Origin of the sequence: Paenibacillus sp. AD87 (assembly GCF_001659845.1) — a bacterium.
In the GTDB taxonomy this organism is placed as follows: Bacteria; Bacillota; Bacilli; order Paenibacillales; family Paenibacillaceae; genus Paenibacillus; species Paenibacillus marchantiae.
On sequence record NZ_LXQN01000007.1, the window covers coordinates 3736533 to 3794203 of the forward strand.

The 57671-nt window shown below is 46.8% G+C and carries 60 protein-coding genes, 1 tRNA gene and 1 pseudogene (2 of these 62 cut by a window edge); 23 read left to right on the forward strand and 39 right to left on the reverse strand.

Annotation, left to right across the window (positions count from 1 at the left end; genetic code table 11):
• A protein-coding gene (locus tag gpAD87_RS16260; RefSeq protein WP_064639202.1) for a hypothetical protein crosses the window boundary here: on the forward strand, positions 1–1297 show its 3' portion. Its footprint begins 44 nt before the window's first position; the window shows 1297 of its 1341 coding nt (coding positions 45–1341); its start codon lies off the left edge, out of view; its stop codon occupies positions 1295–1297.
• A gap of 37 nt (positions 1298–1334) precedes the next feature.
• Entirely contained in the window at positions 1335–2504 is a 1170-nt protein-coding gene (locus gpAD87_RS16265) for an MFS transporter (RefSeq protein ID WP_064639203.1), read from the forward strand.
• Positions 2505–2651: 147 nt separating this feature from the next.
• Here gpAD87_RS16265 and gpAD87_RS16270 read toward each other — a convergent pair whose 3' ends face one another.
• Positions 2652–2849: a cold shock domain-containing protein gene (locus gpAD87_RS16270; protein ID WP_017689394.1), complete on the reverse strand. Its 198-nt coding sequence runs from the start codon at positions 2847–2849 to the stop codon at positions 2652–2654.
• Between the two features lie 163 nt (positions 2850–3012).
• Between gpAD87_RS16270 and gpAD87_RS16275 the strand changes: the two genes are divergently transcribed.
• The 5 genes from gpAD87_RS16275 (at position 3013) to gpAD87_RS16295 (ending at position 7100) form a co-directional block, all read left to right on the forward strand.
• Positions 3013–3246 carry a hypothetical protein gene (locus gpAD87_RS16275; RefSeq protein WP_024629225.1) on the forward strand — a complete coding sequence of 78 codons (234 nt, stop codon included), beginning with the start codon at positions 3013–3015 and terminating at the stop codon, positions 3244–3246.
• A gap of 3 nt (positions 3247–3249) precedes the next feature.
• Positions 3250–3435 carry a hypothetical protein gene (locus gpAD87_RS16280; protein ID WP_024629224.1) on the forward strand — a complete coding sequence of 62 codons (186 nt, stop codon included), beginning with the start codon at positions 3250–3252 and terminating at the stop codon, positions 3433–3435.
• A gap of 200 nt (positions 3436–3635) precedes the next feature.
• Complete coding sequence (pepF, locus tag gpAD87_RS16285) at positions 3636–5426, forward strand: oligoendopeptidase F (RefSeq protein ID WP_064639204.1); 1791 nt, start codon at positions 3636–3638, stop codon at positions 5424–5426.
• 135 nt (positions 5427–5561) lie between these two features.
• Positions 5562–5942 carry a LapA family protein gene (locus gpAD87_RS16290; protein ID WP_064639205.1) on the forward strand — a complete coding sequence of 127 codons (381 nt, stop codon included), beginning with the start codon at positions 5562–5564 and terminating at the stop codon, positions 5940–5942.
• 117 nt (positions 5943–6059) lie between these two features.
• Positions 6060–7100, forward strand: a complete 1041-nt coding sequence (locus tag gpAD87_RS16295; protein WP_064639206.1) for a M42 family metallopeptidase — start codon at positions 6060–6062, stop codon at positions 7098–7100.
• A 189-nt stretch (positions 7101–7289) separates the two neighbouring features.
• Here the strand turns inward: gpAD87_RS16295 and gpAD87_RS16300 are convergent, their stop codons facing one another.
• From gpAD87_RS16300 to gpAD87_RS16340, 9 genes are all read right to left on the reverse strand, one after another.
• Positions 7290–8228 (reverse strand): hypothetical protein, encoded by a 939-nt coding sequence (locus tag gpAD87_RS16300; protein WP_064639207.1) that lies wholly within the window; start codon positions 8226–8228, stop codon positions 7290–7292.
• A 166-nt stretch (positions 8229–8394) separates the two neighbouring features.
• On the reverse strand, positions 8395–10329 hold the full coding sequence (locus tag gpAD87_RS16305) for an ABC-F family ATP-binding cassette domain-containing protein (protein ID WP_064639208.1): 1935 nt from the start codon (positions 10327–10329) through the stop codon (positions 8395–8397).
• Between the two features lie 80 nt (positions 10330–10409).
• Positions 10410–10988: a TetR/AcrR family transcriptional regulator gene (locus gpAD87_RS16310; protein WP_063564880.1), complete on the reverse strand. Its 579-nt coding sequence runs from the start codon at positions 10986–10988 to the stop codon at positions 10410–10412.
• 13 nt (positions 10989–11001) lie between these two features.
• On the reverse strand, positions 11002–11811 hold the full coding sequence (locus tag gpAD87_RS16315) for a DUF92 domain-containing protein (protein ID WP_064640976.1): 810 nt from the start codon (positions 11809–11811) through the stop codon (positions 11002–11004).
• 237 nt (positions 11812–12048) lie between these two features.
• Positions 12049–12822, reverse strand: coding sequence for an ABC transporter permease (locus gpAD87_RS16320; protein WP_064639209.1), 774 nt, complete (start codon positions 12820–12822; stop codon positions 12049–12051).
• A 16-nt stretch (positions 12823–12838) separates the two neighbouring features.
• Positions 12839–13615 (reverse strand): ABC transporter ATP-binding protein, encoded by a 777-nt coding sequence (locus tag gpAD87_RS16325; RefSeq protein ID WP_064639210.1) that lies wholly within the window; start codon positions 13613–13615, stop codon positions 12839–12841.
• Between the two features lie 27 nt (positions 13616–13642).
• Positions 13643–14698, reverse strand: coding sequence for an ABC transporter substrate-binding protein (locus tag gpAD87_RS16330; protein ID WP_157258476.1), 1056 nt, complete (start codon positions 14696–14698; stop codon positions 13643–13645).
• A 21-nt stretch (positions 14699–14719) separates the two neighbouring features.
• Complete coding sequence (locus gpAD87_RS16335) at positions 14720–16159, reverse strand: aryl-sulfate sulfotransferase (RefSeq protein ID WP_064639211.1); 1440 nt, start codon at positions 16157–16159, stop codon at positions 14720–14722.
• A 46-nt stretch (positions 16160–16205) separates the two neighbouring features.
• Positions 16206–16763: a MarR family winged helix-turn-helix transcriptional regulator gene (locus gpAD87_RS16340; protein ID WP_064639212.1), complete on the reverse strand. Its 558-nt coding sequence runs from the start codon at positions 16761–16763 to the stop codon at positions 16206–16208.
• Positions 16764–17121: 358 nt separating this feature from the next.
• On the opposite strand from gpAD87_RS16340, the gene gpAD87_RS16345 reads away from it, so the two are divergent.
• Complete coding sequence (locus gpAD87_RS16345) at positions 17122–17529, forward strand: hypothetical protein (RefSeq protein ID WP_064639213.1); 408 nt, start codon at positions 17122–17124, stop codon at positions 17527–17529.
• Between the two features lie 119 nt (positions 17530–17648).
• Here gpAD87_RS16345 and gpAD87_RS16350 read toward each other — a convergent pair whose 3' ends face one another.
• The 6 genes from gpAD87_RS16350 to hemE all read right to left on the reverse strand — a co-directional run bounded on the left by gpAD87_RS16350 (position 17649) and on the right by hemE (position 24194).
• Positions 17649–18284: a fumarylacetoacetate hydrolase family protein gene (locus tag gpAD87_RS16350; RefSeq protein WP_064639214.1), complete on the reverse strand. Its 636-nt coding sequence runs from the start codon at positions 18282–18284 to the stop codon at positions 17649–17651.
• Between the two features lie 104 nt (positions 18285–18388).
• Complete coding sequence (locus tag gpAD87_RS16355) at positions 18389–19141, reverse strand: glycerophosphodiester phosphodiesterase (protein ID WP_064639215.1); 753 nt, start codon at positions 19139–19141, stop codon at positions 18389–18391.
• Between the two features lie 27 nt (positions 19142–19168).
• On the reverse strand, positions 19169–20578 hold the full coding sequence (locus gpAD87_RS16360) for a CapA family protein (protein WP_064639216.1): 1410 nt from the start codon (positions 20576–20578) through the stop codon (positions 19169–19171).
• Between the two features lie 184 nt (positions 20579–20762).
• Positions 20763–22187: a protoporphyrinogen oxidase gene (gene hemY / locus gpAD87_RS16365; protein ID WP_063564889.1), complete on the reverse strand. Its 1425-nt coding sequence runs from the start codon at positions 22185–22187 to the stop codon at positions 20763–20765.
• Complete coding sequence (hemH, locus tag gpAD87_RS16370) at positions 22187–23137, reverse strand: ferrochelatase (RefSeq protein ID WP_063564890.1); 951 nt, start codon at positions 23135–23137, stop codon at positions 22187–22189. The genes hemY and hemH overlap by 1 nt, the downstream gene beginning before the upstream one ends.
• Positions 23130–24194 (reverse strand): uroporphyrinogen decarboxylase, encoded by a 1065-nt coding sequence (gene hemE / locus gpAD87_RS16375; protein ID WP_064639217.1) that lies wholly within the window; start codon positions 24192–24194, stop codon positions 23130–23132. Before hemE ends, hemH begins: the two co-directional genes overlap by 8 nt.
• A 204-nt stretch (positions 24195–24398) precedes the next feature.
• Between hemE and gpAD87_RS16380 the strand changes: the two genes are divergently transcribed.
• Positions 24399–25610 carry an MFS transporter gene (locus gpAD87_RS16380; protein WP_063564892.1) on the forward strand — a complete coding sequence of 404 codons (1212 nt, stop codon included), beginning with the start codon at positions 24399–24401 and terminating at the stop codon, positions 25608–25610.
• A 131-nt stretch (positions 25611–25741) separates the two neighbouring features.
• Here the strand turns inward: gpAD87_RS16380 and gpAD87_RS16385 are convergent, their stop codons facing one another.
• On the reverse strand, positions 25742–26935 hold the full coding sequence (locus gpAD87_RS16385) for a cytochrome P450 (RefSeq protein ID WP_064639218.1): 1194 nt from the start codon (positions 26933–26935) through the stop codon (positions 25742–25744).
• Positions 26936–27442: 507 nt separating this feature from the next.
• On the opposite strand from gpAD87_RS16385, the gene gpAD87_RS16390 reads away from it, so the two are divergent.
• Positions 27443–28654 (forward strand): asparaginase, encoded by a 1212-nt coding sequence (locus gpAD87_RS16390; RefSeq protein ID WP_064639219.1) that lies wholly within the window; start codon positions 27443–27445, stop codon positions 28652–28654.
• A 130-nt stretch (positions 28655–28784) separates the two neighbouring features.
• Here gpAD87_RS16390 and gpAD87_RS16395 read toward each other — a convergent pair whose 3' ends face one another.
• Positions 28785–29417 (reverse strand): O-methyltransferase, encoded by a 633-nt coding sequence (locus gpAD87_RS16395; protein ID WP_064639220.1) that lies wholly within the window; start codon positions 29415–29417, stop codon positions 28785–28787.
• Positions 29418–29658: 241 nt separating this feature from the next.
• On the opposite strand from gpAD87_RS16395, the gene gpAD87_RS16400 reads away from it, so the two are divergent.
• From gpAD87_RS16400 to gpAD87_RS16415, 4 genes are all read left to right on the forward strand, one after another.
• On the forward strand, positions 29659–30810 hold the full coding sequence (locus gpAD87_RS16400) for a THUMP domain-containing class I SAM-dependent RNA methyltransferase (protein ID WP_063564896.1): 1152 nt from the start codon (positions 29659–29661) through the stop codon (positions 30808–30810).
• Between the two features lie 213 nt (positions 30811–31023).
• Positions 31024–33021, forward strand: coding sequence for an LTA synthase family protein (locus gpAD87_RS16405; protein ID WP_064639221.1), 1998 nt, complete (start codon positions 31024–31026; stop codon positions 33019–33021).
• Positions 33022–33109: 88 nt separating this feature from the next.
• A complete protein-coding gene (locus tag gpAD87_RS16410) occupies positions 33110–33535 on the forward strand; it encodes a cytidine deaminase (RefSeq protein WP_064640978.1) in 426 nt (141 codons plus the stop codon).
• Between the two features lie 156 nt (positions 33536–33691).
• Positions 33692–34426 (forward strand): DsbA family oxidoreductase, encoded by a 735-nt coding sequence (locus gpAD87_RS16415; RefSeq protein ID WP_064639222.1) that lies wholly within the window; start codon positions 33692–33694, stop codon positions 34424–34426.
• A gap of 320 nt (positions 34427–34746) precedes the next feature.
• On the opposite strand, the gene gpAD87_RS16425 is transcribed toward gpAD87_RS16415, so the two are convergent.
• Positions 34747–35538, reverse strand: coding sequence for an aldo/keto reductase (locus gpAD87_RS16425; protein ID WP_064639224.1), 792 nt, complete (start codon positions 35536–35538; stop codon positions 34747–34749).
• 174 nt (positions 35539–35712) lie between these two features.
• Entirely contained in the window at positions 35713–35994 is a 282-nt protein-coding gene (locus tag gpAD87_RS16430) for a hypothetical protein (RefSeq protein ID WP_063564900.1), read from the reverse strand.
• 203 nt (positions 35995–36197) lie between these two features.
• Between gpAD87_RS16430 and gpAD87_RS16435 the strand changes: the two genes are divergently transcribed.
• On the forward strand, positions 36198–36596 hold the full coding sequence (locus tag gpAD87_RS16435) for a hypothetical protein (protein WP_064639225.1): 399 nt from the start codon (positions 36198–36200) through the stop codon (positions 36594–36596).
• A gap of 91 nt (positions 36597–36687) precedes the next feature.
• Here the strand turns inward: gpAD87_RS16435 and gpAD87_RS16440 are convergent, their stop codons facing one another.
• From gpAD87_RS16440 to gpAD87_RS16485, 11 genes and pseudogenes are all read right to left on the reverse strand, one after another.
• Positions 36688–36909 carry a DUF1450 domain-containing protein gene (locus gpAD87_RS16440; protein ID WP_024629198.1) on the reverse strand — a complete coding sequence of 74 codons (222 nt, stop codon included), beginning with the start codon at positions 36907–36909 and terminating at the stop codon, positions 36688–36690.
• 21 nt (positions 36910–36930) lie between these two features.
• A complete protein-coding gene (locus gpAD87_RS16445; protein WP_064639226.1) occupies positions 36931–37233 on the reverse strand; it encodes a hypothetical protein in 303 nt (100 codons plus the stop codon).
• 144 nt (positions 37234–37377) lie between these two features.
• Positions 37378–37635 (reverse strand): hypothetical protein, encoded by a 258-nt coding sequence (locus tag gpAD87_RS16450; RefSeq protein WP_064639227.1) that lies wholly within the window; start codon positions 37633–37635, stop codon positions 37378–37380.
• 18 nt (positions 37636–37653) lie between these two features.
• Positions 37654–37812: a hypothetical protein gene (locus tag gpAD87_RS31840; RefSeq protein ID WP_157258479.1), complete on the reverse strand. Its 159-nt coding sequence runs from the start codon at positions 37810–37812 to the stop codon at positions 37654–37656.
• A gap of 55 nt (positions 37813–37867) precedes the next feature.
• Positions 37868–39082, reverse strand: a complete 1215-nt coding sequence (locus gpAD87_RS16455) for a M14 family metallopeptidase (protein WP_442950723.1) — start codon at positions 39080–39082, stop codon at positions 37868–37870.
• 241 nt (positions 39083–39323) lie between these two features.
• The gene (gene racE / locus gpAD87_RS16460; RefSeq protein ID WP_063564957.1) at positions 39324–40133 is read right to left on the reverse strand and encodes a glutamate racemase; all 810 of its coding nucleotides are present in this window, start codon (positions 40131–40133) and stop codon (positions 39324–39326) included.
• A 225-nt stretch (positions 40134–40358) separates the two neighbouring features.
• A complete protein-coding gene (locus gpAD87_RS16465; RefSeq protein WP_063564903.1) occupies positions 40359–40745 on the reverse strand; it encodes a YtxH domain-containing protein in 387 nt (128 codons plus the stop codon).
• Positions 40746–40931: 186 nt separating this feature from the next.
• Positions 40932–41837, reverse strand: a complete 906-nt coding sequence (locus gpAD87_RS16470) for a DUF4261 domain-containing protein (protein ID WP_064639228.1) — start codon at positions 41835–41837, stop codon at positions 40932–40934.
• Between the two features lie 11 nt (positions 41838–41848).
• Complete coding sequence (locus tag gpAD87_RS16475) at positions 41849–42310, reverse strand: DUF86 domain-containing protein (RefSeq protein ID WP_063564905.1); 462 nt, start codon at positions 42308–42310, stop codon at positions 41849–41851.
• 173 nt (positions 42311–42483) lie between these two features.
• On the reverse strand, positions 42484–42771 hold the full coding sequence (locus gpAD87_RS16480) for a Dabb family protein (RefSeq protein ID WP_064639229.1): 288 nt from the start codon (positions 42769–42771) through the stop codon (positions 42484–42486).
• Positions 42772–43055: 284 nt separating this feature from the next.
• Positions 43056–43448, reverse strand: a pseudogene (locus gpAD87_RS16485) (phage holin family protein); the annotation flags it as partial.
• Between the two features lie 438 nt (positions 43449–43886).
• Between gpAD87_RS16485 and gpAD87_RS16490 the strand changes: the two are divergent.
• Entirely contained in the window at positions 43887–44483 is a 597-nt protein-coding gene (locus gpAD87_RS16490; protein ID WP_024629188.1) for a helix-turn-helix domain-containing protein, read from the forward strand.
• 675 nt (positions 44484–45158) lie between these two features.
• On the opposite strand, the gene gpAD87_RS16495 is transcribed toward gpAD87_RS16490, so the two are convergent.
• Positions 45159–46313, reverse strand: a complete 1155-nt coding sequence (locus gpAD87_RS16495; RefSeq protein ID WP_064639231.1) for a sn-glycerol-1-phosphate dehydrogenase — start codon at positions 46311–46313, stop codon at positions 45159–45161.
• Positions 46314–46472: 159 nt separating this feature from the next.
• Here gpAD87_RS16495 and gpAD87_RS16500 point away from each other — a divergent pair, with 159 nt between their 5' ends.
• A complete protein-coding gene (locus tag gpAD87_RS16500; RefSeq protein ID WP_063564909.1) occupies positions 46473–46652 on the forward strand; it encodes a hypothetical protein in 180 nt (59 codons plus the stop codon).
• A gap of 59 nt (positions 46653–46711) precedes the next feature.
• Here gpAD87_RS16500 and gpAD87_RS16505 read toward each other — a convergent pair.
• A tRNA-Leu gene (locus gpAD87_RS16505) sits at positions 46712–46795 on the reverse strand.
• A gap of 235 nt (positions 46796–47030) precedes the next feature.
• On the opposite strand from gpAD87_RS16505, the gene gpAD87_RS16510 reads away from it, so the two are divergent.
• The 4 genes from gpAD87_RS16510 to gpAD87_RS16525 all read left to right on the forward strand — a co-directional run bounded on the left by gpAD87_RS16510 (position 47031) and on the right by gpAD87_RS16525 (position 50276).
• Positions 47031–48218 (forward strand): adenosylhomocysteinase, encoded by a 1188-nt coding sequence (locus gpAD87_RS16510; RefSeq protein WP_064639232.1) that lies wholly within the window; start codon positions 47031–47033, stop codon positions 48216–48218.
• 40 nt (positions 48219–48258) lie between these two features.
• Positions 48259–49251, forward strand: coding sequence for a Gfo/Idh/MocA family protein (locus tag gpAD87_RS16515; protein ID WP_064639233.1), 993 nt, complete (start codon positions 48259–48261; stop codon positions 49249–49251).
• Positions 49252–49313: 62 nt separating this feature from the next.
• Complete coding sequence (locus gpAD87_RS16520; RefSeq protein ID WP_064639234.1) at positions 49314–49709, forward strand: DoxX family protein; 396 nt, start codon at positions 49314–49316, stop codon at positions 49707–49709.
• A 207-nt stretch (positions 49710–49916) separates the two neighbouring features.
• On the forward strand, positions 49917–50276 hold the full coding sequence (locus gpAD87_RS16525) for a winged helix-turn-helix transcriptional regulator (protein WP_064639235.1): 360 nt from the start codon (positions 49917–49919) through the stop codon (positions 50274–50276).
• A gap of 77 nt (positions 50277–50353) precedes the next feature.
• On the opposite strand, the gene gpAD87_RS16530 is transcribed toward gpAD87_RS16525, so the two are convergent.
• The 5 genes from gpAD87_RS16530 to gpAD87_RS16550 form a co-directional block, all read right to left on the reverse strand.
• Positions 50354–51970, reverse strand: coding sequence for a sensor domain-containing diguanylate cyclase (locus tag gpAD87_RS16530; RefSeq protein ID WP_064639236.1), 1617 nt, complete (start codon positions 51968–51970; stop codon positions 50354–50356).
• 180 nt (positions 51971–52150) lie between these two features.
• Complete coding sequence (locus gpAD87_RS16535) at positions 52151–52900, reverse strand: spermidine synthase (RefSeq protein WP_064639237.1); 750 nt, start codon at positions 52898–52900, stop codon at positions 52151–52153.
• A 103-nt stretch (positions 52901–53003) separates the two neighbouring features.
• A complete protein-coding gene (locus tag gpAD87_RS16540; protein ID WP_064639238.1) occupies positions 53004–53906 on the reverse strand; it encodes a LysR family transcriptional regulator in 903 nt (300 codons plus the stop codon).
• Between the two features lie 141 nt (positions 53907–54047).
• A complete protein-coding gene (locus gpAD87_RS16545) occupies positions 54048–54785 on the reverse strand; it encodes an SDR family oxidoreductase (protein ID WP_064639239.1) in 738 nt (245 codons plus the stop codon).
• Positions 54786–54811: 26 nt separating this feature from the next.
• Positions 54812–55087: an Atu4866 domain-containing protein gene (locus gpAD87_RS16550; RefSeq protein ID WP_064639240.1), complete on the reverse strand. Its 276-nt coding sequence runs from the start codon at positions 55085–55087 to the stop codon at positions 54812–54814.
• Between the two features lie 165 nt (positions 55088–55252).
• Between gpAD87_RS16550 and gpAD87_RS16555 the strand changes: the two genes are divergently transcribed.
• Entirely contained in the window at positions 55253–56185 is a 933-nt protein-coding gene (locus tag gpAD87_RS16555; RefSeq protein WP_157258480.1) for an AraC family transcriptional regulator, read from the forward strand.
• 61 nt (positions 56186–56246) lie between these two features.
• Here gpAD87_RS16555 and gpAD87_RS16560 read toward each other — a convergent pair whose 3' ends face one another.
• Positions 56247–56684 (reverse strand): MerR family transcriptional regulator, encoded by a 438-nt coding sequence (locus gpAD87_RS16560; protein WP_064639241.1) that lies wholly within the window; start codon positions 56682–56684, stop codon positions 56247–56249.
• Between the two features lie 205 nt (positions 56685–56889).
• Here gpAD87_RS16560 and gpAD87_RS16565 point away from each other — a divergent pair, with 205 nt between their 5' ends.
• Positions 56890–57671, forward strand: partial view of an SDR family NAD(P)-dependent oxidoreductase gene (locus gpAD87_RS16565; RefSeq protein ID WP_064639242.1) — the 5' portion only. Its footprint extends 100 nt past the window's final position; the window shows 782 of its 882 coding nt (coding positions 1–782); the start codon lies at positions 56890–56892; its stop codon lies off the right edge, out of view.

The window sequence follows — 57671 nt, forward strand, 5'->3', positions numbered from 1 at the left end:
TTTTGTACCGCTGGGCATATCCGCCTCTCTCGTTACCATTTCGCACGTAATCATTAACAGTACACTCGCACGTTCCGCTCATCCCGAGACAGTCATTGCCAGCTACGCCATTGCCGGTAGCCTGCTGACCCTCACAGAGCGCCCTTCAACCCTGCTGCGTCAAACCTGTTCGGCGCTGGTTCGGGATCGCCTTTCCTTTCAGGCCCTCACGTTTGTGACCAAAATATTTCTCGCTTGTGTGCTTCTGATCGGATTTCTCATCGTATATTCTCCCATTGGTACAGGTGTATTCAAATATCTGTTTGGCGTAAGCCCGGATCTGTTATCCAAAGTGATCGACGTTTACGAGATTCTCATGTATGTCAGCATCTTTTCGGTCATCCGCAATATCTATCAGGGCATCATTATTACGAATAACCGTACAAAATGGCTGACAATCGGCATGTTATTCCGTCTTGCCGGCATGTATGGCCTGTCCTTGTATTTCATATATACAGACAGCATTGACAGTGGACGTGTAGGCGCTATCATTTTTGCCGCAGGTATGATGATTGAGGCTTTGGTCAGTTTTCTCGAAGGCAACAGCATCAAACGCAAGATGCCAGCCAAGCTGGAGGATCATCCTGTTGAAAACAAGGCAGACGTCTTTCGCTTCTACAAGCCGCTGTTATTATCCAGTTTCGTGGCCCTGTTTATCGGACCCGTCATTAATATTGTACTTGGCAAAACGACCGGGATTACCCTGGCCATCTCTTCTTTTGCCGTTGCGAGCAGCCTGATGCAGTTGATGCTAAGCTTTTTTACATACATCCACCAAATCGTGCTGAATTTCTATCTTGTTGATGCCAAACTGGTGAAGAAGTTCGCACTGGTCACCGGATTTGTTCCTTTTGCCATGACCGTATCGATTGCTTACACCCCGATTGGACCGTGGGTATTGGAAAATGTAATGAGCGTTCAGGGCAATCTGCTACAGCAAAGTTTGTGGACGCTGCGTGCGTTTGTACTGTTTCCGCTGATTTCACCTTTTCTCGACTTCAGCAATGGTTTGATTCTGCTGCGCGGACAGACCAAAACGATGTTCCGCTCCCAGACGGCCAATGCCATATGTACGGTGATCGTCCTGCTCATTCTGGTCAGTATATTCCCTGCGTGGAACGGCATGATCGGTGCAGTGGCTCAATCCCTCGGACTGCTTGCCGAGCTTGTCATTGTCTGGCTTGTCATCCGGCGTACACAGAAGGAACCTACCATGTCTGTACCCTCATCCGGAAAATCATCTTCCCTCAAGGGATAATAAATTTGAACTGTAATCAAGGAATGGAGCTTTCATCATGAAATCAAGTCATACCGCCCGGCCAGATCAAAACTGGCTGCGGGCACTTATGTTCACCATCTTCGGTTCCACCGTTTTGGTGGTATCGTATTTCCAGCTTTACTTCAGTCATCTAGGATTCAGTCGGGCCGAAATCGGTTACCTCTACGGAATCGGTCCTCTCGTCTCCGTATTCTCCAACATGTTCTGGAGTATGGCCAGTGACCGCTACAAAACTGTACGCAAAGTGATGATCATCTTGCTTGCCGGGCAACTGATCACAGGTGTCATGCTTGCCAATGCCACAACCTTTGGTCAGGTGTTCGTACTGGTGGCCCTGTTTTACTTTTTCTACTACCCGGTTTATCCACTTTCCGATACGATGGCGATTACAACCGCGAGCAAGTATGGACGTAATTTCACTTCCATTCGTGTATTTGGCTCGATCGGATATGCGTTCTTTGCGTTAAGCATTGGATATTTTCTCGGATCTTTCGGACCGGGATGGACGATGTGGGTATGTATCGCCCTGGCTGCGACTACTCTTCTGATCGGTTTTCGATTAAAAGAGCAGCCTTCGGGCAGCAGCACTAAAATGGATCTTTCGGGTCTGTGGTCCATCTTGAAACGAAGGGATGTCCTCACCTTTTTCGGTTGCGTTTTCCTGCTCGCTCTGGGTCACCGGATGAATGAAGCCTTTCTTACCATTACGCTGAAAGATCTAGGTGCCAGTGAAGGGCTGATCGGCTGGTCCCTGTTGATCTCTTCGGTCAGTGAGATTCCAGTGTTTTTGCTGCTAAGCAGATACGGCAATCGCTACAAAGAACTTCCTTTGCTCACGATCGCTGCACTGATGTATACGATTCGCTTATTTCTGATGTCCATCTCAGATACACCCGCGTCAGTCGTTGCTATTCAGACGATGCATAGCGTGACCTTTGGCATCTTCTACGTGACTGCAGTCCGTTATATTATCCGCCTTGTCCCGGATGGCTATCGCGCCACTGGTATGGCCCTGTTCACCATTGTGTGGTCCAGCGCTTCCGGTCTGCTCAGCGGAACACTGGGAGGATTGCTGCTGGAGCATACCAACAGAAACACCTTCTATCTCACTGCGATGGCGTTTTCCCTGGCCGCACTTGTTGGATTTTCCATGAAGCTTTGGTCAAGCATGACTAGCCGCACATAAGCATCCAACAAGGATTTCCCTTATGGAACTCAACATATCAAAACATATCAAAAAAAGCACAGCCTCCCATGTGGGGACTGTGCTTGGGTTCATATATTCAGCTAGAAGCCAATCATTTATAAGAAATCCGTTTAACCGGAAATATTCTTACAATTTGTTTACGTTAGCTGCTTGAGGACCACGGTTTCCATCAGTGATTTCGAATTCTACCGCTTGACCTTCTTCCAATGTTTTAAAGCCGTCGCCTTGGATTGCGGAGAAATGTACGAATACGTCCTCGCCGCCTTCAACTGAAATAAAGCCATAGCCTTTTTCTGCGTTAAACCATTTAACTGTACCTTTCAAATGAACAACCTCCTAAAAATATCGCCATCTATGGCGAATACCCTCATTATACTGTATGACCATCTACATTGCAATTTATCTTTTCCATAAAAGTCGAAAAAATTTGCTTTGAATCCAAGGGTACGGTATCATTTTACCAAAACCGTTAGTTTGGAGACTACCTATGATAAAAAAACATGAAATATACAAAACAGACAAGTGGAATATGATGACCGTAGAAGTTCAAGGCAAATATCTGGTGCTTCGTGAAATCTCGGAAGAATGGGGAGAAGAATGCCATACATTCCTCAGCCGTCCTGCGTTGATGCACTGGGCGGAACGCCGCTTCCCGAAAGAAGATTTTGAGAACCGCGAGGACGAATGGCGTCAACTGATGGCTGCCTTCAAAGGGGTCTAGCCCATGCAGCTTGACTCAAGCAATGTTGTCATCTTTATTATTCTTGCTTTTTCCCTAGGAATCGTGCTGATTCTGGGACGCAACTCCATCCCGGATCGTTTAAGACGGGGCATGGCTCTGATTGCCACCCTGCTGATTTGTTTCGCATTTTTCCTGATCGTTTACTTTTTGGTCAATATGGGAGCCTAGCTTCTTCAAATATTTCAATGCCCCTCAGGTCATACTATACGGGATTATTCGTATAGTGAGGAGGAAGGCCGTTGAAATACCGCAAATCGCTGTTCATTCTGCTGGTACTTAGTCTGATTCCTTCGTCTCTCTCCGCACAAGCGAGTGGGACGAAGGCAGCTTCGTCTATATATTCTTCACTTCATCAAAGGAGGATTCCCATGAGTCAACTATTGAAACGTTCCGAGGTACCTACTGAACAAACATGGAAACTGGAAGATCTATTTGCCGATCAGAAAGCTTGGGATCAGGAATATGAAGAAGTATCGTCTTTGACCAAGAAAGCCTCCGAATTCAAGGGCAAACTGAACAAACCTGAGACACTCAAAAGCTGTTTTGAACTCGAAGATGAGATCAGTCTCAAAACCGAACGCCTCTTTGTGTATGCACGGATGCATCAAGATGAAGACACAGCTAACCCTACATATCAAAACCTGTCCCAAAAAGCACAAAAGTTAAGCGTGCAGGTTGGTGAAGCACTATCTTATGTTACACCCGAAATCTTGTCCCTGCCGGATGATCAGTTGGATGCCCTCATCTCCAACGAGAAACTCTCTGCCTATAAGTTCACATTGGAAGAGATGAAACGTGAAAAGGCTCATGTACTGAGCCAAGCCGAGGAAGCATTGCTCGCACAGGTGGGTAACCTGTCCCAGGCACCACAGACCATCTTTAGCATGTTGAACAACGCAGATCTCAAGTTCCCGAAAATCAAGGATGAGCATGGAAACGAAGTGGAACTGACTCATGGCAGCTATATTCAGTTCTTGGAAAATCCGAATCGGGAAGTTCGCGAACGTGCCTTCAAAGCGGTGTATGAAACCTATGGCAAGCAAAAGAACACCATTGCTGCAGCTCTGAACGCTAACGTAACTAAAAACATGTTTTATGCCGATGTTCGGAAATACCCTTCCGTCATGGAAATGTCCCTTTACGGCGACAACATTCCGAAGGATGTCTATACCAATCTTGTGGATACGATTCATGAAAGCCTTCCGCTGTTACACCGTTATATGGACCTGCGCAAAAAATTGCTCGGCGTAGATAAATTGCATATGTATGACCTTTTCGCCCCACTGGTGGATGAATACAAAATGGATATTACCTACGAAGAAGCAAAACAAACGGTTAAAGATGGACTGAAGCCGCTTGGCAAGGATTATGCAGACGCATTGCAGGCCGGCTATGATCATCGCTGGATTGATGTATACGAAAATGAGAATAAACGTTCAGGCGCCTACAGTTGGGGAGCCTACGGCACCCACCCTTACGTCTTGTTGAATCACAAAGATAACCTGAATAGCATGTTTACACTGGCACATGAAATGGGCCACGCACTGCATTCCCACTATTCGGACACTACACTTCCGTATCGTGATGCACAGTACACCATTTTCCTTGCTGAGGTTGCATCCACAACGAATGAAGCCTTGTTGATGGATTATCTGCTCAATAAATCGACGGATCCCAAGGAAAAACTGTACTTGCTGACGTATTATGCAGATCAGTTCCGTACCACCGTATTCCGTCAAACCATGTTTGCAGAATTCGAAAAAATTATTCACGAGCGTGCTGAACAGGGTGAAGCTCTCACACCTCAACTGCTTTCCGAAATTTATTATGACCTTAATGTCAAATACCATGGAAACAGCATGGTGGTGGACAAAGAAATTGAAATGGAATGGGCGCGTATTCCCCACTTCTATAACAGCTTCTACGTGTACAAATATGCGACCGGCTTCTCAGCAGCGACCAGTTTCTCCAAGCAAATTCTGGAAGAGGGCCAACCTGCCGTGGACCGTTATCTTGGATTCCTCAAGAGCGGTGGCAGTGACTATTCCATCAACATCCTGAAAAAAGCAGGAGTGGATATGTCTACGCCAGAGCCGATTCGCGAAGCTATGAGTGTGTTCAAGGAACTGATTGAGCAAATGGAACAACTAACGAAATAAGGTTGCTTTCTCGTCCATGTGACCTGATCCCTTGCCCAAATGGGCAAGGGATTTTATAATCAAGCAAGATGCAAGCTCCATGAATTAGGGTAATTGCTTACATAGTTCTGAATTGTTCAACAAGGAGGCACCACCATGAAAATGCAATGGGCACTCATCGCAGGTCTCGTTTTTGCATTACTTACCGGAATTTTTGCGGTCATTAATGTGGATTCCGTTCAAGTCAACCTGCTATTTAACACGGTTCAAATCCCGCTGATTCTGCTCATTCTTGGCTGCACCCTAATCGGTGGAATCATTGTAGGGTCTTATGGCATCTTCCGCCAATATCGACTGCAACGCGAGAACAAGCAATTGAAGCTGCGTGTATCCGAATTGGAAAGCTCCGCAGCAAGCAGCTCTTCCTCCTCTCTGGATTCGTTTAAATCGATGGATACATTCGGAACGACCGATTCGGACAACGCTTCTGTGGAGTCCGATTCCATTCGAAAAGGAAATCCTTCGGGTACGCTGTAACACATCAGAGGCAGCCTGCTGGCTATCGAGAATGGAATTGTACATTCTGCCAGACAGGCTGTATTCTGTTTTAAGAACAACTTTCTGCACATTTATTAACGAGGAGGAAATTTCTATATGAGTTTTACCATTGACGAATCCTATGTCCTATCTTTTCTGAAAAAGTTACTCGATACTCCCAGCCCTAGTGGCTATACCCACGATATTATTGAGATGATCCGCAAGGAAGCTGAATCACTTAATATCGCTTTTGAATTGAACAACAAAGGCGGAGCTGTGCTCACATTGCCTGGGCAGGATTCTTCCAGAACGATCGGACTGAGTGCACATGTGGATACATTGGGAGCCATGGTGCGTTCCATCACTTCCTACGGCACACTGAAGCTTACCTCTGTCGGTGGATTTACCATGAACAGTATCGAGAATGAGTATTGCACCATCCACACACGTGATGGAAAGACCTATACAGGCACCATCCTCTCCCTGCACCCATCTGTACACGTCTATCCAGATGCACGCACGTTTGAGCGAAGCGAGAGCCATATGGAAGTGCGTATTGATGAAGTGGTCTCTTCCAAGGAAGATGTTCTGGCATTGGGTATCTCTGTCGGGGACTTTATTTCCTTCGATGCCCGTGCGGTCATTACGCCCAGCGGATATATCAAATCGCGTCACCTTGATGATAAAGCCAGCGTAGCTGCCTTGTTCGGTATCCTGGAATCTGCACATCGAGAAAACTGGAAACCAATACATAACGTTTCGCTACTTATCTCGAACTACGAAGAAGTTGGACACGGAGCATCTTATATTCCTGCCGAAATCAGCGAATTGATTGCTGTAGACATGGGCGCAATGGGTGACGACCTTAGCTGCAAAGAGACGGATGTATCCATCTGTGCCAAGGATTCGTCCGGACCATATGACTACGATATGACCACTCGGCTGATTGAACTGGCCAAACAAGCAAGTCTTGATTATGTCGTTGATATTTATCCACAATACGGCTCCGATGGCAGCGCCGCATTACGTGGAGGAAATAATATTCGCGCTGCATTGATCGGGCCGGGCGTTCACGCTTCTCACTCCATGGAACGTACGCATAAAGACGCTGTACTGAATACAGCGAGACTGCTCGCTGCATATATTACAACCAAGTAAATTGTAACATGGTCATGGACAAGTAGAATGGCAATACAGCATTTGAATAAATGATCAGAGTTGTGATCTCGATCTTGTTGGGCATACCGACATGGATCATCTATAATTCACCTATATCATATAAAAAAAGGACACTTCAGCTGCGCCGTTTAGAGGCAAGCTGGAAGTGTCCTTCTTCTTTGAGATGGCTTAATTCGCTCGTTCAATATGTTCGCAATACCTACGTTCCAGAAGTTCCAACATCACCTTGTGCTCCCGAATCTGATTCTTCAGTACACGCATCGTGCTTCGCACTGCACTCAGTCCATCCTTCACCTGTGTTTCTGCTTTGCGAATTTTGTCTTGAACCATCCAGTCCACAAAGAGATTATCGAAGAAATAGTCTGCGAATGAAAGCAGACCTCCAAGGTGTAATTCCGTGTTTACAGCCATCTTCACATCCTCTAGCTCCTTCTGAAATCGGCGAAGACGTCTTCCGGCATCCATAATGGCAACCTGAGCATCATCCATTCTGCTGCGCTTAATATGAGTCGAGATCATACCCCCACCCATCATGTCGTATACTCCCCAATTTCCCGCAGAGGACAAAGCCTTTTCAGCGCGTTCAAGTGCATCGAGCAGATACTGCCCCTCTCGATCCGCCTCATTCAGCTCCTGAAGCTCTCCTGAGAGATGTTCCCGATCCTCAGCCATTTGCTGCAATTCTGCATCTTTCTCCAGCAGATCGTTTTCCTTTTTGCCCCATAACACCTTGTAATCACTTTGCCAGAATTGATATTTCCGCTGTCCGTCCAGCTCCTGTTGCACACGCGAACGCTGCTCCTGGATATCCGTTAACATCTGGCTTGCTGTATCGTACTCTGCCTTACTTTCCATCAACTCCAGTTCTTCTTTCTCCAGTCGATCCTCTTTTTTGCCGATTAAATGATAAAAGAATGCTGATAAAGTCATGCTGTTGAGTCGATCAACATCGTTTTGTTCCTTCTGTAGGTGCTCCAGACGCTGCTGTACTTTCGTTTTCCATTCCGCTTCCTCCTGATTCAGCTTCTCCAGCCGATCATTCCATTTCTCGTACATTCTTCCCTTTTCCTTGATCACTGCCAATTGTTCATTCAGTTCTCTGTACATGGATGTGGAGTTCTCCCCCTTCTATGGAATTCTTTATTTAATAAACGGTTTGAATATGGTTAACGTTTCATATAATTTCATTTACATCAATTCAAAAAAAATCGCCTTCCCCCAAAAGACAACTGCAAGTCGCTTTTGAAGAGAGGACGATTCATTAAAATATACTTTAAGACTTGCTGTTTTCAATCTGTTCCGCAAGCTCATTCAGAACGGTCCAGCGTTCCATCAGTTCATCCAAATGACGCTCCGCCTCCGCCTGCTCTGCCATTAACTCCTGCAGACGAGCTGAATCGCTGAAAGATTCTTCCATCTCTTTATTAATTCGGGCGAGATTGGCTTCAGCCTTCTCGATATTCTCATCAATCTGGTCATATTCACGCTGTTCCTTGAAGCTGAACTTCAGCTTAGGTTTCGCCGCCGAGGCAGCAGGTTTACTTTCCACCGTAGCCGGTTTCACTTTAGCTGCTGTTCCCGTCGCACTTTCCTGTGAAGATCCAGGGGCATTTTTCAGCATCCATTCTGCATATTCACTATAGTCCCCGACATGTACACGCACAGCACCGCCACCTTCAAAGGACAGTACTTTATCCACCGTCCGATCCAGGAAGTACCGGTCATGGGATACGACAAATACAACACCCGGGAAATCATCCAGGTAATCTTCGAGTACAGCGAGTGTCTGAATGTCCAGGTCGTTTGTCGGCTCGTCCAGTAGCAGAACATTCGGTGCAGCCATCAGTACACGCAGCAGGTATAGACGACGCTTTTCTCCGCCAGACAGACGGGAGATTGGTGTCCACTGTGACGCAGGGGTGAAGAGGAAACGTTCCAGCATCTGAGCTGCAGTAATGAGAGATCCATCAGCCGTTTTCACATTCTCGGCCACTTCCTTGATGTACTCAATAACCCGCAGAGATTCATTCATCTCCTGATGCTCCTGAGTGAAGTAGCCCAGATTAACCGTCGGGCCCACAACAACCTCCCCGGCATCAGGTTCAAGCTTGCCGGAGATCATTTGCAGTAAGGTTGATTTACCACTGCCATTCGGACCGACAATACCTACCCGGTCACCAGGTACCGCAATGTAACTGAGATCTTCAATCAATTTGCGGCCATCTGCCGATTTGCACAGATGCTCGATCTCCAGTATTTTTTTACCCAAACGAGTGGAACCCACCGATACCTCCAAAGAGCCTGACCGATTTGGTCCTTGTTGATCCTTTAACTCCTCGAAACGATCAATTCTCGCTTTTTGTTTCGTGGTCCGTGCTTTTGCACCGCGACGAATCCAGGCGAGCTCCGTACGCAGCAGATTTTGCCGCTTTTGTTCAGATGCGGATTCACGCTCTTCACGCTCAGCCTTCAGTTCCAGGTAGCGAGTATAGTTGGCCTCATATCGGAATAAACGTCCATGATCCAGCTCCAGCATCACATTTGCTACACGATCCAGGAAATACCGATCATGCGTGATCATGAGCAGGGCGCCACGCCGTTTTTGCAAATACTGTTCCAGCCAAACTACGGAATCATTATCAATATGGTTCGTAGGCTCATCCAGAATGAGCAGTTCGCAGGGATGAATCAGTGCAGAGGCAAGCGCTACCCGTTTGCGCTGTCCACCAGACAACGTACCCATCAGCGCATCGAATTGACGAATGCCCAGTTTGGACAGAATGCTCTTCGCTTCACTTTCCATCTGCCAGACCTGAAGCTGCTCCATCTCCTGGTTCAAGCGCAGCAAACGCTCTTGCAGCGCCGGATCGGAAGGATTAAGTTCCAGTAGCTCCATTGTTTCTGTATACTCACGTACCGTTTTCATCTCCGGGCTGTCGCCCTCGAATACTTGTTGCAAGACCGTATTATCCGGGTTAAACTGCGGATTCTGTGCCAGGAACTGTATACGCACGTCATTACCAATCGAGATCTGTCCCTCATCCGCTGGCTCCATACCTGCAATGACACGCAAGAATGTGGACTTCCCGGTTCCATTGACACCAACGACACCAATCTTGTCCTGATCGCCCATACCGAATGAGGCGTCTTTAAACAATATTTTCTCACCATAGCTTTTCGCAACTTGCTCTACCGTCATTATGTTCATTTGGTCGTAACCTACTTCTCTGTAAAATAAATTCAATATGAAGCTGCACTTAAGATGCAATGCAACTACGCTCACTCACGCTATACTTGCAAAAAGGAACGACATCCGTCCAGAAACAGAGCTGCTGCAAAGGCAATTCGTTTGTTCAGATGTTCCTCGTTAAACTCTGGATTCAGCATAATATCCATCTTTAGCCGATCGAGAATCCCGATATAAGCTTCTGCAAGCAGCACAGGCTCAGGTACGCCAGCATTCTCTAACACCTCACGCACCATGCTCATATATTCATTCATAAATGCCTTCATGAATTTCATCAGATCCGGATCATTATTGGGTGCCATGAAAAACATCTTGGTATGATTGCGACGCTCATAATAATACGTCAGGTGAGTCTTGGCGATCGCACCGAGCTTATCCCCCGTACTCTGATGTGAGTTCAACGCATAAACCAGGCGACTGATAAAATTGTCGCAGTCACGCTTGGATACGGCAACAAATAATTGTTCCTTATTTTTAAAATATAAATAAATGGTGCCTTTCGCGATGCCCGCTTCGTCCGCAATATCGGACATTTTCGTCTCATAGAATCCTTTTGAACCGAAAATACCGTAAGCTGCATCCAGAATAGCCTCCGATTTGTCTCCTTGCACAGTGCTCAAACGCACTCCCTCCCTACGACGCCAAAATGATACCCAAACCGATCGCCAAACATCCGCCGATCAACGAACTGAGCACGTTTATCAGATCATTACTCATCCAAGACCAGCCACGTGATCGAACGGTTTTGTGTCCACAATGCTCACTTACCTCGACCTCACGGCCGCACACAGTACAACGATACATATACTGAACCGTTGCGCCCAGATAAGAATCGGCAAAAGCTCCTGCCAATCCGCCGACAAGGCCGACACACGTCCAGCTGAGCAGACTCAAGCTTCCAATCCCGGCAATCCAGGAAAAGAAAAACGCACCCACGCCGATTAAAGCTCCACCTATGGCAGCAGCCAGTGTCCCAAGTAATGAAACACCTCCAGAGGTACCTGGAGTCAGCACCTTCCACGTCACGACAGAGCGTGGCGGCTTACGGCTGAGACTTCCCCACTCGGTTGCCCATGTATCTGAAGTAACGGTAGCCATGACACCGATAAAAGCATACATCCAGGCTGGGTGTGGGAGGACCCAGTTCCCCAGAACAAGAAACATGCCGATTCCACCGTTAGCCATAACCTGTCCAGCATCACGATTGCCCGTCTTGGCATACGATTTCTCAAGCTCCTGCTTGCGATCCTTGCGAAATTTGGAGAACAGCGTTGAGGTAATGAAAAACAACAGCAGTGTTCCAAACCAGAACAGGTTGCCCGCTCCGTAATATATCGTACCCATGATCACAGCCGCGAGGCAGCCGGACAGGGTTAGCGACTTCTTCGCGTAGGCAGCACCCGCCACAATAAAAGCGCATACGGCGCCAATAATCCAGTCCATAAGTTCTCCTGCATGTGGCAGCATCCATGGCCCACATGACGTTTTATATTTTTGAAATTCAATTATACCACGGTTTGATCCCAATGCCGAAACTCCCTAGCCCCGCATACAAAAAACCTGATTCAGCAGCTTTGAAAGCTACCAAATCAGGTCTATGATATTGCGATAAAACTGAGATGAGTGATCCTTCTTCCGTTTGACCAAGAATTCGAGGATTACATCACCTCAAGTTCCAGTTCAGACCCGCTTCGTTCCACCAATTACACCATAACGGTAGAGCACGCTGCGACCAAACCAATTGAACAACCGATCGGTGAGGAAGCCCATAAAGCCCAGAGAAATCAGGCCGACAAAGATCCAATCTGTGCGAAAGAATAATCGGGAATTCCAGATCAGATAACCCACTCCTTCATTCGCAGCAATCATCTCTGCGCCGATAATAGCCATATAGGAAGTGCCCATTGCCAGTCGTACCCCCGTGAAGATATACGGAGTCGTCGCCGGAACAACGACATGCAGCAAAATCTGCCATTCGTTTGCTCCCATACTGCGGGCTGACCGGATCTTGTCTTCTTCAATGGAGAGTACACCTGTCAGCGTGTTTAACACAACGATGAAGAACGTTGCATACATGATGAGTGCAATCTTCGATTGCTCCCCGATTCCGAACCAGACCAGGAATAGAGTAATGAATGCAATCGGCGGAATAAAGCGGATAAAATTAAGGAAAGGTTCGGCAAACAGCCGGATCATATGAACCTTGCCGATAATCAGCCCTACCGGGATCGCTATCACACTGCCAAGTACCCAACCCGCAAGCACACGTGTAAAGCTAATTCCGATATACTGCATCAGTGTACCGTCAGCAATCAGTTCGCGAGCACCAAGAATCGTATCCCAAGGACCGGGAATCACGTCGGGTCCATAGAGCATGGCTCCAAGCTGCCAAATCAGAATAACCGTCACCCACAATAGAGGGATAGACACCCACTTCTTCTCCAACCATCTCATCTTGCTATCACCTCAATTATTCTTCAAAATGGCTTTGGATCTGATCATATAGCGTGTTGAACTCAGATGAGGCAATGTTCCTTGGATAAGACAGAGTATTGTCGTAAATATCCGTTATCTTGGAAGAAGGCCCTACTGACATAATTCCTATGCGCTGACCCAGCAAGAGCGCCTCCTGAATATCATGAGTGACAAAAATAACGGTCTTGTGGGTTTCCTGCCAAATATTGACCAGCTCTTTCTGCATCGTACGCCGAGTCATTGCATCCAATGCTCCAAAGGGTTCATCCATCAACAGGATGGCCGAATCGTTGGCTAGCACCCGGGCCAATTGCACCCGCTGCTTCATGCCACCTGACAGCTCCTTCGGAAATTTGGCTTCATGACTACCCAGTCCAACAAGCTCGATGTATCGGTCTGATATCGTACGCCGCTGAGATTTTGGCACCTTGGACATCCGAAGTCCAAACTCCACATTCTCCCTTACGGTAAGCCACGGGAAAAGAGAAGAATCCGCCTGCTGGAATACCATGGCCCGATCCTTGCCTGGCCTATCAATCTCCTTATTATCCACCTTGAGCTGACCGCCCGACTTAGAGATAAAGCCTGCAATCATATTTAGAAGCGTGGACTTGCCACATCCGCTGGGACCGAGCAGGACAAAGAATTCCCCTCCCTTGATGACCAGATCGACATCCTTGATAATATAGTGTACATCCCCATGGGTGGGGGCATTGTATGTTTTACGAAGCTGCTCGATACGAATCGTATGCTGATCTGCAGGTAAGGACATGAGAACACCTCCAATGCAATTTGCGAGTTATTTGCTATAAGTCACTTTATCTGGCAGTGCCTGCTTCAGGAGCTCCAGGTTCAGTTTGTTATCGAGATCGAAATCGTGTTCGATGATCCCGTTATCCACCATATATTGCTTCTGCCCTGCCAGACTGTCATAAGCTGCCTGGGTAAATCCAACTTCCCATGGATTGATTGGCAGATCCTTCAATGTGGCCTCCTTAGGCTGCTTGGTTTCCTTATACATCAGGTCTGCAACCTCTTCAGGATGTGCCTGGGCATACACGGAGGCTTCATTCAGCGCCGCGAGAAAACCACTCACCGTTTCAGGGTTCCCCTGGATGAATTCATTGCTTGCTACGAGCCCCATTCCAAGACGTACAGAGGTTTGGGACATATCGGTGAGCTGATGCACGCCTTCAAGCGCATCGAATTTATCAGTCAAGGCGGAACCAATGACCCAGGTTGCATCTAGATCACCCTGCTTTAGTGCAATGTAGGCTTCGTCAAATGCTCCCTGACCCACCTGGGTTACATCAGTTAGTTCCAGTCCCTGGTCCTTCAAATATTCATCCCACAGATAAGGAATAAACGTACCGCGGATGAAACTTACTTTTTTACCTTTCAGATCGGCTCCACTCTGTGTATCATTCTTGGCATACAACTTCCACGCAGCTGCCGCTTCATTCGTAGCCTGACCTGCGGAAGCAATGACAGAGTAATCCCCTTTTGCCAAAGCATTCAATACAGGAAAGTCAGCTCCGTACGCAATATCCACCTGCTTGATAAACAGTGCATTTACACCTTCCGCTGGCGAACCAAACGTAATGCTCTCTGCATCAATGCCGTGGTTTGCAAAGAAACCTTTGGCAATGGCTACCCTGAATGTTGGGTTCGTACTTGTATCTGCGATCCGGACTTTCACTTTTTGGGCCTCTGTGCCGGAGGCACCCTTTGCTTCGGATACCGATTCGTTTGTAGAACATCCCGATAATATCAATAACATGGATAAGAGCATTAATAACGCACCAGTTAAGGTGGATGGTTTTCTCACAATATGCACCCCATTCGTTCTAATCATTGTTCATCGCTCTTCGCCACCTTACTTGCCTTCATCTGACGTTGCCACACAGGCTGCACCTTCAACAAACGGCAGTGTTACTTCAACACTTACAACGGATGAAGAACCTTTGGGCGCTGCTCCCGGCACTCTGTAGGCGGAAACATCAATGGCTTCAATAGCAACCTCTTGCGGCTTCTCCAGCTGTGGTACCCAGTGATAAGGCACGCGATACGAACGATAGACCATATTGGTGTTCCGTCCATCCTTATAAGGGGATACATATTCCCACACTAGCTCATACTCGGATGTAACCTCGAACAGTCTTCCATTGGAACCTTCCGTAATTAGCGTGTTTCCATTAGGCAAGCGCTGAGCGGAGCTGATATACGGACTATAAAATTTATAGGAATCTGTCGGAACGGAAAATCCAGCTTCTGCGGATGTATATTGCCAAACGATCTCCAGGGTCACCGGATTGATCTCCAGTACGCGTGAATGATCGCGAACGGCGTGTTTCAAGCCGTATGGAGAAGCTGGATTAGGCAGACCATAACCGGCCCAGCCGCCATTGTCGAACATCAGCAGATTCCCCTCCCCAGGCAAACCTTTAGGGATGATATGTGCATGGTGCTGTCCAATAATGGTGCCAATATGCTTTACTTCAGGCAAAGAGTAATCCGGCCCTAGTCTCCATACGATCTTTCCACTCTGTCTGTCGGTTATTGCGATAATATTTGCTTCTCTGGCATCCCAGATAATATTGTCGGGATGGAACCGCTCGTCTCCATTTTCATAGAAATGGTTTGGTCCAACATAAGAAGCTGAATTAATATGTAGCCAATCCCCCACCCCACCACCGAGATGTCCAAATGAGCGTGTGTTCGGGTCACGGAACAGAACATTACGGGCGGCCTCATCGAATCCAAGTTCCTCAAAGTGCTCGTTCGGCAGCCATTCCCATAATACATTGCCCTCCCAATCCACTTCTATAATCGCATCATCGAGCAAAGGCTTATCCGAAATGGACGGGTTGTTCACATTTTTATGAGCAAGAATCAAAGTCTTCCCGCTCTGTGTCTTTGGTGCAAGCCCGGGGGCGTAATATCCGACAGGATTGCCTTCACGCTGAAAATCATGGTGCTGACGTGCGTACCACAATGGTTCATATCCTGGATCTTCAATGTGTTCGTAGCTGTTGTATTTCCATACAATATTGCCTTCCCAATCCACCTGAACCAAATCAACGTTGTCCTGGATACCAAACTTCGGATCTCTTCGCCCCGTGCTTCCCAATACGAAGCCACCGGGGAAAACTTTGGCCGGAAAGCCCAGCAGCCCCTTCCACAGGTGAACCTCCCTACCATTCATATCAATCAGTACAACACCTTCCTCGCCTGCCTGATAGACGGTATAACCGCCCCAAGCCTTATCAGGGTTATATACGGTTGCTCCGGTTGGATAAATTGTTGAATGCCCCATTGATCATCTCTCCCTTGGATTGTTTGTTTTCACATTGGATCAAACGTTAATAACTGAGATAATTGCTCTTTCCGGTATTCTCCCTCTGCTTCTGTTCAGGGTCACTTTTGATGGACGGATCGTGTTCCTGCTTCCCGTTGTTCTCTGCCAATTCCAGCAGCGTATCCGAGAACCCCTCCAGATTCGCTATCACCCGCTCATAAAATTGGCTTTGCTGCTCCAGTTCCTCCGTCGTAAAGCCCTCAAACAGAAGCGTGATACATCGAGCACCGATATTACTGTTCCGTGCAAACATCTCCCGCCCATTAGCAGTAATGTCGAGCAAAACCGTCCGACGGTCATCTTCCTTGCGTCTGCGGATCGTAAGTCCCTTTTTCTCCAACTTGTCTGTTAAAGCTGTGATGGCACCTGAAGTGAAATCCAGTTGTTCGGCCAAATCCCCCAATCGCTGTTCCCCTTCACGAATGATTTTGTGCAGGATGAGCATACCCGGTAAACTGACCCCCTCTACCGATATGCGATCTCGTTCTTTCACGAATCGTCTGACCATTTTACGAAACAACCAATCTGTCTTCTCCAACGCTTCCCAGTCGTTATTGCTCATTTCATCCTCCCTGTCTAACTGAAACGACAGCAAATACGAAAAAAGGCTCCCGTGGACATTCCATAGTGGAGTAGTCCCGGGAGCCTTTGGTGGTCCAATCAGCTCGCTTCAGTTCAAATTATTTCACTGTTCATTTAATTAGTGTTAAAATAATTGAGTTCATCATATAACCCACTAACCCAACCTGTCAAGTGTGAATTTAAATTTGTTTTTTCGTAGCCAGATGTCCTTCATATTTAGATAACTTATCCGGTTTTAAGTTTCACTTCAGCTTTCCCGGTTACACTATCCTCAGAGCGTTACATTAAACCAGCTACGATTCAGTTCGTACTTAACCATAGAAATGAGGATGACACATATGAATATGAAGCGCGTAATCATTGTCGGAACAATGATTGTTACCATGTCCTTCGCCGGAACAGCCTGGGGCAGATCAGCGATATCCCCTATACCTTTGACGAAATGGTCCATCGTTAACATAGATACCAAAGACGAGAGCGGAGATGAGTTGTTGAGTGCTCTGAATCAACAATCGGAAGATGACTTAGCTCAGGATCTGTACGCGGGTAAATCGCTGAGGATGATTGCAGATGAAAATGATGGTGATTTTAACGAGGTTGTCGCATTGCAAATAAGGCAGCTCAAGGAGCAATTAGATCAACGACTCGCAAGTGGAAGTATTAGCGCGGAGCAACACGCAGTGCAAAGCAGTGAACTGGAGGAGTTGGTCACAGAGAGTGCCAATACAGCCTACAACTTGGCGTAAATGAAAAGTCTCCCATGTGCTATGGCAGAGAATGAGGGCATGGCAAAAAGGAGCGTCGAAGCGCCCCTTTTATCTGTTTCATATTTACTCTAAGTAAGCAGATTGATGATGCATGATACTTACTGAACTGCTGCTGCAATCGTACATTTGCCCAAGGATTCACCGTCCCAGGCCAGTTCAAGCACATCTCCTGCTGCCGTTGGTCCAACCCCTTCTGGTGTACCTGTAAAGATGACATCTCCAGGTCCCAGGCCGTAATGATGACCTACATAATCCACAATGTCCTGTAGACTGAAGATCATGTTACGAATATTGCCCCGTTGGACCTCGGCACCGTTCTTGGTGAGTGTAAAGTCTTTCTCAAGAAGAGCCTGGGCCCCCGGAAATGGCTGGAATGCAGTAACCGGAGCCGAGTTCTTGAACCCTTTGGCCGCTGTCCACGGATGGCCCTTTTTCTTAATAACCGTCTGTACGTCACGTAATGTAAAATCAATGCCAAACGCATACGCGTCTACCAATTCATCCACAGCCATACCCGGCTCATAACTCCGGCCGATTTGGATTACTAGTTCAGCCTCATAATGAACTTCGCCCTTTGTTGCAGGCAATTGCAGCGTTTCACTATTCAAGGCCACAACCGCATGGGAAGGCTTCATAAAGATCATCGGTTCATCCGGAACCGCGTTACCCAATTCTTCTGCATGAAGTTTATAATTTCGTCCTACACAGTATACATTGCGAATGTTTGTCAGCATGGGTTTACGACCACCTTTATCGAATTCATTAGCGTATATGGAGCATGTTTATCTTTTTATTATATAAGTACATATCATATTTTCGCTATTCAAAAAATTGGAGTTTACGGCCTGAAAAATCGGCTGCTCGTTTCCTGAAAAGCCTGTTCCCACACATCAGGCCGGTTTGTACATAACATCAGCTCCGGATCAATCGCCGCAAGCCGCTTCATGATGATTTTGTCGTCCACTGTCCAAGCCATTACCTGAATGCCTTCCATACGCATCTCACGCATCAGCGATTTGTCCACATTGGTGTATCCGATGGAAAGAAAACTGCAATTCATCTGCCGCAGCACTGCTGCCAGATCCCCTGGCCGTGCATCAATAATCAAACCTGTTTTGAACTCAGGGGCCAGTTTCTTCACTTCAACCAGAGCCGCAGGTTCAAACGAAGTGATGACCACATCATGCTGCATATGTCTCTTCCTCACCTCATGAATAACCGCTGCCGGCAGACCGGGATACATATTACCTTGCGTTTTCAGTTCGATATTCAATCTCACTTTGCCACAGGTGCGGTCCAACACTTCACTAAGCGCAGGAACACGTTCCCCTTTATAGGCTTTTCCTTTCCATGATCCCGCATCCAGCTGCTGTATATCTGCCCAGTCCTTTTCTCGTACGAAGCCTTCACCGTTCGTGGTCCGGTTTAACGTAAAATCATGAATAACAACCGGCACACCATCACGTGATAACTGTACATCCAGCTCCATCCACTGAACTTCTGGCTGTTCCATGGCAAGCAAAAATGCAGACATCGTATTTTCTGGTGCAATGGACGAAAATCCACGGTGCGCTACACAAAGGTTGTTCATTCCATCCCCTCCTCAAAAAAATGCATCTTAATTTGGCGATGCGAATCCGTTCGCATCAAAACGAATACCTGGCGAGAGCTGCGCCATCTGCTCCAGCAGCAATTTGTTGGCTTGATCCACCATCGGAATGGCCTGACCCAACCCCGCTTCATAAGGGATAACCTTCATGCTGCATTTGGCATCCTTACTACAGCTCGCCTGAAAAACCGCTGTTTTCCACGTTTCCTCTGTCGTTGATTTCGAGAAAATAAAGTTGCCTGTACTATATGCAATCCATTTGCCTTTGTAGTACTCTACCCCTTGCAAGACATGGGGATGCCCACCTATGACCAGATCGGCTCCGGCATCTACAAATTCATGAGACAGTCGAGTCTGATCATTATTTGGAGTGCTGACCCTTTCCTCTCCCCAATGTGCAACAACGATAACCAGATCAGCTTTTTCACGGGCTTCCTGAATCGCCTTTACTGCACCTGTAGAATCGTAAGCTTCGGCAACACCGGCCCGATTCCCTTCCGCTTTCCAGCTTGTTTCAGGTACAACCCGGCTGAATCCAAGCAGTGCAATCTTCATGCCTTTGCGTTCCAGATATGCAGGTGCATAAGCCTCATCCCTGTTCATACCGGCCCCTGTGTGCGCTATACCATATTGCTCAAGGTAAGTTAACGTATCGACCAAGCCTTCTACACCTTGATCCAAAATATGATTGTTGGCTAGATTCACAGCATCAAATCCTGCTGAAGCCATTGCTTCGAGCGCCTTTGGCGAAGACTTGTATACATAGGTTTTGTCTGCAGCACCAGTTCCACCAAGGGTTACGGGAGTTTCAAGGTTTCCAATGGTCAGATCATCTTCCTTGAACAAGTTGCCAAGCTTTGCAAAGGGATAGTCATAACCGTTCTTCTCCAACAATTCAGCCACTTTGCCGGAAAACTGAATATCCCCAACAAAGTTAATGGTTACATCCTTCGCCGAATGAGATGGCTGTGTCGCCCCAGTTCCGGCACCTTCGCTTCCCTTTGAGCCGGAAGAAGCGGGAGTATCCGTCGGTTTTTTCGTTCCCGTATCTGTCTTTCCATTTACCTTGGAGTCTGTAGCATCAGGCTTTTTCTCACCCGACGTACCGCCGGAATTTTCAGTTACCTGTTTATCAGAATCCTCCGATTCTTCATCCGGGGTATTACTTGCCTCCGAATCCGTGTCAGGTGAACTCACCTGATCACCGCCCTGAGGGCCCTCTTCATTCACTGGTTCCTGATTCACAGCCGTTTCTGTCACCGCCGGGTCTATTTGCTGCTCCTGCATGCCTACTGCGTAATAGATGCCGACGAGTCCAATTGCAGCAATCAATACCAGATTAATGATCCAAATCCGGCGTTTTCGGGCACGTTTCACTTTTTTCTTTTGTACACTTCGTTTTGATCTTGGGGGATACATAGGCAGCTCCTCTTCTTCACAGCAATCCTTATCATATTATATCAGGCATATTCTGGATTTCCATCATTCCTTGGAACTGCAAATATTGAAAGAGTTCCGACCTCTCCCCTTTTCGCTTTATGGTGCAAAAAAGGCCGTCTCCCTGTAGAAAAAAATCTACGTTCGAGACAGCCAAATACGTTAATTACTTTGCAGCAATCAATTGCGTAGCTTGAACTGACATTTCCTTCGCCTGTTTGATACAGTCAGGCAAGCCTACCCCTTCATAACCAGCGCCGGCAATGTATACCCCCGGCAATTTGCTGCCAAGTTGTTCGCGCAGTGCTGCAATCTGCTGCAGATGACCTACCGGATACTGTGGCATGGATTTGCGGAGCCGAGTAATTTCCGAGAAGATCGGAACGGCCTCAACGCCCATTGTTTCACGCAAGTCCTTGAGTACCAGATCCGTCAGTGCATCATCCGGGAGCTCCACATTCTGTTCGTCTCCCGAACGGCCAACATAACAACGAAGCAGTACTTTGTCATCTGGGCTGGTGTGCAGCCACTTGGTTGATGTCCAAGTACATGCTGTAATATTTCGACCTTCCTTACGCGGAACGAGGAAACCAGACCCATCAAATACATGTTCGATATCCTTTTTCTCAAAAGCCAGCACCACATTCGCTACCGATACGTAATTGATTGCATCCAGAGCCGCTGTATCCACATGTGGTTGCAGCAGTTCAGATGCAACATACGTAGGCACGGTAATGACTACATCATCTGCTTCAAGACGTTCTCCGTTATCCAGTTGAATGCTATACTTGGCCGCATCTCCAGTCTGAACCTCCAGAGATTTCACGGAAGTGTTCAGCCGTTGATCCACGTCCTGCAACTCATGTACAAGCGCATGAACCAGGCTCTGCAAGCCCTGACGGAAGTTCAGAAAAGCACTTTTCTTCGTTCCCGTATGGGTCTCTGTCGGTTTGCGGCCCGTCATCATTCCTCGGATCAAACTACCATAATCCCGCTCCACTTCACCGAATTGCGGAAAGGTTGCCTGAAGACTCAATCGCCGCATATCACCTGCATAGATGCCTGCGAGCAACGGTTCAGTCAGGTTTTCCAGCACTTCCGCTCCAAGGCGGCGCTCAATCATATAACCAAGCGATTCATCCTCTGTTGTACGACGGGGAGGGATGACAAAATCCATTAATGCGCGCAGCTTGCCTGCCGGAGATACAAGACCACTTCTCAGAAAAGGTCTCAACTCCGTCGGAATACCGAGAATGAGTCCTGCCGGCATAGGATGCAGCTTGCCACGCTGCATGATGTACGTTTTTTTGGATTCCGGATTTTGGCTGACCAGTTCATGGTCAATTTCCAGCTCTTTAGCCAAATCAATCATCGCGGTTTTGCGGGCAAGGAAAGAATCTGGTCCCTTCTCAATGACGAACCCATCCCGGTGCAGCGTTTCAATCATGCCACCCATGGAAGAGCTCTTCTCAACCAAGGTGATGACAGGTTCAACCCCTGCTTCCCGGTAATGCTTCCGAATATAAAATGCCGCGCTTAGGCCGGTCAGACCTCCGCCGACAACAACGACACGACGTTTATGGTCTTCCATTACTCATCCGTTCCTTGCTGCCACTTGCTAATAATGACGTCACTTAACGTTTCCATGTAAAGTGGGTCACTATTGAGAGAATCGATACGCATAAGGCGCATGTCGATCTCTTTGGCAATCGCTTTAGCTTCAATATCAAGATCATAGAGCACTTCCAGATGGTCCGATACGAATCCAATCGGTGCTACAAGCACATCTTCCACCTGTTCACGAGCAAGATCCTGAAGTGTGTCCAGAATATCAGGGCCCAGCCACGGCTCCGCCGTCCGCCCGGCACTTTGCCACGTGAACTGCCAGTTGGTAATTCCTAAACGGGAAGCAATGACTTCCGAAGTCTCCAGCAGTTGCTGTGGATATGGATCACCGATATCTACAATTCGTGCAGGCAGACTGTGTGCACTGAACAGCACTCGCACATCCCCGCGTTTGGCTCCCGCTTCCTCGAAAGCATCCAATTTGGCGCTAACACGTGTGGAGAGAGCCTGAATCAATTTCGGATGCAGATGATAACTCTCAATGAATGACATTTGGATACCCAGTTCTTCCGCTTTCTCACGAGCACGCTTGATGTAGCTCCCTACACTCATCGTGGAGAAATGTGGTGCCAGTACGATGCCTATTGCAGTCTGAATTCCATCCTTAGCCATCTGTTCCACGCCATCCTCAATGAACGGATACGCATGCTTCAACCCTTGATAACAACGGAATTCAACCTCATTGGAACGGTCATCCTTGTTTAACGTCTCCTGGAGGGCCTTCACCTGATTATCCGTGTTTTCTCGAAGTGGGAATACACCCCCAACGATCGCTTCATAACGGTCGGTCAATTCTTTCAGTTGTTCCGGTTCAGGCGGACGTCCTCTCCGGATATGTGTGTAATATGCTTCAATACTTTCCATATTCTCAGGTGTGCCATACGACATCACCAGTACACCTACCGTATTAGTCATTAGTAACCGTCACCCCAGTCTTCAATGCTTCAGCGGAATATTCATGAATATACGCCGTGAGTTCTCTTAATTTATCCAAAGATGCTTCAGGAAATAGTCCGTGCCCCAGATTGAAAATATACCCCGGCTCCTTGATACCTTCGTCAATAATCAATTTGGCATGCTGCTTGATCAGATCCATCGGTGCAGTCAGCACATAAGGGTCCAAGTTACCTTGCACAGCAAATTTTCCGCCCAGTCGTTTACGTCCCTCGGCGATTGATACTCTCCAGTCCAGCCCAATCACATCGGCTTGCAGATCATGCAGGGTTGGCAGCAATTCACCAGAAGCCACACCCGGAAAGTAAATTTTCGGTACATTCAAATCAGATAATTCGGTAAAGATACGAGTAATCGTCGGCAACACATACGTTCTAAAGTCGTTTGGCGAAAGCGCGCCTACCCAGCTGTCGAACAGTTGGAATGCCTTACCGCCGTTCGCAATGTGTGCACGGACATATGTAATCACCATATCGCCCAGTTTTTGCATTAATTTATGCCACACTTCCGGTTCACTGTACATCATCGTTTTGGTCCGTATGTACCCTTTGGAAGGTCGGCCTTCAATCAAATAGCTGGCAATGGTAAAAGGAGCACCGGCAAACGTAATCAGGGGTACATCCAGTTCCTTGTCCAGAATTCGAATCGTCTCCAGAATATGAGACAGATCTCCTTCAACATCAATAGGACGCAAACGATCCACATCTGCCGCCGTGCGGATTGGATTGTCTATAACAGGTCCAATATTTTTAACAATATCGAAATCTATACCGAGGGAAGCAACCGGATTCATAATATCGGAATACAAAATAGCCGCATCCACACCGAGTTTACGTACCGGCATGAGTGTAACTTCAGCTGCTAGCTCAGGTTGACGGCAAATTTCGAGCAAAGAATACTTTTCCTTAATCTTGCGATATTCGGGATCATAACGCCCAGCCTGACGCATGTACCACACGGGAACACGGTCCACCTGCTGTTTGAAGCTGGCCTGAATCAGACGATCATTATAGCTCATGTAAGAAGCCTCCAATAGTTTTTGGACTCATAAATAACATTATGCCCTTTTTAAAGAGCGGTAACAACCACGTGTCGATCTGTTCCGATGACAATACTATGACATTCCTTACATCCCCTCATCCATATGCAAATTATGTTATAATGAAAGAATCGTGTTTTTTTGAAACGTTGCAGAAACGATCGGAAAGGAAGTGAAAGCACTTTGAAAACGTGGAAAGTAAACCTCATTGTGCTTTGGTTTGGACAATTCCTGGTCAACTCGGGCATGACCATGATCACCCCGTTTTTGTCCCTTTATCTCGCCAGGGATCTTGGCGTGGTTGGTGAGCATGAAATTGGCATATGGGCGGGATTTATATTTGCTGCCAACTTCCTCACCTCATTTTTGTTCCAGCCCTTGTGGGGCAAATTATCTGACAAGTACGGCCGAAAAATTATGTTGCTGCGTTCCGGATTCGGGATGGCGATTGTTATCGCCTTGATGGGTTTTGCACAGAACCCGTGGCAGCTCCTTTTATTACGACTGCTCAACGGTACGATCTCCGGCTTCAACCCGGCAGCAGTTGCGCTGATCTCGGGTACAACGCCGAAGGATCGCATGGGTTTCGCGATGGGTATCAGCCAGTCTGGCCAAGTGGCCGGTACGATTCTGGGTCCGCTGATCGGCGGTTTGCTTGCTGATGCAGTGGGCTTCCGCCCCATCTTCTATATTACTGGCGGACTAATCTTCGCAGCTTCGATGCTCGCCATGTTCCTGGTCAGAGAGAAGTTTGACCGCAAGGAAGCGGCCAAACTGCCGGAACAATCCGTATTGTCCGGTCTGAAGGAACTGAACAAGTCTCCCCAGTTACCTGCGCTATTCGCTGTAACATTCCTGTTGCAATTTGCCATGATCAGCCCGATGTCACTCTTGCCGCTGTATGTACAGAAGTTACACGGTTCGGATGTCAACGTCGCCTTCTGGGCAGGGCTTGTCGGTGCAGTCACGGGACTATCCAACATGGCCATGTCCCCGATTCTCGGGAAGCTCAGTGACAGGGTAGGTTCACACAAAGTACTTACGTTCTCTCTTATAGGAACAGGGCTCATGCTTATACCTCAAGCTTTCGTTCAGACGGTATGGCAGCTCATCATCGTCCGTTTCATGATGGGTGTGTTCATGGGTGGCCTGCTCCCGAGTGTCAACGCGCTCATTCGCTCCTATACGCCGGATAGCATGATTAGTCGGGCCTTCAGCTTTAATACGAGTACACTCGCGCTCGGTAACATGCTTGGAGCCGTAATCGGCGGCTTTATGGCCGGGTTCATTGGCATCGAAGGACTGTTCATCGTCTCTGGTGGGCTGCTGCTGCTCAACATGGTTTGGGTAAGACTCAAGCTGTACAAAAAGCCCCCTCTGATCAGAGAATCCTGACGTTTGGATTCACATCATATTTGTTTCTTAAGAAAAAGCCGCTTTCAGCGCCTATTAGGCATGAAAGCGGCTTTTGGCATTCATTTGTTCAACCCTCAATATTGATTCATTGAGTCAGATGGCTTGTGAATTTAACTTGTGAATTGAATCGGGTATTCTTTAACGCCAAATACAAAAGCACTTTGAATCGGCTGCAGAACGGTTTCCGGCACAAGCTGAATGTCTTCCATTTGCCGAAGCATCGTCTGAAGTACAACCCTCGCCTCAAGTCGTGCAAGCGGCGCACCGAGACAGAAATGAATACCAAAACCAAAACCCATATGTCTGTTCGGCTTGCGGTCAGGTACAAACTTCTCTGCCTGATCGAATTGAGCGCTATCCCGGTTGGCCGATCCTACCCAGGATATTACCTGTTCCCCCGCCTGAATTGTTTGTCCGTTCAATTCTACGTTTTCTTTGGCAATACGCCCAATAGCCACAATTGGCGGATAATATCGCAACGTTTCTTCTACCGCAGTCGGGATAATTTCAGGGTGCTCTCGCAGCTGCTGCTGAAGCTCAGGCTGCTCTGACAGAATACGTACGGCATTGGTAATCAGATTGGTCGTGGTTTCATTACCGGCAGCAAGTAACAAGATGCAAAATCCGACCACTTCCTCTGCCGTTAGCTTCTCCCCTTCAATCTCTGCAGCAAGCAGTATAGAGATCAGATCATCCTCTGGTCGCTGACGTCTTTCTTCCATAATGGCCGTGAAGTAGCTCGCCAGCTCCTGCTGGTTCCGTTTCTTTTCTTCCATCAATTCCTGGAAAGCTTCATCACTGTCATCACGCGCACCCTTCACGAGTGCATCAGACCAGTCTTTGAACTTCTGGCGATCTGTTGCAGGGACTCCAATCAATTCGGCGATCACGATAACTGGAAGTGGAGTAGCAAGATCATCGATAAGACGCATACGGCCTTCTGAAAAATGCGGACTTAATAATTCATCAGCGATTTCCTGAATACGCGGAGCTAACGCTTCGATCGCTCTAGGTGTGAACGCCTGATTAACCAGATCCCGTAGTTGTTTGTGCTTCGGCGGATCTGTAGTAAGCATGCTGGCATTTGCGCGATCACGTTCAGAAGAGAACAGTTTAGGATTTTTTAACACATATTGCACATCTTCATAACGGAAAACATCCCAGCATTCTCGATGGTTGTCATAGCGGACTGGAGTATTGTCACGAAGTTCAGCGTACACCTGGAAGGGAAATAATTGCTGCTCCACCGCCTCCAGCTCCCGGATCGGAATGTAATTGGCATACTTTCTGGGTGCTCGGTTCATCGTTTCTCCTCCAATCATTAATATATATTTATTTACATATTGAAATCACCATATATTATAGACTCAACACTACGGGCATACAAATATTTGGCAATAATTGAGCCTCTTTTCCTAGAACGTATTACAAAAATCGTCAAGACTTGCTAACTTATACCCCCGCTATTCGTTTTGGATAAGATCACTTCAGCTATGGACGATACTGCAACACTTCCCCCAAAGTTTCCTTCTAAATCTATCAGGTCAAAAGACTCAAATGTAATAAAATATGACACGAAAAAATATTTATTAGGATTTCATATTCCTCATTCTCTTTTTTACCTTCTCATATTTATCCATAAAACCTCATAAATACGCTATATACTCTACATTTCTATCAATGTAACCGATTACTCTATCTATATCTACAATTGTCATATTATTTAACATGAAATACAATCAATTTGAATTCATATACATATCATCCTCAACAAACATCACACGAAACTAACCTGAAGGAGAGTGCTATTCATGAAAAAAACTTCAAATCTTCGTCCTTGGGCTGTATGGAGCACAGCCGCTTTGACAGCTCTGACCATTTCCCTGTCCCCCATCGGGACCTATGCGGCTCAGGCGGCTACGGTAGAAGTGAGCGGTACAACTAGTGCGGTTCAGGCCGCATCATCCACTCCGGCTCGCAATACGACCATCCCTGCTCTATCAGATTCGTTCAAACAATCCGCTCTGCCTAATGTTCTGGTCATTGGAACGGGTGGTACGATTGCAGGTCAATCCGAGGATGCAACCAGCTTCCAGAACTATAAAGCTGGCACACTCCCGATTGGAGAAATGGTCGACGCCTTACCGGACAAACAGAAGATTGCAGATGTTAGCACACTCCAATTCGGAAATTCAGGTTCAGGTTCTTATACCATGGCTGATCTCTATGACTTATCTCAAACCGTAGACAAGGCTCTGGCTCAGTATGACAGCGTTGTAGTTACCACCGGTACAGATACCATGGAGGAAATCGCCTACTTCCTTGACATGACCGTACAAAGTGATAAACCCGTCATCATTACAGGGTCCATGCGCCCTTGGACAGTTATCGGCTCAGATGCACAAGCCAATCTGTACAACGCCATCAAGCTCGCAGGCAGCGGGCGCACCACTTCATTTGGGACCGTGCTAATGTTGAACGATACCATTCAATTGGCACGCGGCGTGACCAAAACAAATGATTATCGAACAGACACGTTCGAAACTCCGATGCTTGGTGCAGTAGGTTATATTGATGAAGAAAACATTCGAATTTACCGTGCTCCTGCACGTGCCTTGAAGCCTGAAGGTACATTGAAACCGGCATTCGACCTGAGCAAAATCACGAAGGCAGATCTCGCCAAGGTGGAAATTGCGATTTCCTATCAGGAAGCTGGCGGCGAAGCTATTGAAGGATTTGTGAAGGGCGGCGCCAAGGGAATCGTAACGTCCGGTACCGGAGCAGGCGGTATCTCCAAAGCGATGGGACAAGCACGTACCAAAGCGGTCGAGGATGGCGTAATCTTCGTAACGACCACTCGGACAGGTTCAGGCAGTGTATATGGCGGTGGGAAAGGCGTTATAGCCGGTGACAACCTCAGTCCTCAGCAAGCACGCATTTTGTTGATGCTCGGCCTGTCCTTTAGCGACGATTTTGACACGATCCAAAAATGGTTCGAGACTTACGGAACGCCTGAAGTTTAATAAGGCTCTCATCACTTCACTCCAATAAGCAAAAAGAGACGATAATACCCTGAGATTCAGGAGTGTTATCGTCTCTTTCTTTTCGAATTGAATACGCATTCCATCCGTTTTAACGGATCTGCATCTTTTCTTACTTCACCCAGGCCAGAGCCAGACCATCATAATCCGGCAGCATCGTCGTTACGAGGCGCGGGTCACTGGCCATCTGCTCGTTGAAGCGTCGAACCGCGAGGACAGCCGGACCCTGCTTGTCTGAATTCAGCGTACGGCCGCGCAGGAAACAGTTATCTCCCACAATGACCGCCCCGGGCCGCGCGAGCTTAATGGCGTAATCGAGGTATACGGGATAATTCTCCTTGTCTGCATCAATGAAGAAGAAATCGAAGGTACGTCCTTCCTGTGCCAGCTGCTCCAGACTGTCAGCTGCGGGGCCAATTCGATATTCGACTTTATCCCCAAAGCCTGCTTCCTCCAGATGACCACGAGCCATCGCTGCGTATTGCTCTTTTAGTTCAAGCGAAGTCAGGGTCCCCCCGTCACTTAAACCGCGAGCAAGACAAATTCCGCTGTATCCGCCCAGCACGCCGATTTCGAGTACAGCCTCCGATTTCGATGTCTTCGCTAGAAAAGTGAGCAAACGGCCATAAGCCGCTGCAACCGAAACTTCCGGCATGCCGTTCGATCGGATGGCTTCTTTTACCTTTAACAAGAGATCATCCTCTTGAAATAATTGATTTACATATTCGTCAGGGGTCAGATTCACCGCTAAAATCCTCCTTGGACACTTGGACTGCTTTCCATATGGATGCCAATGTTCTATAATAAATGTTTGTTGTCAAACACAGGCGGTTGAACTGCTGCATCGGCTCGAAAGATGAATGCATTAGCTCACCGCATTTCTCATTGTAAGTTTTTTCACGGAAAGCGGCAAGGCCGCACCGTCACTATACAGCTGAGAGAAGGATATTCCTTCCCCAGCTTGAAATGGAGTTGAAATGAATCACATGGCTCAATTGCAATTGATTGCGACCTCGGCGATGGGACTCGAGGCTGTTGTCGCCCGGGAACTGAAGCAACTGGGGTATGAGGATGTTACGATCGACAATGGCCGGGTTTTCTTCACTGGAGATTATATTGATATTTGCCGGTGTAATCTGTGGCTGAGAAGTTCCGACCGGGTGTTGGTCAAAATGGGTGAATTCCCGGCGACAACTTTCGATGAATTATTTGAAGGTACCAAAGCATTACCTTGGGAGGAATGGATTCCAGCCGATGGCGAATTTCCGGTTGAAGGTCGCTCCCAAAAATCTCAGTTGAGCAGTGTGCCTGCATCACAAGGGATCGTGAAGAAAGCAATCGTAGAGAAACTGAAGCTGACTTATGACACGGAGTGGTTCCCCGAGGATGGGTCTCGTTATGTGATTGAGGTCATTCTGCTGAACGATCGCGCCCTGCTAACTTTAGATACGACGGGACCAGGTCTGCATAAACGGGGTTATCGTAAACTCGTAACCGAAGCACCACTCAAAGAAACGCTTGCTGCGGCACTTATTCAGCTCAGCCGCTGGAATGTTTCCCGTCCATTCTATGATCCATGTTGCGGTTCAGGCACCATGCTGATTGAAGCCGCCATGATCGGCTGGAACATTGCACCTGGACTTCGTCGGACCTTCAACTCCGAGAACTGGGCTGTCATTCCTGAAGAATTGTGGGAACAGGCGCGCGAAGAAGCATTTGACGCGGTTCGCGACGATATTCCATTGCAAATTTCGGGCAGCGACATCGATCCGGAAGCTATTGAAGTAGCACAGGCAGCAATCAAGAGTGCCGGCTTCGCCAAAGATATTGAAGTCAGCGTCCTGCCCGCTCATCGCGCAAGACCACAGGGCGAATATGGTGTCATTATTACCAACCCTCCATATGGTGAACGTTTGAGTGAAGAGAAAGAAGTGCAGAAGCTGCTACGTTCTTTAGGGCGCAGTTACCTCGATTTACCGACATGGTCCTTTTTTGCCATCACGTCGACCAAATCTTTCGAGGAAGACTTTGGACACAAGGCAGACAAGCGCCGTAAGTTGTTCAATGGACGCATTGAAACCCAATATTATCAGTATTTGGGCCCACTGCCTCCACGTAATAAAACACCACAACAATAATAATATTGGAATGATCAAGCGCTCCTGCCGTTCACGGCTGGGGCGTTTTTTTGTATGTATTTCGGGATACTTATGGATGATCTTGTTAACATTGCTTCCGCATGAAGATTTTCTCCCCTGGGCATAGTTGAAAAGCCATGACACCACGCTATAATGGATAAAGTCCTATTTTACATTCCGTTAACAAAACCATTCATCAGGGAGGAGACATATATGTTTGTCACTAAGCCAACACGCAGCCTTACGCCGCGTGGGCTTCTGAATCATCCACTTACGTTATATCTTATTTTTCTTGTACTCATGCTGCTCAAATTAATGTGGCTCCACCACAATCTGCACGCTTACAACATTACGATGGGTCTTCTGGACAAAGTGATTGCCATCGGTTCGCTGCTGCTTCTGTCCTTCTGGACCTGGTGGCTGCCTCGCCGGGGCATGATTATATCACTCGTTATACTCAATCTGCTGCTCACTGCACTGATCTATGCGGATATGGTTTATTATCGCTACTTTCAGGATTTCCTAACAATCCCTGTGCTGATGCAAGCCAGACAGGTTGACGCTTTGGGAGACAGTATTGCTACGCTTATTTACGCCAGTGATCTGTGGTTCTTCGTCGATTGGCTGGTGATTATCCCATACGCAGCGATCCTGCTGTTCAGCAAACGTAACCGTCGTGGACGTTCCAGCGCATATTCGAACGGGTTGAACTCCTACTCGTCAAATTCAGGCAAATCAAGTGTGCGTCGTCGACTCACCGCAGGCAGCATTGCTCTGGTATTGGGTCTGGGGCTCGCGGTTGGTCCGATATATTTTTATAGTAAAACCTGGGCAAAAGGGTTGTTCGATAACAACTGGTGGAACGTATCCATGTACAATGTTACCGGACTTCTTGCTTTTCATGGCTATGATCTGTACAACTATGCCAAAGACCAGCTCGGCTCTGGACCGGAGGTCGATCCTGCCGATCTCGAACAGGCGGAAGCTTATTTCGCCAGCAGACAGCAGGCTGATCCACTGAAGGATGAGATGTTTGGCAAGTACAAAGACAGCAATGTGATCATTGTCCAAGGTGAAGCCTTCATGAATTTCATGATTGGTCAGAGCATTGGCGGACAGGAAATTACGCCTCATTTTAACGAGCTGATGAAGGAAAGCCAGTACTACAGTCACTTTTATCACCAGACAGGTCAGGGGCGAACATCGGATGCTGACTTTGGGGCCAATATTTCATTGCATCCACTGTCGGTTGGATCCGCGTTTGTCCGTTACGCAGACCACAGTTATGATTCTCTGCCTTCTATCTTGAAGGATCATGGTTATAGTACGAATGTATTTCATGCCTATGAGAGCGGATTTTGGAATCGTTATACGATGTATCAGAATATGAAGTATGACAAGTTTTACAGTAAAAATGATTTTGAACAGGATGACCCGCTTGGCTGGTCGCTGTCGGATGAGTCCTTTTTCCGCCAATCGGTTGAAAAAATGAGCAGTGAGGTTACAAAGCCCTTCTACTCATTCCTCATTACGCTCAGCAGTCATCATCCATACGCGTTACCCCAAGATAAACAGCAGCTGGATGTGGGTGAATTCAAAGGAACGATGTTTGGCAACTATCTGCAATCCGTTCATTACGTGGATTCTGCGCTCGGCAACATGGTGGAAGACCTGAAAAATCGGGGATTATGGGACAAAACGATCTTCATGTTCTATGGGGATCACGATAATTCCATCAAAGAACAGCCACAATACGAGAAATTTCTCGGACGTTCACTAACTGATCTGGATATGGAGCAGATTATGAACGAAGTGCCTTTGCTGGTGCATCTGCCTGACGGAGCCGCAGCGGGAACGATTGACGAGCCTGCCGGACAACTGGACGTTACACCTTCAGTACTGCATCTGCTGGGTATTTCAGATCAATCCTACTACCACATGGGCAACGATGTGTACGACGGTTCCTCCCGTATGGTGGTATTGCGCAGTGGTGCATTTACAGATGGCTCCTTGTTCTATATTCCTTCGGATGATTACATCTATGACAGCGGCTCCTGTTACGATCTGTCTACTGGTACCAAAACGGATATTAATGCTTGCCGATCTGGTCATGATGAAGCAACAAAGCGACTGCATGTGTCAGATACGGTTAATACGTTTGACCTGATCTCGCGTTTTCGCGAGGAGCAAGCGCCTGCGTCCGAATCCTAACAGATATGGAACGGTAGCTGACGGAACTGTATAATTCATTTTTCAAAGTTAACCCGATACTACAATGAAATGGAGCTAGTGCATGACCATGACGTCACATCCAGACCAATTCAATATCGAACAAAAGCTGTTCGAAGAAGCTGCAAACTTTGTCAAACATCGCTACCCTCAAGGGTGGGGCGGCGCAGCTGCTGTTTATACCGAAGCTGGATCGCTGTTAATCAGCGTAGCTCCAGAAGTGATTAATGACGCCACGCATCTGTGTATGGAAACAGGCGCCTATCTGGAAGCCCACAAATTAAACGAGCGGGTCACCCACTCGATCTGTGTAGCACGTGACGATGAGCACTCAGAATTCAAGGTCCTCACCCCTTGTGGCGTGTGCCAGGAACGACTGTTTTTCTGGGGAGAAGACGTGAAGGCTGCCGTGTACGATCCGGATGGAGCTTTAATTTTCAAGAGGTTGGACGAAATTCAGCCTTACCATTGGACCAAGGCATACCGGGATAAGTAAGAAGTTAAATTATAAGTGTTGAGGCTGCAATCCGTTGCATGCTTCAGCACTTCTTATTTCGAGGCTGGTAATAACCACAACCTTGCGAATGATTGAAAGTCGCTATATAATTGTAACTGTATTGGTTTCATTTATAGATGATGGAGGTTTTAATGAATGAATATTGAAATATGGTCCGACTTTATGTGTCCTTTCTGTTATATTGGCAAACGTCGTCTGGAGAATGTACTCGCACAATTCCCCCACCGCGATGAAGTGAAATTACAGTTCAAAAGTTTTGAGCTCGATCCAAATGCTGAATTGAATAGTGGCAAAACCAACGCAGAATATCTGGCTGCCAAATACAATATGAGTGTGGAGCAGGCACGCGGCATGAATGCCCAAATGAATGCCAATGCTCGTACGGCTGGACTGGAATACAACATTGATGAGATGATCCCTACCAACTCCTTCTCTGCTCACCGTCTGACGCATTGGGCAGAAACACAAGGAAAAATGCTTGAGCTGAGCGAACGACTATTTCAAGCGATCTTCATTGAAGGTAAACATGTCGGCAATACCGATGTACTGATCGAGTTGGCTGAAGAAGTAGGTCTGGATCGCAATGCAGCAGCAGAAGTGTTGTCCAGTAATCAATTCGCAGACCAAGTGCGTGCCGATCAAGCCGAAGGCGAACAGTTAGGCATCCGGGGTGTACCGTTCTTCGTATTTGATCGCAAGTTCGCTGTATCTGGCGCTCAACCGGATGAGGTGTTCCTTGACGCTATCCAGAAAGCATGGGACGAGCGTTCCCCCTTCACAATGGTAGAGTCCAACACCACTGACGCAGATGGCAGTGGAGTATGCACCGAAGACGGCTGCGAGGTTCCGCAATCTGACTCTTCCAAATAACACAAAAGCAGCAGGATCAAGGGTTATCCCCTGAACCTGCTGCTTTTTTTACAATCTACAACTCAAGCTCATAATAAAGTTTTAGTGTTTGATAAACAGTTGCAGTGGAGGGGACGGAATCAATTCTGAAGAAGCGGAGCGTTCGCCTGAAAGCTTTCTGTAAGAAAGCTGCTTCGGAAGCATAAGCTGTCTCCAAATTTTCACCTTGAGAATTTTGAATCAAAAAAAATTTGGAGACAACAGCGATTGGAAGAATGATCCGTATCCGGAACAACTCTACGCAGATCATTAAACACTCATTTTGGAATTGAGCTACACGCTCAATCCCAAAACAGCTGATCCGGATGTGGTCCCGTCCGTTTATCCGAATCCAGCGCATCAATCAGTTTCAGCTCATCGGGAGTCAATTCAAAATCAAAGATGTCCGCATTCTCGCGAATTCGCTCCGGGGTAACCGACTTCGGAATCGTCACGATCTGGTTCTGAATATCCCAACGCAGAATAACTTGCGCTGGTGTTTTTCCGTATTTCTGGGCCAGACTTTTCAAAGCCGATTCCTTGTTCAGTTTACCTCTCATAATGGGGCTCCATGCCTCCAGTTGAATCAGACCTGGATGCAGTTCCACCTGATTCACCGCAGGTACCGTTCCACCTTCATCTATGATATCGCGCAGATGGTGTACTTCGAAATTACTTACACCAATGGCACGTACACTTCCTTCGCTATATAGACGTTCGAAAGCTCTCCACGTCTCCTTATACTGGTCTCTACCAGGCCAGTGAATTAAGTATAGATCAATGACATTTAATCCAAGCGCCTTCTGACTGGCCTCAAATGCTCTCAAGGTCGAATCAAAGCCTTGATCCTCGTTCCACAGCTTGGTTGTCACAAACAGCTCATTCCGAGCAACACCACTGCTCGCAATAGCTTGTCCCACTTCTTCTTCATTTCCATAAACGGACGCCGTATCAATACTCCGATATCCGACTTCCAATGCAGTCTCCACTGCTTGCTGTACTTCCTTGCCTTTTGCTCGATAAGTCCCAAATCCCAGCCATGGCATCGTCACTCCGTTGTTCAGAATCGTACAATCTGTAATATGTTTTGTCATTCTGTACCTCCTGTGTGAAATTTGCCTGCTCTTGGTCTATTAACCTTCTCACCAAATTTTAAGCGGCACTTTGCATACAGTTTGGCTGGATCCACTTCTTGGGGTCATTCAAAAGAGACATGAATAACCCGCAAAACACTGCTGCTCTGCGGGTTTCTGGTGTGACAGGAACGCCTATAGATCCCCTTGCCCATTCTGACTCTGGATCGAGTTCAATCTTCTCTTCTCCTCAATGAACATCTCTTCTGCCAGCTCAACGCCCTGACCTCCAAGCGAACGTTCAGCTTGAAGCATAGCCTGCTCGGTATGCGCCAAACGGCGTTCTGCCTGTTCAATGGTCTGTTCTGTTGGATGTGACATTGCCTGTGAAACGGCATAATGAAGTTTGTTCACTGCATTCTGCGCCTGGGATACGGTCGTATCGGCTTGCAAACTGGAATCATAACGCTTCGGCATGAGTATTCCTCCTTGGGATCATGTTCCTGTTACCCCATTAGGATGGTTGACATCGGCCTTCCTTATTCTTCTTTTGCTAAAACAATGACGGATCGCTTCACTGTTCCCCTTAAACGATTAGTGATAAATATCATGATGTGTATAACCTTTTCCGGTGTGACTGCGTTTATTTGATAATTACCTTTTCACAAGGAGGTGTGTATTTGAAGAACTTTGGGATTGTGTTCATTCTGGTACTTTTATTACTGCTTACCAGTGGCTGTAAACCTTCGACGTATGAAATAACGGGATATACAGGCTCCTCTATTAATAACGAGATTCCGGTCCCCGTGAATGCAAAGCAGCTGAGCGTAACGACACATTCAGACAATCCAAACATTCAAACAGGCATTAAATATGAATTGAAACATATCGGGGGAGAACAGGGATTATATGTACCCTCCGATTATTTCGAGAAGTTATCCGAAGCCGGATGGGTTGAAGTGGAAGAAGAGCGAATGGGGAATGTTCATTATTTTAAAAAAAGCGATACTATCATCGCCATTGAGATTCAAGAGGATACCTTTAAGATTTTTGAAATGATGCAGGGCTTTACGTTCTAACCCTGTACCGTTCCTAATCACAACTAAAAAAGAGAGGCCGCGGCCTCTCTTTCCTTTCGTGGACAAGTTTGCCCAATGTAAATTCATACAATTACTTTACGAATTTCGCTACTTTTGCAAGCACTTCTTCTTCTGACGGAGCACTGATGTACCTACCGTTGATGAAAACAAAAGCACGCTTCGCGCAAGGACCGCAATACGATTTGCAACCAATTTTGATCTCCGTATCCGGAGCCATTTTCTCCAACTTGGCTACAATCGATTTTAGTCTGATATGATTACATTTTTCGCATACGCGGATATCGTTAGCCATGAGTTCCCCTTCTTCGCTCCCTTAGTGGTCGCCGTGGTTGCCTTTGGATGGGTTCGTAATCACGAAGCCTTCTTCAGGGAAGTAAAGGTAATCAATTTTAACGCCATCCAGCAAAGGCTGATCATTCTCAATAATAACGTCAATCTCTTTATCGGTAGATACAACCGTATCATTTTCTTTTGGCGTATCGATATCGAGTCCGTAGTGGGCATGATCTCCGTGTGCATGTGTGATCACAACGCGCAGCAATTTACCTTCGTTCTCAGGCTTGTCCAGTTCAAGTTTCAATACTTTCGCGGCATTACGTGTAATTTTGCAGTTCATTTCATTCATCTCCTATATCTTAATTGCTGATTCCAACAATTTTTCAGTATTTCTAAACTCCAGCATCTATTGTAAAGAAAATTACTGCGCTTCGCAATAACATTGATGCAAAATCGATGTTAAAACCACCCATTTTGTGTCGGATTAAGACGACGCACCCGCTTCAAGTACCGGATATTTGCGCTCCGCACGACTTACAAACCAGTTCATCAGCAGCAACGTAACCCCGATATCATCTATAGGCATAAACGGCATCACGTCAGGAAGCACCCAGTAGAGCAGCGCCGGGATGATGAACAGCAGCTTCTCACCCAAAGGGATCTGAGGAGCCCGCAACAGACGCGGCAGCCGTTTGAATACTTGTGTCCATCGTTTGAATGACAGCAGTCTTCTCCACTTCATATGAACCCCTCCGTATGATTATTGCACTGAAATAAAACAGCACACGTTATAGTCACACCCATCATTACCCGTTCCAGAGCGATCCGGAACGACTGATGCAATATGCAGATTAAAAAAACGAACGCCGGTCACAGCGCCCGTTCCTGTTATACGAGTGGACAACCCTTTAAGTTTCATGTCTTCCCATCCAGATTATGTGAAGTCAGATTTCATGGATTACCGGTCTTCCCTGTTAGTGCTCTCGATCTGTTAATAATTCAGCCAACAGCATGCCAACCTCTACGCAGATGTCATCGAACTGATCCATGGGCAGCGGGTTGACCCCAAGTCCCACTTCTACCGTGAAGCCGGGCTTTCGAAACTTCTGAATGAACCAGTCTTTGTACCCTGCATCACTTCCACCCAGCTTAACTGCCTTGTATCCCGAAGCCCTTGCCAGTCTGCGTGAAAGCGGGGCACTCTCCTTTGGCTCCAAATCTCGGTAGTTCCAATAAATTTCTTGTCCCTGACTGTGCAGCGAAACGACAGCATCGAAATGATGTTGCTCGGTCCACTGTGCAAGTGCCCATGCCTCCGGTTCCGATAAGGGAGCGGTTCCTGCATAATCTCTGGGCCCTGGTGTCGTTATCCCTCTTCTAGCTGCTTCTTCCTCCCAATAAGCCGGGAATTGATCGTTAAGGTCTACTCCCCTGATATTAGACTTCCAATGCGTAAAATGGGAGCGTCCAGCATTCCATGCCAACAATTCTTCTGCATGGGGATGATCATTGACCACGCCCTCTTGCACCAATTCAACTCCATCCGGGTTGACCATGGGCACACCCCACAGCGTAGTTTCCTGCATCCAGCGTTCCGTCTGGAATTGATGCCATGGCGTATGTGTACTGTAGGCCTTCGCATATTCTTCAATGAACCGCATCAGAACCGCCGTTGTCAGCCACTCATTTGCATGAACTGATGCGTTGACATGAATATGTCTGGGGCCTTGACCCAAACGCAGATAAGGCAAATCCTTGCCCATGACACTGCTGCCAATGGAGCCAATCTCGATAAATGGATACTTCTTTTCGAGCAAACCGATATCACGGCTCATTTCACGATAACCATACTCTCCCTGCAACTTGACGATAGTTTTTCCATTTGAATCGGGAATATGAATACATCGCCCGCACCAGTCCGGAATGTTCGCTATTTCTGGATTGGCCTCGCGCAATTCTTCTTCATTCAGTCCAAAACGTAATGCAATCACGGCCACTTTCTCCCCAGGCTGTACTGCATACCTGCGTCCCGTTCCCGGCGTAATGCGCAGCATCTGTCCTGTTAGCAAATAGGGCTGGGACGCTGCTTCCGGGTTGAGAGCAGCCAGTAACTCCTTGGTCATATGGTTCGCTGCCGCAATACGCGACAAGGTATCTCCCTGATGAACAATAATCCATTGCAGCTCCATGTCGATCTCCTTTCCCTTAGGAAATTGTGTAATCTCCTGTCCCTTTCTCACCTGTATCCTTACTGTATGTAATATGTATGCCGATCTGGTTGTCCGTCATGTGACATGAATCGCGTAAATCTCTCCAACATAAGAAAAACGTGAAGATACATCGAAGCTTCTTATACTTTCGGATATGAACAAAAGAATCCCGGAACACTAAGTGTTCCGGGATTCTTTTAAGCATTGAAATCAAAAAAAGTTATGGTAATTGGGTAACCTGCCACACAACTGGCGTTTTGGAGATCTGTTCCCCTAACCATTGACGGGTAATATTCTGGAACATGCGGGGGTCCCCTGTGCAAAAAAACTGATGGACCGGCGTCTCATCCCCACTAGCCAGCTTTCGTTTATCATACAAAATCGTACTGATTTCCCTTGCCGTTTCATCTGCCGAACTAATCAGCTTCACTTCCTGCCCCATAACCTCCTGAATGGTATCCATGAGAAAAGGATAGTGCGTACAACCCAGAATAAGGCAATCAATCGGCTGTTGTTTAATCTGGCCTAGAGATTGCTCCACCGTACTTGTCGTTTGCTCGGAACGGAATTCGCCTTGCTCCACCAGTGGCACAAGTGCCGGACAAGCCTGACTGACCACATCAATATAGGGAGACAACTGTTTGAGTGCAGACGTATATGCACCACTTCCAATGGTCCCCACGGTGCCAATGACACCGATGCGTCCTGTGCGTGTCGCTGTGATGGCTGCTCGTGCTCCAGGATGAATGACACCAATGACAGGCACATTCACCTTGGCTCGAATATAGTCGAGCGCTGCTGCCGTAGCCGTATTACAGGCGATAACGATAACCTTCGGATCGAACTGGATCAAGAAATCAACGATTTGTTCCGTGAATTGTTTAACTTGTTCGGACGAACGGGGTCCGTACGGTGTCCGGGCAGTATCTCCAAAATATATGATCTTTTCCCGTGGGAGCTGACGCATCACTTCCTTGGCGACCGTCAATCCCCCTACACCGGAGTCTAATATAGCGATTGCTTGCTGCACGAACACACCGCTTCCTTCTTCATTGAATTGGTTCTGTTAACATATTGGTTCCCAGAGCTTTCTTCCTACCGTATGAATTTTCAGGCAAAAAGGTACCTACATCTTACCCGATTTCATCGCAGGGTTCAAACAAAATGCCGTATCGTACAACTCCTGCACGACCACGCACAACAAAGCAGGCTCCCCTCCAGATGGAGGAAAGCCTGCTCGCGTTCAAGCTTAGCTTTAGATGTTATCTTTGGAGTCGTCGGCAGGAAGCTTCGCAATGACTTCAATGCCAGACTCATTTGCTGCATCTGCATCGATGGAAGAATCGGAATCAGTAATGACGGCGGATACGCGCACTTCTTTACCTTCAGCGCAATTGCGCCACGATTGGATATCCTGGATAACGACATCTGCCGTCTCTTTTACTTTGGATACGATCTGTGCGCTTTGTTCTCCTACCTTGCTAGCCAGTTCCTGACCCTTCTCACTCACCTGACGTGCACCTTCCGAAATATCTTGACGAAGTTCGCGTCCGGATTTTGGCGCCAGCAGCAAAGCTGTCACTGAACCTACAACCGAGCCAATTAATGCTCCCCACAACAAACTTTTGTTAGAATCCTTCACGTCTCATCTCTCCCTTTACCTTAAATGAAGTACCGAATAACTAAGCAACGGCCTGTTGCTCGTCAATCCGGGCGAATGCCTACTCTGTTGATGCAGTATAAGCAGCAAGGGCTTGACCTGACACTCGGATACCAAAAAAAATTCTGGATGTCGTCTTCGCACCTTCTGACGTTATCGAGATATGTCTCAGGTCTGCCGCGCCGGCTCAAGCGGAGCAGCAGCATGTTCATCACCCGGGTCCAGATCAATTACATATCGTCCTGGTGCAATCAACGCCGCCTGATGCTCACAACGCCAGCGTCGTCCGCCGGAAGATCCCAGCGTCTGTCCATCCTGTAGAACATCTCCCTGATCAAATATGTAATAGGCGGCCCCCAGTAATGTCTGGGCTACCGTATCCGGATCGAGTCCAATAAAATGACACTGTACATCAGGCACACCAAGTGCTGACAAACCTACCGTGTCCATAACCAGCTGACGCTGTTCCTCCGTGCCCCCAGCCTGATACATGCGCACATTCATCGCAGCGTAGAGATGCTCCTCACGCTCCTGTGACAGCACATAAGCTTCCGGTTCAACTAATTTGTCACTGCCGTACCAGTATAACGCCTCACAAGGCAACACTTCCATGACAGCTTGAATCGTCTTTTGGAACAATTCGAGTCGTTGTTTGCGCGGCATGGCAGCAGTGAACATATCATGAAGTCGGATAGAATATTGGATCGTTTCCATAGCTTGTCCTGCTTCTGGCCAATGCCAGGCTTGCTGTAAAGCCCCTCCAAAGCGGGCACGATCTACAATTTCAGTAATGGGGAGCATGCAAGTCTGTGCTGGAATATTACCTTCCTGAAAAGAAACCTTATAATCCAGGTGGTAGAAAACCAGCATCTCAGGATTATGCTCCTCATTACCCTGCTTCACGTCAAGCCGGACTTGTCCGGTATGACGGCTCAGTGCATCATGCAAACGCCCCTGATCTATAACGGGACGTTCCTGAAATAACAGCTCAATCATATATACCGGATGAAACCCGGAAGGTATGTCATTCGTTTCATTATTTACTTCTCGATCTTCTTTCCGTTCGTTCGTCATGCTGTTTCCCCTCATTCCTTGCTCTGTCCCTCGGCCTGTGCAGTCTGGAAAGGTCCGAGTTCTTTTTCCACGTAGGTATTGACCTGATGGGAAAAATGTTCAAGCACGCCCGGCAAGTCACTGCTCAGCGGATGCAGTTCAGACCGCTCCCAGCTGTAATAGTCCTGAACGAGCGGCTTGCGCAACGATACGAGGCGACTAAGCACCTCATAGGTTGCATGATCAAAAACTTTCTCTTCGTGGTTAATTTCAATAATATCGTCATAACTGCTCGCATCACGCATGATGAAGCCATCAATGAGATAACTCCCAACATCCGTAACGATTTCAATCGCCAGATGAAGACAGCGTTCCTGTACTAGACCCAGCATTAGACTGCCATCCCATGCTTGTGACGCGCGACGAAGACCTTCGGCCACCTCCGGTACGGCAGCAAGCCGGCGGGCAATCTGTTCTCTGTTTACGTAATACAATGTGTTCACTTCCCGTTCAGTGAATTATCGGTTCCTTTTTCCTCTTCGCTTCAGCCAAAATAACATCACAGGACAAGCGATCAGAAACACGACAAAAATATATAAAAATTCCATAACGTCTCTTAAATCGCTCATGCAGAGTCCCCTTTATCCAAAATAGAATGAATAACAGATTAGATTTCGTAGTCCACTGCAATCGACTGCTCTCTGACCTCGTTCATATACTTGATGACTTCCTGATGCAGCGGATGAACCTGATATGCCTGAAGATCTTCCAGTGATGCAAATTCTGCCGTAAGTGAGATGTCAAAAGATCTGTCCGAACGAAGCACGTCAATACCCACTTCAAGCGAGATCAGAACATCAATTTTCCCTTGCAGATTGCGAAGAACATTCGCAGCCGCTTCGATACTTTCAGGAGAACGATCTTTCATTTTAAACAGAACAATATGTTTAATCATCAAACAAGCACCTCATTTAAGTATAATAATTGGTATGATTGAATTTTCTTGTATCCAAAATATATCATAACGTCCTCTATTACGAAAGGATACTTGGAAACGTTCTCTTCAAAGACAACCTAATCGGGGCTGCTTTCATTCGCCTTGGATTTCTCCTGAGACATATTATCCGTCTGTTCAATTTGGTTTGTCTGTTTTTCCGGTAAGACTTCTGCTGCTTGTTCTTTTGTCTCCTTATTCTCCACGTTTGGCTGTGGTTGTGGCCATTCCCTGTCAGACAACCCCTCCTGTTTTTTTAGCACCGCTATAGCCTGTCTGAGCTTGTCAGGCAATGGAAGCCCAATGCGGGCATAATTTTCGGTAATGGATATCAGCTCATTCACCAGATAAAAGTAGATGGCTCCCCCTTTAATGATGTCAGTTCCCATGAGCATGTCAATTCGGTGGGCAAGCAGAATAACCGTTAGCATGAGACCTTTGCGCGCGAGCCCCCAGAATCCAACATTACTATTCAATCCTTTTCCCGTTCTTACTGCCGCAGCGAGACCCGTAATATAATCCACAGCCATTGCAACCGCCAGCAAGCTAAGCAACTGATCCCATCCACCAAAAGCAAACGTCATGAACGCCCCTGAAATGGCAGCAAAGGTACTTACGGATGGACTCACGTTTCTCACCTCTCCCTCTCATTGATCTCCATACAAGATATGCAAGAATAAGAGATTTTGACAGTCCACATGCCTTGCTGAACACGCGGATTTCTAATTTCAGATTTGTGCACATTGGAAATGGGTTCCTTTAACGGGAATCGAATATTTATGGGTAAATCAGGGAAATAAACCGCATCATATCAACAAAAAATAGATAAAAGTACTAAAGTCTCACTAATAGGTAATTAGACTCATTTTATTTTTATTCATTATCTATTTGATCCCTTAAATTTAGTGAAACATTGTAATCTAGGAATATACTAGGATGTGAATTGCGTCTGGTCTAGTTCATAATTCCTCCTTTGTAGCGGATTCGCGCATCCGTTCATTTGAAACAGGTGCACCCGGCACTTGAAAGTACCCCCGTACTTATTGTAGTATTTGGTTAAAAAAATCGGAGGAAATATGCCTAATCAACCAGAACAACATTCCATCCAGGCGTGGTCTCTGATCAACCGTAAATATTTGGGAAAAGGCGTCCGTGTTAAACGATTCCGAAAACCGACACGCTGTCAAATCCGCAACCGTGTTCTTCTTGCCGTGCTGATGGCCAATGATATCAAGTTGTCACAGCTCGCCGAAGATCTATCCATCTCTTCACGCAGCGTCAGCGCGTGGGTGTATGAAGGACGGATACCCGGCAGTACCAATTTGGACAAGGCATGCCAATTGCTCGGCTACCCGCGCCACATTCTTTTTAATGAAGAAGTGGTACGCAAAAGCCCTGTCATTTGTCAGCCCGAGCCTTCCCGCTTCATGAAGCGTACGGTGACCCGTTCTCCGGTTAGCAACCGTATTCTAACAGGCTTGTGTATGGTCCATGATTTGTCGGTGACAGATGTCAGCCACTGGATCGGGGTTCACCCCGGCACTTTCCGCAAATGGCTGCATCAGGGAACGCTGCCTTCTGCTGCGTTTCAGGAACAAGCGGAACAATTTTTCCGCATCCCGAAAACTATTTTGTTCGCAGATGTCATCTTGAAAGATCGCCACAATAACTAAATTAGCGAACAACCAAAAGGCTCTGTCCTCTCCCCATTGGGAAAGACAGAGCCTTTTTAAAATACCATTTTCATCGTACAGGTTATATTAAGTTACCATTTCTCCAATCGCGTGCACTCAGCATCGTCTCTCAGGGGCGATAAGCGGCCCTCTTGCCCTCCAAACAGCTTTGGATGCATCATTCCCTTCATTCCCAGTCACTCCTTAACCTGGGCCGGTACAGAGTGCTCTCTGAACGAGGCGAAAATTCCATTCTCGAAAGGCGCGGTGACTTATACCCATATATACCTCATCAATGCTAACCAACCAGTCCATTAAATCATGGATCATTTAATGAAATAGAACTTCATCGTTAGCTTCATTTCCCCATTATATTTGTACGAACAATTTAACCCAACACTTTATATGAAGTATAAAAAAAAGCCTGTCCCTTAAGGGAGTAGGCTTAATTCAAACTCTAATTCAGCTCGTATAACGTTTGGTTCGATCTATCCTTATCCCTTGTAAGACCGTGTTTTTCAAAAATTCATGTAGATTCGTTGTTATCGAATCAAGCACAAGCACCTCTAGCGTAAACAACAACACTTCCTTGTCTCGTACATTACATGATTCACTCTTAATTTGTACGTACAACTAAATGCATAAGATAACACTTGTTCATATTTTTTCCCATCCTTATTTCGAACCCACGTTTAGAATCTCGTTGATATATTTCAGTCCCGTATAACGATCACGAAGCAAATGAGCTGTGTTGAAAGCATGTTCCACCATCTCCATGGATACACCTAGTTGTTCAGTCGTTGTAGGTCCCCCAACTTGATCAAGCCAAGCTATAAGCTGAGATGCATCCGGCAGATTATTGTATACATGGAATACCGGCTCGTCGGATTTTTGTGCAAGATCTTTGTATTTTACGGTAAGCAGTGCACAGGCCACTCCCACCTTGGCACCATGCAAAACAGGCTTGTGCCCTGACTCCATCAGATCCATCTCCCACCGATGAGACAGATGATGTTCTCCACCGGATGCCGGGCGGGAATGATCAATGATTAGCATGGAAATGCCGGAAGCAATCAGCGCATCCATCAATACACTCACACCATCGGCCCGTCCTTCAGCGATACCTTGTACATGCTCCACACAGGTCGTTAGTGCTTCTTCTGTCATGCGATAAGCTACGGGGCAGAACGGTTCTCCACCCAGATCCCTGGAAACCACCCAGTCCGCCAGTGATGTATATTTACCAAGCATATCTCCGAATCCGGCAGCATTCATCTCTTGAGGGGCTTGCTCCAAAATATCGATGTCCGCAAAAATAGCTTTAGGCGGTACCGCCTGGAACGTCTGTTTGACGCCGCTTACAATAAGAGGTGCACCCGCTGAGGTAAATCCGTCAACCGAAGCTGCTGTAGGTACTGACAGAAAGGGCTTGTTCATTTTGGAGCAAACAAATCGCACCAGATCATGAATGGTTCCTGAACCAGCAGCAATGATCGCCTGACTTTCTTGTTTCACACCGAGCAGTGCCTGCACAATCCCACCCTCATCGGCGATCACGTCGCCTGCTTTGTTCTCTGGCATGCATATCTCATCCACATGAACGCCTACTTCTCGGATGTTCTTTACCACCTCGTATCCTGCTGCCGGACCTGTAAATCGATCATATACCACTGTTACATGTCTGTACCCTTGCTCGGACAAATAGCCAGGTAACCGCTGAATAGCTCCATGCTCCAGATAGACCTGCATTTGCACCAACCGATGATCATGCCCACAAGTACAATTTTGCGCTTCTTCGTTCCATAGGGCAATTCGCTTGTTCATATTCATTCGCTTTTAACCTCCCTTAAGAAATATCATGCATAATTACATGGTTAAAACCACAAAATGAAAAAAGGAAATAAAATGTGAGTATTTTCCTGATCACACTTTACTTCCTGTATTAAAAATTTGCAAACCCCAAACTCACATTCCCAAGCAGGTGAACCTATGAAATTAACCAAAGAAATAGGAATTTCTCTCGGATTTCTCGCAGGAACGACATTTGGCAGCGGCATCGCCTTTTTGTTTCGCTTCCAGGCATATGAGGTGATGGCAAGTGTTGCGCTCTTTGGTATTGCTGGAGCGATTGCAGGCCTATGTGTGCAACAATTCATTTTCAATAAATAAAAAAACAAAAAAAGCTCGCGAATTGCCTTTAGAGCAATTTCGCGAGCTTTTTTCTTCGATGCGGTCGAGAGGACTCGAACCTCCACGGGGGTTAGCCCACACGGACCTGAACCGTGCGCGTCTGCCAATTCCGCCACGACCGCATAATATGTATCTTCTCATCATGGATGAAAAGTACTCCGGTCAAGCAATTGCTTGTTTTACCGTAATTAAGAGTATACATGCTCTGAAATAAGTTTGCAATACCTTTTTTTCCAAGCTGCAATGAATAGGACATATGTCCTTTTTTAACCCCATCAAACTCCCTATCGTAGACATTAAGCAGATCAAGTGTCCTGTTGGACACGCTATACCTTGCATAGAAAAGGGGAGTTTTGCATGACGATCAAGAACACAACACATGAACGTATTGAAGAAGGAAAACGCAGCATTCACTGGACGGAGTTGCATATGCCCCTGCTCGGCGAATTAAAATCTCAGTTTGCCAAAGAGCTGCCTTTTGCTGGTTTAACCATCGGTATATGTATTCATGTGGAACCTAAAACAGCTGTGTTATGCCGCACACTCCAAGCAGGTGGAGCCAACGTTGTATTGACTGGCAGCCCGGGTACAACCAAAGACGCCGTCGCAGCAGCTCTGCAAGAAGAAGGCATCACGGTATATGGTCAACGTGCGGACAGGCGCAATGAGCACCTGCAAAATATCCAAAGTGTACTTGGTCACCAACCCCATCTCCTCATGGATAATGGAGCTGATCTGGCGCGTACCTTCATTCAACAGTATGATCCTAACTCTCTTATTGGGGGTACGGAGGAGACAACGACCGGGGCCTATCTGCTGCGTGAAGAGACGGGTGAGAACATTCCTTTCCCCATCATTGTTATTAATGACAGTCCACTCAAACGAATCATGGAAAATGAACATGGTGTTGGACAGACCATTATTGAAGGTTTCATGCGTACTACAAACCTGATTCTGCCTACACGTCGTTTCGTGATCGTAGGTTATGGAACCTGTGGACGAGGCATCGCCAGATATTTGCGGAATCTGGGCAGTCAGGTCGTCGTTGTTGAAACCGATCCGATTGCTGGCCTGGAAGCGGCGCTGGATGGGTTCAGAGTGGCACGATTGGAGGATACATTTGCATTTGCCCAAGTGTACATTACTGTCACTGGCCGTCCTAACGCCATTCTGAAGGAACATTTTAATCAAATGAATGATGGAACGATCCTCGCCAATGCCGGACATTTTTCTTGGGAGATGGATTTGGAAGGTCTTCGTCAGGAGGCGGAGCATACGGAACATCTGACAGCGGATATTGAACAATTTACATTAACCAACGGACGTGGACTCATGCTGCTTACTCAAGGCGAGATGCTTAACCTGGCTGGTGGCAGCGGCAACCCTGCCGAAACGATGGATCTAGGCTTGTCCCTGCAAGCCGCCTCCCTCCTATATCTTGTACAGCAACGCCAACATCTCACCCTCGGACCACAACCGGTTCCTCATAGCGTTAACAACACTATCGCCGGACAGATGTTGAAGCATTTAAGCTACAAGATCTAATCAATGTGATTGGTGATTTTCATTTAAAGGAGAGGTTCACATGAGAAAAGCCAAATTTTGTTTTATCGGTGCAGGATTCCATGCATCCACGAATATATATCCTTCTGCTATTGAAGCAGGAGCAGACATTCAGGCCATCGCCACTCGCAGTATTGAACGGTCCGAGGCGGCTCTCCTTCGTTTTGGGAGCAGCGGGAAAGCCTATGATAATACTCAGCTGATGCTGCAGAATGAAGACTGTGACGGCGTCGTTGTTGTGGCGCAACCAGAGGATCAGACAGCACTTGCCCTTGAATGCATCCGGGCTGGCAAAAATGTATACGTGGATAAACCCCTCGGATGGAACGCTGCCGAAGCTGCCGCTGTAGCTGAAGCTGCCCAAAAGGCCGGTGTGGTTGTTATGGTTGGATTCATGAAACGATATGCACCGGTCTACATGAAACTCAAGGAACTGATTGATGGTGGAACAATGGGCAGAGCACGTTCTTTCCAAATGAAATTTGCTGTAGATAGCACACCATTCTGCAAGGATGAGGAACAATTCATGAAGCTCGCTGCCATTCATATGGTCGATCTGATGCGTTTTCTGTTCGGGGAAGCCATACAGGTCACAGGCACAACGGTTAAGGACGGAGAACATATTAACCAGAGCATTTCCCTGAAATTTGATCATGGTGTGGTGGGCAGTGCCTACTTTGTTGGCATGAGTGCATGGTCACGCGAAAGCGAAAGTGTACTAGTTACCTTTGACGACGGATTTGCGTTAGCAGATGAGATTAACACACTTACGGTTCATCAATCTCGTACAGGGGATAACCTTCCCTGGAAATCCCTTGAGGAGCAGGATACTGTTTTCACCCCTTCCGGCTCTCCTATGTCAGGGGCTTATCGTGATCTTTACTTACGAGGATTTGTTGGTGAGATGGCTCATTTTATGGAATGCTGTCAGAACAAATCTGATCCACATTCCAGTGGTAAGGATAATATTGAAACCATGGCGTTATGTGATACCATTCTGGCGTCGCTGATCTGACATCATTCATACGATATATAAGACCAATCATTTTATACAACTAGAGAAGAGGAAAGAAGCACATGTTAGACGCCGGATTACTTATCATTCGAATTGTTATTGGTTTCATTATGATGGGTCATGCATGCAAGAAACTGTTTGGCTGGTTTGGTGGAGAAGGCATATCAGGAACAGCCGAATTTTTCGGAGCGATTGGTCTGAGGCCCGCAAGAGTTATGGCTGTCTGTGGAGGCCTTATTGAGTTGATCGGCGGATTCCTGTTTGGGGCGGGTCTGTGGACTGGTTTAGCTGCCATTTTGCTCATCATCCCTATGGTTGTTGCCATAGCGAAAGTCCATGCAGGTAAAGGACTTTGGAATCTGAACGGAGGATTCGAGTACAATCTGGTTATGCTCGGATCACTGATCGGTGTTGCACTTGCGGGTGCAGGAGCTTACTCCCTGGACACTTTATTTTAATCAAGCCTTTCATTCCTGAGAACCTCGGTGTTTCGTGATACGAAACCGGGGTTCTTTGTTGTTTTATCTTCATGCAGATGTATGGGATGGGGTTTATAATCCAAGGGAGAAGTGATATGCTCATAGATGAGTGATATGTACATTTATGTGCTGTAGTACTAAAATAGATACTATAAATAACCACCACGAACTGGAGGTGCAATTATAATGAGAAAAAACCCGGCCGATGGGTGCCCCTCGCCTTATGGCTGTTCCGTCGAAGTCACGCTGAGCGTCATTGGAGGCAAATGGAAAGGTGCGATTCTATATCACCTATTCTCCGGCTCGTTAAGATTCAACGAGATCAGAAAGTTATTCCCTGATATTACTCAGCGGATGTTAACTCTCCAATTAAGAGAGCTGGAAAGCAGCGGAATTGTTCACAGGGAAATCTATCCTCAGGTTCCACCCAAAGTGGAATATTCGCTTACACCGTTTGGAGAAACGCTCCAGCCGATTATTTACAGCATGCGAGACTGGGGAGAACAGTATACAAATGAAGTTCAAGCCAGATCACAAGAGGTCTAAACAAAAGACAAAAGAAGCTATCCCTTTCTTCGATGGGATTAGCTTCTTTTTGTTTTCGATATGAAAGAGAGTAAACCTTATTTTATGACCGTTTGAATGGTAATGGTCCGATTACGTCCCTCTTCCTTGGCTTGATATAACGCATTATCCGCCAAATGGAACAACTCTGTCGCTGTTGTGGAATGTAGTGGATATTCGGCAATGCCTGCGGAAATCGTCACAGAACGATCAATGGGCAATATACTTTGTTCCACCGATACACGGATATGCTCGGCAATCTGATACGCTGTTTTCGAATCCGTATGTCGCAATAACACAACAAACTCCTCCCCGCCAAACCGGGAACATATATCCTGCGTCCGAACTGACAGTTTAATGATATTCGCGATATGCTTCAGAACCTGATCCCCCGCATGATGCCCATACGTATCGTTTATGGATTTGAAGCGATCAATATCCAGTACCACAATGGAGAACGGAACTTCTTCATCAATCCACTGCTGAATGACTTCTTCAAATGTTCTACGATTGGTCAGTCCGGTTAATACATCCGTTCTGGCATCATAGGTAAGCTGATCCTTCTGCTTGCGAAAATTCGCCAATGCAGTCAGCACGGTTCGTGTTAACAAGTCCGCTTCCCTGTTCCAATGCGGCTTCATTACAGGCAGATCTACTTTACCCTGATCCACTTGGTTAACCAGGTCCGCAAGATAAACAAATGGACTGGCCAGCTTGCGCGCTACACGAATAACGATAAGTGTCAGAATGATAAACGGAATTGAAGTGTACAGCAGCAACATGCGAATATGTTGATTCAGCTGATCGTATACCATCTGGGTTGGAGATACAACGACAACTCCCCAATCTGTTGTCGGGACCTTATAATAACCTGCGAGTGAATCCATACCCGCCAGATTTTTGTATTGTTCTTTGCCTGTCTGGTCGTTAAGCAATTTCTGCACCACTTGATTTTTGCTTAGATTTTCACCGATTCTTTCCGTATCCGGGTGAAACAACAACGTCCCGTTGGCATCCACAATATAAAAATAAGAGCCATTACTGGTCCTCAGCTGACTGCCAAATGACAGGTTCAAGATGTTGTTTTCCTGTAGATAGATGCTCCCACTAATCAAACCTTTGAATTCACCTGATGGACTGAAGATCGGTTCACTCACAAAAACGATTCTTCGTTCCGAATACGGCGCACGATACGCTTCGGATATATACGAAGACCTCGATTTAAACGCATTTTTCGCTGCATTAGAAGTTATAGGCTGTCCGAGGCTTTTTTCCAAATAAGGAGATGAACCCCGGATTATTCCCGATTCATCTATCAGAGAAACCGAATTGAAATAATTACTGCTGTTTCGAATCAAATCCAGTGTGGAATCCAGTTTTTTGGCGTCTGCATAGTCTATATCCGGAAAATAGTTGGCTGAATACTTCAAACTGCCCTGCATGGATTGAAACAACGAGTCCAGTGTTTGGCTCATCTGCACGGCACTTGAATAATTAAGCGAGAGCGTATTATCAATCAGCGATTGCTTCTGGGATGTATAAGACGAAATAAACATAATGGTCAATGTCATCAAAACGGCAATGGTGACCAATCCACTCAACAGAGCGGTAAGGCTGATTTTTTTGATCTCCCTTACTTTTCTTCTTAATCTGGATGTTTTATTCTTTGCGATCATTATTGCTTCCCCCGGTTTTTCATGAAAAGGCATATTCCTTCTATCTTATACGAAAGTTGTTAAGAAGAAATAAATAGTTTGTGAAGTTCGAATAATTACATAGTAAGATTGACGATTTAATGACAATTGATAACATGATATGAGACTTTTCTTCGAAATCATCTGGAACTGTATTTGAGATTAAGATTCATTTGAATCCACAATAACATATCCCTCGCCAGGCTGCTGCTCTACAAACCCAGCCATATGACGCGTTTGAAATGAAATCGGTCCGTCACAACCGACCAAAATACGATTTTGGACTTCATCAGTTGTTTCAGCTGGCAATGCAAATGAGCGCGTATAAGCGAAGTGTTCCTGTAACGTGGTATGAATCGCATTCACCAGTCTGTCATTGCCCGCACGCCCAAATACATTCAGCAATACGATACCACCAGTATGCAATTTGTCTTTTAGCATCGTGAAAAATGAGCTTGAAGTAAACTGTGCAGGTGTTCCCGCAGCCGTAAAAGCATCTACAATAATATAATGGTATGAGCCTGATGCCTCCTGCTCCAATAGTTCACGACCGTCACCAACCAGCACATGATCTCCACTATATCCAAAGAAAGTTCTGCTGAGCTCAATGACTTCCGCATCGAGTTCAGCGACTTTTACTTGACGGTTAGACAAGTAGCTTGATAGGGTTCCGATGCCGTGTCCAATTATAAAAACCGATTCATAATCGGGATTATTTCGTTCCATCAGGTGAACCATTGCTCTTGGATACTCCAGCACCATTCGGGATAGCTCGTCCAGATCCATCGCCCCCTGAACTGCTGCATTGGAGAATTCCAGTACACGAAATCGGCCCTTTTCCCCATAAAGTTTGGATGTATCATATATCGTCAACTCATGCTGTTCACTCTTATTTCGGTATAAAACTCGCACTGACCGTTCTCCCTTCGTACTTTTACGCAAATGATTATAAGTATAAGTGTGTTTCTAAAAAAAACCGACTCCGCTGGAACGGAAACGGTTTTTCCATGACCATTTAGGATTGAATCGCCTCATACAGAGCCTGGACATACTCCACGCCCAGATTGGAAAGCGAAGCATTCTTATGGCTGATCCAGCCAACATTAATGGTCTCTTCACACTCCAGCGGGACGGGGATGATCTCATTCCCATTCAGGTCGGCACTAAGCACACCTGTCGAGATGGTGTATCCGTTCAAACCGATCAGCAGATTAAAAAGCGTAGCTCGGTCGTTAACCTGTATGCTTTTGGGATGAGAAAGCGTGCTTAGGATCTCCTCTGAAAAATGGAAGGAGTTATATTCCCCCTGGTCAAAGGACAGGTAGGGATAATCCTGAAGCTGTTCAATCGCAACCGATTCCTGCTTCGCCAGCGGATTTTGCACACTGATAAAAATATGCGGCTTGGCAACAAACAGACTGTTGAAGACCAGCCCCGCATCCTTAAGCAGCTTGTTAATAACCTTGGAATTGAATTCATTCAGATATAGTATGCCAATTTCGCTGCGCAGGCTTTTTACATCCTGGATAATCTCATACGTTTTCGTCTCCCGCAGAGCCAGTTCATATTCATCCTGTCCATACTCTTGCACCAGCTTCACGAAGGCATTTACTGCAAACGCGTAGTGCTGTGTGGAGACGGAAAAATGTTGCGGAGACGGCTTCGCGTTCAAATAACGATTCTCCAGCAATTCCGCCTGCTCCACTACCTGGCGCGCATAACTAAGAAATTCCACGCCTTCTTTGGACAAGGTTATCCCTTTATTCGTGCGTTCAAAAATGGTAATCCGCAGCTCCTGCTCCAGATCCCGAATGGCATTCGACAGGCTGGGCTGGGAAATAAACAGCCGCTTGGCGGCTTCATTCATCGAGCCACGCGTGGCGACTTCAATCACATATTTTAGCTGTTGCAGCGTCAATGCATTATTCCCCTCTCTCTGATGCGTTACTTGAACATACTATACCATATTGCAACCCAGACGAGCTCTCTTTCAGGGTACAAAAAGACGCCCCAACCCATTCATATGGTTGTGGACATCTTTAGTGTCTTACAGCGAGATTTAAGCCATGCTTGCTGTGGGTCTCACCACGATTTCATTCACATCCACCTCAGCCGGCTGGTTGATCGCGTACAGAATGCTCTGAGCAATAGCCGTGGCCGGAATGGATATGCGCCGATAATCTTTCATGAGCTCGCGCGCTTCATCATCAGAGATGGATTCGGCAAGTTCGGATTCAGTCACACCTGGCGATACAAGGGTCACGCGGACATCTGCGCCTACCTCCTGGCGCAGACCCTCCGAGATCGCACGGACTGCGTATTTGGTTGCACAATATACCGCGGCGGTTGGTGTCACGGCATAAGCTCCGATGGAGGCGATATTAATAAACTGGCCGGAACCCTGCTCTTTCATAACAGGCAGCCCAACTGCAATGCCGTGTAGAACACCGCGAATGTTAACATCAATCATACGATTCCACTCGTCCACTTTTAGTGCTTCAAGGGGCGATAGCGGCATGACTCCCGCATTATTAACAATCACATCCAAACGTCCATAACGATTGAGCGCAAGCTCTACGATCGTTTGCATTTCTTCCAGCTGTGTAACATCAAGGGTATGATATTCTACTGAACCACCTTCCGAGCGAATGGAGGACGCCAGCGCCTCTAGACGTTCTACTCGTCTTGCACCAATGACAACATGTGCTCCCTGCTCTGCTAACAGACGCGCCGTTGCCTCCCCAATTCCGCTGCTTGCACCAGTGATCACAACGACTTTCCCTTTTATATTAGACATGTTGATTTCTCTCCCTATTAGATATTTTATTTTTCATTTTCTCTGTACAACACCATGCCCGCATGGTAAAGCACGCCTTCCTTAAAATCTCCATCTGCAGTAAAGCCAGTATCATCCACATATTCAATACGGTCTCCATCAACTACATACCGACCTTGATATGCACTTTGCCTATTTCCCCGTGCTTCATCATAGCGACCGTCAGGGAGAAGTTCATGCCTGATGTACCCATCCTTCGTCACCCACATCCCAACATACGAGTGCTTCACTTCTTGTCTATCTCCTGATGTATTGCCTACCATATTTCCACGACACTCCTTTCTATTGCCAACAGATTCAATTGCTTGCCTTCATTATGTAAGGGATCAGTCTATGTGCGATAGAAGAATCCCACAGTATTCTTGCCTATTCGTCCAGTACATTCTAAAATAGTTAAACGAGTACGAGGAAAGGAGGGCCAGCAATCCATGCTTTCAAAAATGGAACAGGATACAGCTATTATTCAGCAGCAGCAGGAATTGGCCCGTCTGATCAGCCGTTTCACCCACGAAGACGGGGTTCATCTAACAGCAATTCCTTCGCTTGCTTTGATCCGTGCTTCCCAGGTTTCAGAGCCCATTCATGCCGTGCACGAACCCGCCTTGTGCATTGTGGCCCAAGGGTCCAAACTGGTTATTCTCGGACAGGAGGGCTACACCTATGACTCTTCACAGTATTTGGTTGCTTCCATAAACTTGCCTATTTCAGGGCAAGTTGTACAGGCTACCACAGAACATCCCTATCTCTGTCTGCGACTTGATTTTGATTCAGGTCAGATTTTTGATCTTATTCAGGAATCACCTTTTACACAAACCAAACCCGACAATTCAACACGTCGTGGGTTGTTTGTAAGTTCAACCAAACTTCCGCTTCTGGAATCCGTAATTCGATTGGTTCGACTGCTGGATACACCTGAAGACATTCCCATACTTGCACCGCTTATGATCCGCGAGGTTCTATATCGCCTGATTCAGGATGAGCATGGACACTCCATCAGGCAGTTTGCAGTTCAGAACAGTCATGCACAGCACATCGCTCAAGTCATTGAAGTGATCCAATCAGAATACGCCCATCCACTGCGAATCGAACAATTGGCTTCCATGATTAACATGAGTACGTCCTCATTGCATTATCATTTCAAAGCCATTACCGCCATGAGCCCACTGCAATATCAAAAACAGATTCGATTGCAGGAGGCTCGGCGAATGCTGCTGGCAGGCTCAACCGATGCAGCCGATGCTGCATTCCAGGTTGGGTACGAGAGTCCTTCCCAATTCAGTCGGGAGTACGCCCGCATGTATGGCCTTCCTCCCAAAAGTGATATCAAGCGCCTTCGCCATACACTCCATATCGACTGCTAAATATAAGCAAAAAAACCACGTCATAATGACGTGGTTTTTGGGTTCCGCTGGCTAGCAGCGCTCAGGAGAAGATGTTCTTCTTTTCAAATACAGACATCTGATTCTCCCCGGTAATCGGGCACTCATCCGGAAACATGCTACGCTTCTCCATCTTCTCATCGATAAAATCGACGATCTGCTGCAAGGATGCAATCTGCGCTTCAATCTTTTTCCGATGGTTCAGCAGCATTTCACGCTCATCCGGGAAATCTTCCAGGTCCGAATCTATCGACATCTGTAAATAAGGCTTCATCTCCTCCAGAGACATACCTGTTTTTTTCAGACAAGTAATAAGCTTCATCGTCTGGATATCCTCCGGACGGTATACCCGATGGCGATTGGCCTTGCGTTCAGCCCGGGGAAGAAGTCCAATCTTCTCATAATAACGAATGGTATCTTCCGATAATCCGGCCTGTTCTGACGTCTCTTTAATGGAGAACACTTCAGTATCATTCATCATCGTCGACCTCCTCCGCCTTCATTGATCTCTATCTTACAACTTGGAGTCAGCTCCAAGTCAAGGTTGTTATGAGTTCATAGATACCGCATCCAAAAAATTAAAATATAAACCAAGAGTACGCTTGACTTGGAGTCGACTCCAAATTATAGAATGAGCGCATTAGACAGATTGGCCTTGTCACACCATTCACTCAGGAGGTATTTATATGAATTCAAACCATACACTTCGTACAGCCTTAATTACAGGATCAACTTCGGGAATCGGTCTTGAACTGACCCGCACCTTGTTAGCGGAAGGCTGGCAAGTTATCGGCCTTAACCGTTCCGCTTTTCCAAAGGAAGACAGTGATATTCAGGACGGATTGCGCTCCGGCCAGCTCCGTTGGGTTCAAGCTAATCTTACTCAGTACGATAGTCTGAGAAAAGCACTGAATCAGATTAAATCCGAAACGGATACCATCGATGTGTTGTTCAATAATGCCGGGGGCAGCGGTTACGATCTTCGTTTATCCGATCAGGGACATGAAATGCACTTTGAATTACAGACCGTGGTGCCGTACATCGTTTATATGGAACTACAGGATCTTCTTCACAAAAGCACCTTGAAAACCGTTATTAATACATCCACCAGTGCGTTTAATATGGTTAAACAGTTTAACCTGGACGTCCTAGAACATCCAGCAGAGTTCAAAAAGTTGTTTGGTCCTTATGCAACTTCGAAGCTCGCACTGTCTTTATGGACACGCGAAGCTGCTTCTACCCCTACGGCTAAAGGAATTCGGTTACTCAGCGTGGACCCCGGAGGCAACAATACACTCAGAGGTAATAAAACATCTGGACTGCCCTTTTATATCAAACCAATCATGAAGCTGTTCTTCCCACATCCAAGTCACGGAGCTTCTCTGCTTTATAACGCCATTGCGCAAACCAAACTTACATCCGGTACGTTCCTGATGAAAAACAAACCCACTAATCTCCGGTTTACGGA

What these genes read in the sequence shown, in the direction of transcription:
- gpAD87_RS16265 (WP_064639203.1), top strand. Translation starts at nt 1,335, where the DNA reads ATGAAATCAAGTCATACCGCCCGGCCAGATCAAAACTGGCTGCGGGCA.
- gpAD87_RS16275 (WP_024629225.1), top strand. Translation starts at nt 3,013, where the DNA reads ATGATAAAAAAACATGAAATATACAAAACAGACAAGTGGAATATGATG.
- gpAD87_RS16280 (WP_024629224.1), top strand. Translation starts at nt 3,250, where the DNA reads ATGCAGCTTGACTCAAGCAATGTTGTCATCTTTATTATTCTTGCTTTT.
- pepF (WP_064639204.1), top strand. Translation starts at nt 3,636, where the DNA reads ATGAGTCAACTATTGAAACGTTCCGAGGTACCTACTGAACAAACATGG.
- gpAD87_RS16290 (WP_064639205.1), top strand. Translation starts at nt 5,562, where the DNA reads ATGAAAATGCAATGGGCACTCATCGCAGGTCTCGTTTTTGCATTACTT.
- gpAD87_RS16295 (WP_064639206.1), top strand. Translation starts at nt 6,060, where the DNA reads ATGAGTTTTACCATTGACGAATCCTATGTCCTATCTTTTCTGAAAAAG.
- gpAD87_RS16300 (WP_064639207.1), bottom strand. Translation starts at nt 8,228, where the DNA reads ATGTACAGAGAACTGAATGAACAATTGGCAGTGATCAAGGAAAAGGGA.
- gpAD87_RS16305 (WP_064639208.1), bottom strand. Translation starts at nt 10,329, where the DNA reads ATGAACATAATGACGGTAGAGCAAGTTGCGAAAAGCTATGGTGAGAAA.
- gpAD87_RS16315 (WP_064640976.1), bottom strand. Translation starts at nt 11,811, where the DNA reads ATGGACTGGATTATTGGCGCCGTATGCGCTTTTATTGTGGCGGGTGCT.
- gpAD87_RS16320 (WP_064639209.1), bottom strand. Translation starts at nt 12,822, where the DNA reads ATGAGATGGTTGGAGAAGAAGTGGGTGTCTATCCCTCTATTGTGGGTG.
- gpAD87_RS16325 (WP_064639210.1), bottom strand. Translation starts at nt 13,615, where the DNA reads ATGTCCTTACCTGCAGATCAGCATACGATTCGTATCGAGCAGCTTCGT.
- gpAD87_RS16330 (WP_157258476.1), bottom strand. Translation starts at nt 14,698, where the DNA reads ATGATTAGAACGAATGGGGTGCATATTGTGAGAAAACCATCCACCTTA.
- gpAD87_RS16335 (WP_064639211.1), bottom strand. Translation starts at nt 16,159, where the DNA reads ATGGGGCATTCAACAATTTATCCAACCGGAGCAACCGTATATAACCCT.
- gpAD87_RS16340 (WP_064639212.1), bottom strand. Translation starts at nt 16,763, where the DNA reads ATGAGCAATAACGACTGGGAAGCGTTGGAGAAGACAGATTGGTTGTTT.
- gpAD87_RS16345 (WP_064639213.1), top strand. Translation starts at nt 17,122, where the DNA reads ATGAATATGAAGCGCGTAATCATTGTCGGAACAATGATTGTTACCATG.
- gpAD87_RS16350 (WP_064639214.1), bottom strand. Translation starts at nt 18,284, where the DNA reads ATGCTGACAAACATTCGCAATGTATACTGTGTAGGACGAAATTATAAA.
- gpAD87_RS16355 (WP_064639215.1), bottom strand. Translation starts at nt 19,141, where the DNA reads ATGAACAACCTTTGTGTAGCGCACCGTGGATTTTCGTCCATTGCACCA.
- gpAD87_RS16360 (WP_064639216.1), bottom strand. Translation starts at nt 20,578, where the DNA reads ATGTATCCCCCAAGATCAAAACGAAGTGTACAAAAGAAAAAAGTGAAA.
- hemY (WP_063564889.1), bottom strand. Translation starts at nt 22,187, where the DNA reads ATGGAAGACCATAAACGTCGTGTCGTTGTTGTCGGCGGAGGTCTGACC.
- hemH (WP_063564890.1), bottom strand. Translation starts at nt 23,137, where the DNA reads ATGACTAATACGGTAGGTGTACTGGTGATGTCGTATGGCACACCTGAG.
- hemE (WP_064639217.1), bottom strand. Translation starts at nt 24,194, where the DNA reads ATGAGCTATAATGATCGTCTGATTCAGGCCAGCTTCAAACAGCAGGTG.
- gpAD87_RS16385 (WP_064639218.1), bottom strand. Translation starts at nt 26,935, where the DNA reads ATGAACCGAGCACCCAGAAAGTATGCCAATTACATTCCGATCCGGGAG.
- gpAD87_RS16390 (WP_064639219.1), top strand. Translation starts at nt 27,443, where the DNA reads ATGAAAAAAACTTCAAATCTTCGTCCTTGGGCTGTATGGAGCACAGCC.
- gpAD87_RS16400 (WP_063564896.1), top strand. Translation starts at nt 29,659, where the DNA reads ATGGCTCAATTGCAATTGATTGCGACCTCGGCGATGGGACTCGAGGCT.
- gpAD87_RS16405 (WP_064639221.1), top strand. Translation starts at nt 31,024, where the DNA reads ATGTTTGTCACTAAGCCAACACGCAGCCTTACGCCGCGTGGGCTTCTG.
- gpAD87_RS16410 (WP_064640978.1), top strand. Translation starts at nt 33,110, where the DNA reads ATGACGTCACATCCAGACCAATTCAATATCGAACAAAAGCTGTTCGAA.
- gpAD87_RS16415 (WP_064639222.1), top strand. Translation starts at nt 33,692, where the DNA reads ATGAATATTGAAATATGGTCCGACTTTATGTGTCCTTTCTGTTATATT.
- gpAD87_RS16425 (WP_064639224.1), bottom strand. Translation starts at nt 35,538, where the DNA reads ATGACAAAACATATTACAGATTGTACGATTCTGAACAACGGAGTGACG.
- gpAD87_RS16430 (WP_063564900.1), bottom strand. Translation starts at nt 35,994, where the DNA reads ATGCCGAAGCGTTATGATTCCAGTTTGCAAGCCGATACGACCGTATCC.
- gpAD87_RS16440 (WP_024629198.1), bottom strand. Translation starts at nt 36,909, where the DNA reads ATGGCTAACGATATCCGCGTATGCGAAAAATGTAATCATATCAGACTA.
- gpAD87_RS16445 (WP_064639226.1), bottom strand. Translation starts at nt 37,233, where the DNA reads ATGAACTGCAAAATTACACGTAATGCCGCGAAAGTATTGAAACTTGAA.
- gpAD87_RS16450 (WP_064639227.1), bottom strand. Translation starts at nt 37,635, where the DNA reads ATGAAGTGGAGAAGACTGCTGTCATTCAAACGATGGACACAAGTATTC.
- gpAD87_RS31840 (WP_157258479.1), bottom strand. Translation starts at nt 37,812, where the DNA reads ATGAAACTTAAAGGGTTGTCCACTCGTATAACAGGAACGGGCGCTGTG.
- gpAD87_RS16455 (WP_442950723.1), bottom strand. Translation starts at nt 39,082, where the DNA reads ATGGAGCTGCAATGGATTATTGTTCATCAGGGAGATACCTTGTCGCGT.
- gpAD87_RS16470 (WP_064639228.1), bottom strand. Translation starts at nt 41,837, where the DNA reads ATGACGAACGAACGGAAAGAAGATCGAGAAGTAAATAATGAAACGAAT.
- gpAD87_RS16480 (WP_064639229.1), bottom strand. Translation starts at nt 42,771, where the DNA reads ATGATTAAACATATTGTTCTGTTTAAAATGAAAGATCGTTCTCCTGAA.
- gpAD87_RS16490 (WP_024629188.1), top strand. Translation starts at nt 43,887, where the DNA reads ATGCCTAATCAACCAGAACAACATTCCATCCAGGCGTGGTCTCTGATC.
- gpAD87_RS16495 (WP_064639231.1), bottom strand. Translation starts at nt 46,313, where the DNA reads ATGAATATGAACAAGCGAATTGCCCTATGGAACGAAGAAGCGCAAAAT.
- gpAD87_RS16500 (WP_063564909.1), top strand. Translation starts at nt 46,473, where the DNA reads ATGAAATTAACCAAAGAAATAGGAATTTCTCTCGGATTTCTCGCAGGA.
- gpAD87_RS16510 (WP_064639232.1), top strand. Translation starts at nt 47,031, where the DNA reads ATGACGATCAAGAACACAACACATGAACGTATTGAAGAAGGAAAACGC.
- gpAD87_RS16515 (WP_064639233.1), top strand. Translation starts at nt 48,259, where the DNA reads ATGAGAAAAGCCAAATTTTGTTTTATCGGTGCAGGATTCCATGCATCC.
- gpAD87_RS16520 (WP_064639234.1), top strand. Translation starts at nt 49,314, where the DNA reads ATGTTAGACGCCGGATTACTTATCATTCGAATTGTTATTGGTTTCATT.
- gpAD87_RS16525 (WP_064639235.1), top strand. Translation starts at nt 49,917, where the DNA reads ATGAGAAAAAACCCGGCCGATGGGTGCCCCTCGCCTTATGGCTGTTCC.
- gpAD87_RS16530 (WP_064639236.1), bottom strand. Translation starts at nt 51,970, where the DNA reads ATGATCGCAAAGAATAAAACATCCAGATTAAGAAGAAAAGTAAGGGAG.
- gpAD87_RS16545 (WP_064639239.1), bottom strand. Translation starts at nt 54,785, where the DNA reads ATGTCTAATATAAAAGGGAAAGTCGTTGTGATCACTGGTGCAAGCAGC.
- gpAD87_RS16550 (WP_064639240.1), bottom strand. Translation starts at nt 55,087, where the DNA reads ATGGTAGGCAATACATCAGGAGATAGACAAGAAGTGAAGCACTCGTAT.
- gpAD87_RS16555 (WP_157258480.1), top strand. Translation starts at nt 55,253, where the DNA reads ATGCTTTCAAAAATGGAACAGGATACAGCTATTATTCAGCAGCAGCAG.
- gpAD87_RS16560 (WP_064639241.1), bottom strand. Translation starts at nt 56,684, where the DNA reads ATGATGAATGATACTGAAGTGTTCTCCATTAAAGAGACGTCAGAACAG.